Genomic DNA, 55,340 nt, shown 5'->3' with positions numbered 1-55,340 from the left:
CCAAAGCCTTCTTTAGCTCGTCGTTTTCTCTCCGTAGCACTTCTAATTCCGTTTTAGAGTGCAGCTGACCATCATTTTTTATACTCATAACTGCTCCTGATTTTGCATCCTTACGCCATTTATATAACTGGCTTGATATCAGACCGTGCTGACGACAAAACTCGGGACAAGACAAGCCAGACGATTCCCATTCTTCTACTAAGTAAGCTTTTTGTTGCGAGGTAAGCAACTTTCTTCCCGATGAACTCAGGCGTGCATTTTTAATCATTTCTAATACCATATCTGTTTCTCGTTTTGAGGCTACAAACTGGTCCAATGATTCAAGCGGTTAGGAACAGTGTATGGGGTACCAATTAATATTAGTAATAAAATAAAGTTAAAAAATTATAAGAAATCATTGATTTTTTTCATATTTATAACAAAATCAATGATTATAGTTGGTTATTGCCTTCCTTTTAACTTTAAACATCACACTTATGTTATTCAAATTATTCAGGATTCAACTACCTTTCTTTATTTTTTTATTTGCTATTCCAGTAACCCATGCCCAAATAATAAGATATGTGGTCCAGGGCGGTAGACAAACTAAGGACGGACTGTCTTGGGCCAATGCTTCTGACGATCTTCAAGCTATGATTAATGCCTCTTCGCAAAATGATCAGATTTGGGTAGCAATTGGTACGTATAAACCTAACCGAAGAGCCGACCAGACGAGTACAATCACACTAAATGATCGAAATAATTCGTTTCTTTTGAAAAACGGGGTTAAACTTTATGGGGGATTTAGTGGAGCTGAGGCTGGCCTGGAAGAACGTAACTGGGTCACAAATCCTACTATTTTAAGTGGAATTCTAGACGGAGGCCTCAGAACTTACCATGTTGTAATTTCGGTCAATGATGATAATCAAACTTTGTTGGATGGTTTTACTGTAACGGGAGCCAGTTCATCACAAAGTGATATTTACATTACCATTGAGAATGCCGACATAGTAAACCAGTCAGGTGGAGGCATGATAAATTATAACTCCTCGCCCGTCATAAGGAATTGTATCTTTATGAAGAACAGCGTTCAGGCTCTTGGAGGGGGCATAGAGAATGATCATTCTTCTCCTGAAATTGTTAATTGTGTTTTTAGTGAGAATACGTCGTATTATGCGCACGTTGACGGAACCGGTGGAGGTGCTATTGATAATTCTCGTTCATCTTCACCAATTATAAGAAACTGTAAGTTTCTAAAAAATGGCGCTAAGGCTGGTGGAGCTATGAGTAATTATTCTTCTTCCCCAACAGTCATTAATAGTGTTTTTAGCGGGAACAGTTCTTACTATGGTAGTTCAATGTATAATTTACAGTCACAAATTAATGTCATTAATTGTACGTTTATTGGTAATAGTGCTTTGTTTGAGAGTACAGGAACCATCAGTGCTGGAGCAGGAGGGGCAATCATTAAAAATAGTATATTTTGGGCGAATGGGGGAGATCTATCGGGAGACGCGGTTGAGGTTACTCATTCAATTGTGGAGCAGGGCTATGCCGGCGAAGGAAATAGCCAGTTAGATCCACTTTTTATAGACAAAGACGGAGCCGACAATATCATGGGAACTGTCGATGATAACCTTAATTTGGGTACTTGTTCTCCTGCTGTTGATGCCGGGCAAAATATCAGTATATCTAATGATGATATTTTGGGTAATCCTATTTTTAATGGCATTAGGGATATGGGATCATATGAACGGCAAAGTATCGCTTGCCCATTATATACAGGATCAAATATTTGTGAATCTATCGTATTAAATAACGTAAAAGGAAATCGATGGTTTAGGTTTATCAAGGATAATAAATTGGTTGCTGAGATAAACCCCAACGGATTGGATTTGGGAGACATAGTTCTAAAAATTAGTGATCCAACCAGCCTGCTGAGTTATGATGGTCATTATTTTTTGGGAAGGGCAATTAGTATTACCAGAAATCAAACTGGAGCTCATGATGCGTTAACTGGTGAATACAGCCTCCGGTTGTACTATAGCAACAGTGAATTTGAAGAGTATAAAAATACTGCTTCTCCAAGTTCCAATATGGAAAGTATTAATGTTTCATGGAAAGAAGGGGGAGTAGGTTGTAGTTTAGCAAGTTACACTGGCAGTAATGGATTGGTAACAGATGTTGGATCAAATCTTTATGGCGATAATGCTTTTTACTTGCAATTTAACCTTAATCACTTCACGTTTTTTTTAGCAAGTGCAGCCACAATAGACCCTCTACCTGTTGTCTTAACTTCTTTCACGGGGAAGAATCAAGGGAACTACAATTTAATTCAATGGAAAACAGCTGCTGAGGTGAACAATGACCACTTTGAAATCAAACGAAGTTCGGATGGTATTAATTTTAAAAAAATAGGTGAACAACTGGCTGCATCTGGGAACAATGCATCTGGTCCACAGAGTTATGTTTATAGGGATGATAATTTTGAACATGGTGTCAATTATTACCAACTAAAACAAGTGGATAAAGATGGAACCTTTTCATATTCAAGAAAAATTCAAATTAATAATAGTTCAGAGCTGAAATTATATCCGAATCCGGTTTCCGATTTATTGAATATTGACGGTGTAACCGGAAACTTTGATTATATCATAATCAATTCATCAGGTGTCTTAATGCAATCTGGTAAGGCTTCATCTTCAAAAGGGATACTTGTATCAGACCTGAGCGAGGGAATTTATACTATAAAATTTAATGATCAAGCCCGGGGATTTTTGAAAGATTAATCCCTTAAGGGATTGTGAATATTGGTTAAAAGGGAGTCAACATGGATATAATCCTGGGGCTCTCTTTTTTCTAAAAGCGCCATCCCCATTTTTGAAAATAAATGAATGCTCCCTGAATATTGTAATACATTAGTCTGAGGCTTTTATAAGACCCTTTTGCAAAATGATGCTCTATTGAAGCCTCAGGGTAATATATTGTATGACTGTATTTTAATACTCGATACGTTATATCTGCATCTTCCATATACATGAATATTTTTTCGTCAAATCCCCCAGTTTTTTCTAATACCGTATTCCGGAAGAACATGAAGCACCCAGACAAATACGGGACGTCAAGAATTATTTTATTATAATCTCTGTCTCTATATTCATATAAATTAAGTTTTCCCTGAAAAAAAATCTGAACAGCTCTGGGCATAAATCGTCTAAGCAAAAGGATGCTTATTGATGGAGGATGTTTGCATAAATATTGAAGGCTCCCATCAGGATATGTAACCTTTGGCATGAGAAGGCCCAAATTTTGCTGTGCCTCCATATACTCAAATATTTTTTCGAGAGTATGTGGTTTAAAGGATATATCAGGATTTAATACTAAATGGTATTTCGCGTTTAAAGATTGAGATTTTGCTATGCCAATATTGTGTGCTTTACCAAAACCTAGGTTATTATTATTGAAAATATATTCAACACGTGAATCTGATATCAAATGTCTTAGTGTGTCTGTTGGAGAATTATCTATTAAATATAGACATATTTTTAATCCGCAACTCAGGAAGCTATCTATTGCAGCCCTGAGTACGGTAGGGTCATTTTTGAATGTAACTATTGCTGCGGTAATCTCCATTTTAATTAATGTGATAGAACTAGATGTAACATTTCTTTCCAAGAAGTCGTAAACGGATATTCAGGGGCCTGTTGCGTTGTATTTTGCCAAACCGTATGAGGTCCATTTAAGATTAGGGATGCCATTTTTGTGGCAAGGTCTTTGGCATCTTCAGAATTAAAAAAACATGCTTTATCATAAGTACCGAGTGTTTCATGTGCATATTCCAGATCAGCTAATAAAATCGTTTTATTTAAAGTTTTAAATTCAGAAATAGGGAGTCCCCATGTTTCAAGTTTTGATGGGAAGATCAAAGCAGTTGTATTTGTATACTCTCTAAGTAACATTGTTCTTTGCATTAGGCCCACGAAAATTATTTGGGGAATTGATTTGGAGAGTTTAGCGATTTTTTTTGCGTAACTGTTTTCAACTCCAGATAGCGTGAATTTAATTTCAAAATCGGTAATTCCCTGATCTATTAAAATTTGGGCAGCATTAATGATAATTTCATAATTCTTAAAAATCCTCGGAAATGCTGGATAAATGAAAGTTGCCTTGACTGGACAAAAAACTTCACAGTTAGCTGGACTAACTTCTCCACTATCGGGATAAGCAACTAAGATCTTAGATAACGGAATTTTGAATAAGTTACTAAACTTTGTCCTAATCCAATCCTGTTGCACAATCACGAAATCATTCTTAGATATGTTGATCTGATATAGGAATTTATAGAACAAGGAAAATAAAACGTGAGTTTTATCGTAAAAGAAATCAGACAAACTTGAATTGTAAAATATAGATGGATTGTGACAATAAACACATTGCTTTATCCCTGTCTGAAGAATGGGTGTTGTATCATGTAGCGATAACCATAGAATCGGTTTTATTTCTTTCGAAACCCGATTGAAAAAAAAGTATTCGTAAAACAATCTATAAAACCAACTTTTTCTGGATTTGGGGAGTTCATTAAATTTAATATTGTTAAAATGATCATTATTAAAGAGACTCTTTTGATAAACAAAGACTTCTATGTGGTATTCGTTGGAGAAATTATTATTTAAAGCATTTAAACACTCTTTAAGAACGGTAAGTGCTCCCCCTTCAAATATATTTATTGCTGAGACTATTATTACAGGCTTATCCATTTCTCAGATTCAAAATTAAAATATTTTATTACTTTGGCAGGAATTCCCACCGCAATGGAATATGGAGGGATATTTTTACTTACAACTGAGTTAGCTCCGATAATACTTCCCTTTCCAATACGAACTCCCGGTAAAATAGTCACCATTTCACCTATCCATACATTTTCTTCAATATGGACAGGACTTCCTGCGATTATTCTTGATTTAGGCAAAGAGAGAGGTGAATCCTGAATAGACTCACCCGAGTATATGCCATGATTATGATCTGTTATAAAAACTTTGCTGGCAATTAGTACATTGTTTCCGATTAAAACATGATTTGTGCATCCAATGTGAACGTAGTCATTAATTTCTACGCCGCTACCAATTATTAGTTGAGGTTCAATATTGGTATCAGTTTTGAGACAATCCAGTCTCAAGCCTATTCCGCAGGTGAAATTTTCACCGATTTTTACTCTTTTTTTTCCTTTAATGTATATTGGAAAGCGAATTAATCGTGCATTAGAAAAATAAATCTTTGTCAATAATACATTGCTAACTAATCGTAAAATTCCGAAAAATGTATTTTCCGACAGTATATTTTTTAAATTGGTTTTCATTATTGATCTATATATTTTTCATTCCCATTTTGTTTCACAAATTCTGCCGAGTAATAATAACATAATATAAAAAAAGGCAGGCCTAATATAAAATAATGTCCTTGACGGAGTAAGGCGGTAAATATGGCCACTAAACAGGAGTGATTTATCATTACCAAATAGGGAGGACCGGAACGAATAAAATATTTCATAATAAACAGTATAGTCAGGAAAATACCTACATAACCAGTCTCAGATAGAATTCTACTAAACAAAGAGTTGGCGTCGTTGATATTCAAGACTGTTGCGTCCGGCCCAAAACCAGTAAACCATGCCTTCAATGTATTATATTTGTAAAATGCAACATGATGAGAACCTAGCCCCGTACCAAATGGGTGGTCTGAGGCATTCTTTTTAGCGATAATGAAATGATTAAATAAAATCAGCGATGAACCATTGGTGTCTCCACCCTCAATAGCATCTGCAATAATCTCGCCTGTGAGCAAACCAATGGATGAGTCTAAGCGATCTTTGAATTTTATTGAAACAGAATACAAAGTGATAAAAACAGCGGATAATGTAACCGAGGCGATAAGGACCCTGGAAAAATTTATCCGATGAAAGTTAATTAGGATGAGTGCTATAAATAGTGCAAAAAAACCTGTCGAAGACTGTGTAAGTATAAAAGAAGAAATAATTAATATTGCCTGGGACTTACTGATCGGGAATGGCAATTCCTTCTTCGTAAAGCTAAATAAAGACATATAAACTGCCGGCGCTAAAAGTAATGAAAAAGCTGCTGGCTCGGAAGTAATCGAGTGAATTGGATACAGTAGATTGCCACCCAGTTCACCGGGGGCAATTACTCTAAGCCCAAGCCATGACAAATTATATCCTGGTTTAAATCGGACCAAATAGGAGAAAAATTGTACAAATCCTATGAAAGCTGTTACCAAGGAAGCTTTAAAATATAATCTGAAGAGGTAAGCCAAATCGAAATCTTTACTTTTAATAATGTAGAAATAAAAGCAATAGAATATTGTAATACTAAGGTAGATCTTAGAAAATGAAAAAAGCTCATTATTTCCAAGAGACACATTTATAAGACCGGTTACAAAAAGAAATAGCAGGACAGCGAATAATCCAAAATCAATAGTTCTATATTTAAAAAGCAGAATTGGGAACAATACAATAACTAAAACGTAATAATAATATAAGTCAACAAATCCCAGACTAATCTGACTTAGGGGCAAAAAAATACTTACTATAAAAGAGAAGTTTATGAATTTACTCATAATGTATTGTTTCTGTATTAGTTAGCTTTTAACTGAGCGGTAAATATGTAAGCTGTTAGATATTTTCCGAATGATCATTTTTAAAAAACTAACAAAGAACTCCAGTATTGCTATTGCTATTGGAACCTCAGCTGTGTTTATTTTTAATCTCATATCCTCTTTTAAAATGGAAAATGACTGGCTAACGCCTCCGTACAACATGTTCGCTGTTTTTAAGGGAATAAATGCTGCCTTTAAATTTTCCTTCGGACGCATCAATAATTCATAGTCGCCTGCGATTTTATAAGAAATATCGAATATGCCATATTTCTCAAAGAATCTTTTTGAGTGTAATGCCCCGACATGGGCAGTCGTCATTCTATTTAAGAATTCAGGCCATTCCCAGGATTTACCAATAACGAAAAGATTTTCACCTTGAGAAGAAATCACGTTAACCCTTGAAGATAGAAATTCAATATGTGGGAGTTGATTTTTAATATTAGCTGCATAATTTTCAAGAGCATCGGGTAGGTAGGAATCACCTGCTCCAATGAAGCTGATCCATTCACCATTTGCAAGTTTTAGCCCTTTGTTCCAGGCGTCATAAATACCGTTATCAGGTTCAGATAAATAGATATCAATTAGTCCTGGATAGTTGTTAAATATTATATCGGAAGTATTATCCGTAGATCCACCATCAATGATTATATATTCAAAGTCCTTAAAGCTTTGCTTTTTTAAGCTTTCAATTGTTACCGATAGTGTTTCTCCTGCATTGTAAGTTGCAGTAATAATAGAAATTAACGGAGCTGTCTTTGACATTGGCTGGTATAATTTATTAACAAATTTGTGTGACTAGGAGCATTCCTTAACTTTTAAATTTGACTCGTATTATGCCAGGAAGCCCAGAGAAATACTATTGAATATAAGAAGTATAATTATTGCGGTTTAACGAATGAAAATTCCATCGAACTGCAATAGCTGATAAGTTTTGGGATTATAAAATCCGGGTTCGACCGACCACAATTTAAAGCCCTTTGATTCTAAATAGGTAATCATTTGATTCATCGTAAGCTCTCCTTTATATATTTCCTGTAGTGACAATTCGATTTGAACCATTTTTATTCGTTCCAAATGATCTTTTGCTCCATCCAAGACAGCCTTTTCGAAACCTTGTGTGTCAATTTTTAAAAATATTTTGGTATCCATATCCGGTATAATAGCTTCGAATATGGAATCTAGTTGTTTCACTTCTATGCATTCCTGTTTCGTATAGTATAAGTCTGTAAGTACTTCAGTCATATCCTCTACAAAAGGAAGTAGCGAGCTACTTGCATCTAGTGCTGAAATATTAATATTGGCTGTTCCGTCAAAATCTCCGAGCGCAAAATGGCATGTCTGCCATTTTGTATTTCCTTTTGCTTTTTTTTCTAATTTATCAAAAATTGCTTGAATAGGTTCAAAGGAAATCATCTTGCCGTTATAACCAATATCGAACATACTTTGGGCAAACTGCCCAACGTTAGCTCCGACATCAAGTATAACATTGATACTGTTGTCCATCAAAAAAGCTTTTTGTGAACGTTGAAACTTATTTGGAAATTTTTTAATCTCTAAACCTAAATTCTTATTGATGATCCTTTGAAACCTATTTAGAAAATTATTCATATCGATTCTTCATATTAAATAGTTTGCTTAATAATTTTGATTTTACATCGAATGTGCCTTGATATTTATTAAAAAAGGAGATAGTCATAAATATTGTAAATACGATGCTTAAGGCTATTTGATTGAAAACATTTAGATCAACCAAGGAAACGAATAATGATAAGAATATGACTACTGAAAGAGGAACCACAATCATACTTACCCAACTCCAAAGTGGTAAACCAATTCTTTTCATGCCCTGAACCAGTAAAATCAAAATAGAAAAAAAGAATGCGTTGCTTAAAACGATTCCTATTATGCCAAACGCAATAGATGAAAAATACATGCTTACTAATGTAGTAAAGCTACTAAGAATTGATATGATCATTACCCTTCGACTATACCCAAGGCTTAGTGAAATATAATATCCCGTTACTGATAAAGTATAAATCCCATAAATCAATGAAAGTATTTGGAATTGAAAAGCGGAGGACTTTTCAAAATTGGACTTAAGGAAAAATTGTAATATTGGCTCTGCCATAACAATAAACAAACCGGCACCTCCAAGTGATAAATATATATTCAGTAAAAAGAAGTTTTTTACTGAAATGGATAAATTGTTTGCCTTATTATTACTGGATGACAGACCAGATCTTACTAACGGTATGATTGGATTTACAGCCTGCGCTGTAAATTGATTTAATTGGCTGACGACATTGGTGAAAATTGTATATGTTGTTAATGCGGTTATTCCTAGTGTGTGGCCAACAATAATTTTATCTCCTTGGGAGAATAATATTGAACCAACATTGCTGCCCCATACGCCTAAGTTATAATTTAACATTTTGGAAGTGGTTTTCTTACTAAATCTCCAATTAAATAGAGGTATTACCTTTATAGCGAAAGGGATAAGTACTATTGTAAATACAACAGATATAATAAATCCCCAGGTTATATAAGTAGGTAAAGATTTTTCTCCCAGGTAGGCTAGAAGTGCCCAGGAAATGTTCGTAGCAATTATCTGCAATGTACTTATCGTATTGTAAGTTTTATACAACTGCTTGGATTGTAGCACCGCCCAAAAAAAACTTTGTAGAATGCGAACGGAGACGAGGCCGGCTCCTATCAAAAGCGCCCTCATTACCTCATTGCTTCTTTCGGGTCCAATGTGAAGAGTACTAATGAAAAATGGAGAAAGAAGATAAATAATTAAGAAAACTAATATGGAAGAAAGTACTAAGAAGAAAATGCCAGAGCTCAGAACTTCATTTTTTTTTGTATGATCCAATTTTTCCGAAGATTCTTCTTCGGATAGGAAAAAAAGCAAGCCTGCACTTAGTCCCCCTTCTGCAATTTGAACTGATGCCAAAATAGCTGTAGTCCAACTTAAAAATCCAAATAAGGTAACTCCGAGGTATTGTATTAATATGGGCATAACTAATATGTTTGAACCAAGTTTTAGACTTTGCCCAATTAGATTAAAAATGCCATTTTTGATCATAACTTGTAAGAGTTCGAAGTAGTTTGCCCCTTGTAGTTGGGACTTAATAAAATGATAATATTACACATATTAAATCGACGGACATGGGTTACTGTTATTTACTTGGTGAAAGCAGGTAGGACTTTTCCTTAAAAAAGAGAAGGTAAGTCAGAGAAAACAGGACGCCTGTAACTGAAAAGATTAGTGCAATTATTAAACGACGTGGTTTACTTTTAATAGTTGGAACCTTTGATGGTTCAAGTACTTTAATTACTGGTTGTTGCTCCTTTACCTTGATTTTTGCTTCTTCCCAACGGCGGACGATGTCAGAATATAAAGATTGTGCTAAGGTATAATCTGATTGTAATCTCTGCTCTTCTATTCGCGCTACATTAAGAAAAGAGCTTCTATTTCTATCTCTGTAACTTTGAAGAGCAAATTCAGCATTTTGCTCCCTTTTTTTTGCTTCAATTGCCCTTTGTCCTAGGAACTGAACTTCTCGAATCGTTTTTTCCGTACGGTAGTTTGTAACATACTGAATTAGATACTGACGTGATGCTTCTACGACTTGCGCAGTAACTAGGGGATCAGATGTCTCAGCCTCTATAGAGATAATTCCCGTTTTCATGTCATAAAGTGTCGTAACAAGGCTCAATACACGTTTGGAATCGAGTTCTTTATCTCTTGCAATAGACAAAATTTGACTATTTATTTTAGGAAATATTTTTTTGTTTTTCTTTTTGGTATCATTTTTAGAATCATCACGGTGCAAAAAATCTTCAAAAGATTTGTAGACCCGATTGTTTTCGTCAGTAACCGATTGTTTTAAAAGATATAAAGAGAATGGAACTGTTTGTAGAACCACGGGGTACAATTCAGGCTGTAATGCGCCACCACTTTCATTCTTTGTTAAACCGCTTAGACGAGCCAATCCTGAAAGTGATCCTAAGCTATTTGAAGGTATCCCGGATTCAGGAAGTAATAGAGTAGAAGCTTTAAATGATACTGGTAGAAGATAGCTTATCCCATATCCTATCAAGCCAAAAATAAAACCTACAAGTAAACTTCTTACGCTATATCTTTTTATAAAATTAAATATTTCAGAAAAGCTTATTTCATGCACTTCGGGTATTTTTTTATCAGATATAATTGGCGGCTGGAACATTATGTTTTGAGATAGAATAACTACTTGTTATTGTTTAGAATACTGATAAGCGAAATAGTAACAGTCGTGATTAATGAAATGATTGCAATACGTTCTCCTGGAGAAGTTTGCCTATCTGCCTTCTTTTCTTCCACCGGAATAGTAATTACCGATCCAGGTTCAATTTTGGGCCTCGACGTAAAGACCAAAAACTTCTTACTCCTAAAAGTCCTACCGTTCGGGTAAGAAACATAAATCCTACTTTTCCAGGCATTTTCACCATATCCTCCAGCCTGCGAAATATAATCTCTAAATGAAAAGTTAGGATCAAAATTCACAGTCGATGGATTCTGTACGCCCCCGGTAATACGAACCGTTTCAGATTTGGTAGGTATACGCAGGGAATCTCCATTTTGAAGTAACAAATTGGAAGAGAGCGATGGCTTTTCAAGAATGGCTTTAAGGTCCACCGCAACCAATTCCTTGTTGCGATAAAAGCGTGTACCTTTCAGGTAAGCTTCTGCCTTCATGCCGCCTGCTTTGGGAATTAAATCGGTGATCCTTTCGAAATTTGTCAGGATTGTGTAGGTGCCGGGATACATAACCTCTCCGAGTATTGTCACAGCCTTTTGCACTTCGTACCTCGGCGATTTACGAACATAGATGATATCAAAAGGAGCCAGTTTAAATTTCTGGTCTTCTCCATTCAATTTTAGGTTTTCATCAACATCCAGAGAGAATATACGTACATTTTGAGAGCTTGGTATACCGGTTGTATCGTTCTTGATTCTCCGAGATATTTCAATACGGTAAGGAATACCGCCTTCTGTATACCCGCCAGATTTGAAAATAGCGTCTGCTACGGTAAGTCCGTTGTGGTAGTCGATTGTTCCTGGATTGATTACAGATCCGGAGACAGTGATAAGATAACCTTCTTTTAACTCATCAATGGTTTTAAGGACCAGGCGATCTTCACGCTTTAGCGGAATGTCATCAATTTCTCCACGCATTAATTTTCCAAGATCGAAAGCAATAATTTGCGGGCGCAGGGTTTCATCTAAACGTTCAATCACTGCCCGGTTCAAAAATGCGTCTTCGCGAAGGCCTTCGGCTTTTTTGATTAATTTTTTAACGGTATTGGTGTGTTCATCAATAGGGTATTCTCCATCCCGGTACACACCGCCATCGATTACCACGCGGTTTTCAATACGGTCCAGGATTTTTCCAATTTTATAGTTGTCTCCATTTTCAGGGATCAACGTGCTTATTTCTGACTCCTGAATGGAACCTACTTTCAACTCTTTTCCGGTATTCCTTCTGAACTGAATGGATGCCGAATAAGCGTTTGGCGTATAGCCTCCTGCGTACCGGATCGCATCTTTAAAAGTCTCGCCTTGTTTAATCTCAAAAAGCCCCGGATGTTTGATTTCTCCGGATAATTCAATACGTTTTTCGTACGGACGGATGAGGATGATATCCTGATCCTGCAAAGCGATATTGTCTTTCAAGTTTGCATCGACAAGAAAGCCATAAAGATCTACCGTACGTATCATTTTACCATTTCGTATAATCTCAATATTTCGGTAAGAACCGTTGCTATTAGGACCTCCTGACTGATATAATGCGTTAAATGCAGTGGCAAGTGAAGAGAGTGTATAGGAACCGGGACGTGTAACCTCACCCGTTATCATGACCTGAATACTTCTTACATCTCCGAGGGTGATTGTGGAATAAGTGCCGCCTCCTGGTCTGTTTAATGTTGAATAAGCCGTGCGCAGTCTGTTTATAATTCTTTCCGAAGCCTGCTCAATCGTCAGACCACTTACCTGAACGGGTGCCAGGTTTAGCATTTTTACGGTTCCTTCCGGGCTTACTTTCAGTTTGAAATTGTCTACGGAATTTCCATAAATGTCTACAACCAGCTCATCATCCGGTCCAAGTATGTAGTTTCTAGGGGTTGCAATCCTTAGATTAGGTTCAAAGCTCATCGCCGCATTGGCAAAAAACGAAGAACCGAAAATTTGCTTTACCGAATCTCCTTTGGGAAGTATGGATACGGGTTTGGTTTTTACATAGGTAGAGTCTGCGATTTTTCGTCTGCTTTCGTCTGTTGTGCTTCTGTTCGGTTGTGTTGGAGAAGAGGTCTGAGCCTGTTGCAGACGATTTCGCATGGCACTGATCTGATCCAGGGTATATCCTTTTTGCAAAGCAGCCTGCTCAATGTCCATGTCGGAAAGCCCGCTGGCCTTGGCTTTTTTATAAAACTCAACAGCTTGTTCGCTGGATATTGTATTGGGGTCGACGTTCTGAGCTAAGATCTTTAAGGGGATCAAAACTATTGAAAAAAGAAGAATTCCAAGGATGGATACTTTTCGAAGTAATGAGCAATGCATGTAATGTGCGTAAATTGTTATTCAAATTCAAAGAAACACCTTTATGTACTTTAGATAGAATCAGAGATTGTTTTCAAAAGTACATAAAGATATTCTAATTAAAAGTTGTTGGCAAAATTTTACGGTGTTTCTCTTAATTTGCCTTCTGAGCAACTACGTCAATGGCCAACTCTTTCAACTGCTTGTCTGAAATACTAGACGGCGAATCAATCATTACGTCACGTCCTGAATTATTTTTTGGGAAGGCGATGAAATCACGGATGGAATCGATACCGCCAAAAATGGAACACAGACGATCAAATCCGAATGCAATTCCGGCGTGTGGAGGCGCGCCAAATTCAAAGGCGTTCATCAGGAAGCCAAACTGCTCCTGTGCCTCTTCCGGACTAAATCCAAGAATTTCGAACATCTGCTGCTGGAGGTTTCTTTCGAAAATCCGGACAGAACCGCCCCCCACTTCCACACCATTGATAACCATATCGTAGGCATTGGCACGAACCTGACCTAAATCGGTTGCAAGCAATGCAATATCTTCCGGCTTTGGACTCGTGAACGGATGGTGCATCGCAAACCAGCGGTTGTCTTCTTCGCCATATTCAAGGAGCGGAAAATCAAGTACCCATAACGCGCGGAACTCGGCAGGATTACGCAAACCAAGGCGTGAGCCCATTTCCAAACGAAGTTCGTTCAGTTGCTTCCGTGCCTTATCTGCTTGTCCGGAAATCAATAGTATTAAATCACCAGGCTTGGCATCAAATGCTGCCACCCATTTTTTAAGGTCTTCTTCTGAATAGAATTTATCGACAGACGATTTGATGGTACCATCTTCGTTATATCGTACATAAATAAGCCCTTTCGCGCCGATTTGCGGACGTTTCATCCAGTCGGTAAGCTCATCCATTTGTTTACGTGTATACACGGCGCAGCCGGGAGCACAAACGCCCACAACTAGTTCTGCGTCATCAAAAACGCCAAAACCTTTGCCGGAAGTAAGATCCTGATCTTTTCCTTTCAGTTCCACAAACTGCATACCGAAACGGATATCCGGTTTGTCAGATCCGTACAAACGCATGGCGTCTGCATAGGTCATGCGGGGAACCTCAGGAAGTTCAATCCCTTTTACCTTGCTGAAAAGGTTACGGATAAGCCCTTCGAAAGTATTCAAAATATCCTCCTGGGTCACAAACGACATTTCGCAGTCGATCTGGGTAAATTCCGGCTGACGGTCCGCACGTAAATCTTCGTCACGGAAACATTTAACGATTTGATAGTACCGGTCAAATCCGCCAACCATTAACAGCTGTTTAAATGTTTGTGGTGATTGCGGCAATGCATAAAATTCACCCGGGTTCATGCGGCTTGGTACGACGAAATCGCGTGCACCCTCAGGCGTTGATTTAATCAAAACCGGTGTTTCTACCTCGATGAAGCTAAGCTCATCCAGATAAGCTCGGGTATGACGGGCAACCTGATGACGTAATTCCAGGTTCTTACGAACGGCATTTCTACGCAAATCCAGGTAACGATATTTCATGCGGATATCATCCCCTCCATCGGTTTCGTCCTCGATCAAAAAAGGAGGAAGTCTCGATGGATTCAGGATTGACAATTCGGATACCCGGATTTCGATCGAACCCGTTGCGATCTTATCATTTTTGGAAAGACGCTCAATAACCTCGCCTTTTGTAGAGATTACGAATTCACGTCCTAATGAACGAGCCGTTTCCAATACCTCAGGTGGTGTTTTTCCTTCTTCAAAAAGAAGCTGTGTTAAGCCATACCGGTCACGTAAATCCAGCCATACCATGCCCCCCTTATCGCGGATTCTCTGAACCCAACCACACAACACAACATCTTGATTTACATGCTCTAAGCTTAACTCACCACAGGTATGTGTACGTAACATATAATTATTTTAATACTGATATAAAGAAATTGCCTGATAATAAATGCCGCAAAAGTACGTATTTTTACTAAATCTAACATGAAGTGTTTTTTATGAAATTATATAAAATAAGATTTACACTGAAAAGTTTTTTATTATTTGGAGTAATATCACTGGTTTGGGGGGCTTGCGGAAATCCGGGCGTTGATCCTGAAACGGGTGATCCTATTAATTTTGAAACAGTTCCGCAGAAATTTCCGATAACGCCGGGGATCATTGACGAGGCTTCAGGACTGGCCAGCAGTGCAACGATGAGTGGTTACTTGTGGACTTTGCAGGATTCCGGGCGCCCCAACTCGCTATATCTTGTCAGTGCAGATGGGAAGACGATAAAGGAGTTCAATGTACCGGGCGCTATCAATCATGATTGGGAAGATCTGGCCAATGGACCGGGACCCGTGGAAGGTGTAAATTATTTGTATATCGGCGAAACCGGAAATAATAATCCGCCCATGACTTCGACCAATATCATTTACCGGATACCCGAAATTGGTAATATTGCAGAAGCATTCAAGCAGAATAATCTTGAAAAAATCACCTACAGCTATCCGGATGGTCCGCGCGATGCGGAAACGGTTTTGCTTGATCCATTGACCAAAGATATTTTTATTGTTTCGAAAGAACTGGATAAAGCCGGGTTGTACCGCCTTCCATATCCACAATCTACGTCAGCCGTTATCACAGCGGAAAAAGTGGGTAATATACCTTCTGTCGTGTTCACAACGGGCGGGAGCGTGTCGGTTAATGGAGGGGAAATTCTTATCCGGACTTACATTTCAGCTTCTTACTGGAAGCGAAAAACAGGGGAGACGATTGGCCAGACGCTGCTTCGTTCTCCGACCAAACAATTGTTTATAGTCGCTGAGCCGCAGGGAGAGGCGATTTGTTTTGACCGGGAAGCAAAAGGTTTTTATACCCTTGGGGAAGTCGGACAGGCAACCAGCGTTTTTTTAAATTATTATCTTAGAAAATAATATGTTTTCTTTCTTAAGAGGAGATGGTTTGATTTAGTATCTTGCTTAGCAGCAGTTCCGGATTAATCGGTTTGGATACGATATCCGTCATGCCGATCGTAAATATATTCTGCTTGGCGTCGGGTGCTAAACTGGCCGTTACGGCTATTACCGGAACGGTTTCCCCGCGGTCTCTCAATTTTTTAGTGGCCTCGTAACCATCCATCACAGGCATATGCAAATCCATCAGAATAACCTGATGTAACAACGGATCAAATTTGTCCAGAGCTTCCTGCCCGTTAACCGCGACATCCGAAACGGCGCCCCATCTCCGCAAAAAGCCCTGCACAACGAGTACGTTCATTCGGTTGTCCTCAACGACCAAAATGCGAATTCCCTGCAAAGGCTTTTCTTCCGGTCTTTCGTCTATGAAAACTTCCGGTTTTTTGTGTGCTTCCAGAATTGGGAAAGTTTGGGTAAAGTAAAAATCAGAACCCTTTCCTTCTTCGCTTTCCAGTTGAAGCAGGGATCCCTGCAATTCCAAAAGTCGTTTGCAGATAGCCAGTCCAACGCCGGTTCCGCCAAAACCTCTGGTTGAGGAAGATTCAATTTGGGTAAACTGATCGAATATGATTTTCTGCTTTTCGGGGGCAATACCAATCCCGGTATCCTGTACTGCTATTTTTAAAGTAACTTCTTTTTCCGTCCGCCCGACGATATTTATTTCTAGTTTCACCCATCCTTTGCTGGTAAATTTAATAGCATTTGAAATCAGATTGCCGAGGATCTGGTTAATTCTCTTGGCGTCCCCTGATATTCGATAGGGTAGGTAAGGATCCAGTTTTAGCGTAATATCGATACCGGCATCGTTGGCAGCAGGCGTGTAACCGGATATGATATTTTGAGCGATTTCTGAGATATCCAGCGCTTCGTTGACAAACTGGATTTTACCTTCTTCAATGGAATTAAGATCGAGGATGTCGTTGACGATTGTAAGCAGATTGTTCGCAGCATACAAAAGCATATCCAGATGTTGTTTCTGATCTGGCCGCGGTGACTCCCTGATCATGAGATGACTCATGCCGATTACGGCATTGAGTGGTGTTTTAATCTCGTGGCTCATCGTACTCAGAAATTGGTTTTTTACTCTTAAACCCGTTTCTGCGTCATTTTTTGCCTTTTTTAATGTATAAGCAAAACGGAAAGATAAAATCACCGATTGACAGAAAAAGAAAGCAATATACCCAATAAACAACGAGCGTTTTTCGGGATAAGCAATGTCGTAATAGGCAAGTATCAGGGAGATAAAAATTACAAAAATGGCCACTGTGCTTAACAGTGCATATTTAGCCCCGATCCGGTTATTTTTGTATGCCTTCCAGTAAATGTAAAAGGCAAAAAAGATAAAGAGGACCAATAGGGCAACAAAAGGGTTTATTAATTCTGTAAAAAGTAATGGAGGAGAAGCCAGTGTGATCAGTGTCAACCCGAAGCAGATCCCTATGATACAGAACATAATCTTATGCGGGGTATCTTCCGGAAAAAGGTTGCGCGTATACAAGGCAAACATAGCGACAGCCAAAAACAGGGAAATATATTCACAATGAATAGCGAGTTGCCAGCTTACGGCCGGAAATAAGGCATGAAAGGTATAATCACCGGTGCCGATAATTCGATAACTGTAACAAAAGCAGAAAAGAGCGAAATAAAGTGTCGATTTATCATGCCGTCCCAGCAGATATAATCCAAGGAAGTACAGACTGCCCATGATCATGCAGCCTGTTAGCAGGAAGTCCAGCGCATAATCGAGATTGCTTTGTGCTTCTAATACATTGAACGCCCCAATTTCAATGGATTTGGTTATACCGCCCTTGGAGTGACGAAAATTGGCAATTTGGAGCGTTAAATTTAAGGTGTCGGAGGCGGGAAAAGGCTTGATCTGCGTGGACCAGTATGGTGTGGTTTCTTCCTTGGTTGTACCTGGCTGACCATCTTTCGCAATAAGTTTTCCATTTGCATAGAGTGCGTAAGCACTGTACATGTCCGGGATTTTAAAGGCGAGCTGGTCCCTTTTGTGGGGAAGAATAACTTTTATCTCATAAGTTGCAAATCCCTGTGATGGTAACTGTTTCCCTTTCCATTGTGTTTCGCCCCATGGCTTGGGCAATGTTACAAATTCGGAATAGATCTCAGGTGTATATGGTTTTTTAAAAGTTTTCCAGTAAAATTTCCATTCGCCATCCAGGGCAACGGAGGACTGGGCAAAATCTGCTGATCTTAAGTTAATGACACCTTTAGTCGCCGTGGGAAACGATGACGAATGGTCAGCAAAACATGGCTCACAAGAGAATGTCAGGCTCAGCAATAACAGGAACGACGCTAAATACGATAGAGAATGCCGTGTCATTTTTTCATCCATAATTGGAGCCAGCGATAAATATGTGACCGTAAGATCAGTTCGACAAGGGGTATTGATAAAGAAAATGACTTTTATATGTGTAAAATAATAAAAATACGTTTTTTTACTGTACGGTCAAGCATAGCTTTAAAAAAGCGAAGATGATGCGGTCCGTTTGTAATGGAACCAAAATTCTCCTTGTTTGCAGATTAACATAGCAATTGTATGAATAATAAACGATTAGGAATGACAGTACTCACCGCCACATTACTGGCCGCCAACGGCTCGGCCCAGACGATAAATTACCCCAAAACAAATCAGATAGAGCACATTGACGAATACCATGGAACCAAAGTTTCGGATCCTTATCATTGGCTGGAGGATGACCGTTCCGCTGAGACAGCGGCCTGGGTGAAGGAACAAAATGAGGTTACTTTCAGGTATCTGAATAAAATACCATTTAGAGGCAGGATTTTTTCTGATCTGGAAAAGGCCTATAATTATCCGAAATATTCAGCGCCGACGAAAAAGGGCGATTATTTCTACTTCTATAAAAATGATGGGTTGCAAAATCAGGCTGTACTTTATCGCCAGAAAGGACTTCAGGGTACGCCCGAAGTTGTTTTGGATCCCAATAAACTCTCGGCTGACGGGACAACGCGGCTGACTGTTTTCAAACTTTCAAAGAAAGGCAATCATGCCGTGTTGGGTTTTTCAAAGGGAGGATCCGACTGGCAGGATTATCAGGTTATGGATATGAAAACTTTGAAAATGCTTTCCGATAAGGTGGAATGGGTGAAAGTTTCCGGTGCCGCATGGCAGGGTGATGGTTTTTATTACAGCAGTTATCCAAAACCGGAAGGCAGTGCCTTGGCGGCAAAGAACGAAAACCACCAGGTTTTTTATCATCAAGTAGGGACCGCGCAGTCGGAGGATAAGCTCATTTTTGAAGACCCAGCGAACGGACAGCGTTTTCATACCGTCAGCACGACAGAAGATGAGCAATTTGCCGTTCTGTATGTGAGTGATCGTGGAAAAGGAAAAGACGGAAACGGCCTTTGGGTTATGAAAAAAGGCGATACCAAATTTACTGCCGTTAAGGAAGAAATTACGGATTTCAGTTACAGCATCATTGAAGACGTGGACGGTGGGTTTTTGGTAGAAACCAATGAAAATGCGCCCAATGGCAAAGTGTTGTTTTATGAAACTAAATCAAAAAACTGGAAACCGTTTTTACCTGAAAAGCCAGAGCCGTTGCAAGGAGCCGGAACAGCCGGAGGTAAAATATTTGCATCATATTCCAAGGATGTTACCTCTCGGGTTTATGTTTATGACATGAAAGGACAACTGGAAAATGAAGTCCAGCTGCCCGGATTGGGGACTGTGGGTGGTTTCGGGGGAGATAAAGAGGATACCTTTGTATTTTATACGTATACGTCTTTCAATTACCCGCCCACGATTTTTAGCTATGACATTGCCAGCAAAAAGAGCAGTGTTTTCCGTGCGCCGGAAGTTTCTTTTAAACCGGAAGATTATGAAACCAGACAAGTATTTTACGCGAGCAAGGATGGAACGAAAGTGCCGGCTTTCATCACGTACAAAAAAGGGTTGAAACTCGATGGTACCAATCCGACAATATTGTATGGTTACGGCGGGTTCAATATCAGTCTGACGCCTTCGTTTAGTCCTACCCGTATCCCGTTTTTAGATCAGGGCGGCGTGTATGTCCAGGCTAATTTACGTGGGGGGAGTGAATATGGAGAAAAATGGCATGAGCAGGGGATGAAGCTCAAAAAGCAGAATGTTTTTGACGACTTTATTGCGGCTGCCGAATTCCTGATCAAAGAGAAATACACTTCGCCGGAACGTTTAGCCATACAAGGTGGCTCGAATGGCGGTTTGCTTGTTGGTGCTGTGATGAATCAGCGGCCTGAATTGTTTAAAGTGGCATTTCCCGCAGTAGGTGTTATGGATATGCTTCGTTTCCATAAGTTTACCATTGGCTGGAACTGGATTGCCGATTACGGCAGCAGTGATCATCCGGAAGAATTCAAAATGCTTTACGGCTATTCTCCGCTGCATAATATCAAAAGGGGTATTAATTATCCGGCCACAATGATCACAACGGCTGATCACGACGACCGTGTTGTTCCCGCACACTCCTTTAAGTATGCTGCTGAATTACAGGAGAAAGCAGCGGGGTCAACTGCCAATCCCTTACTGATCCGAATCGATACAAACTCGGGCCATGGGGCCAGCAACACCAAAAAAGCGCTGGAAATGCAGGCTGACATTTATGCGTTTTTATTCCATAATATGGGCCTGAGCTGGAAGTGATTAGGTTTTAGTATTAATGCAAGTAACCGAAAATTAAATTATTGATATATTAATTTGATTTGCTGATTTTTTGTTTGAAATTTGAGTAATTACATCGACAGTGACATCCGTTACTGTCGATTTTTTTTCAACGTTTCTTAACAACTTCTTTTTAATAAACCGGCAAGAATGATGCTGTTTCATTCTGCCTGAATTTCGTTACGTTGTATTTTAATTCACACTTGTTGAAGCACTATGAAACATTATTACTTACTTTTTATCTCCTGTTTTCTGTTACGGGTAGTTTTGCACAAACACTGGAAGATGACCGGTTGGCTTTAAAAGCTATTTCCGAGAAAATGGGTTCATGGGCTTGGGATAATAGTTATCCTGACCGGCCTTGGCAATTTCCCGGTGTTCCTGGGGATAATCCCTGCGGATGGAATGGGATAACCTGTGAAAACGGGCGCGTGACGGAATTAATTTTGGCAACTGTATATTTAAGTGGTGTAATTCCTCCCGAAATAGGTAATTTGACAGCGTTAAAATCACTTGTATTGGTAAGTGGTGGTCCTGATCTGAGTGAGATTTCTCTTGGGCAAGTGTATGGACCTATTCCTAACGAAATTGGTAATCTGATTAACCTGGAACGTCTGGAACTCAGCCGTAACTCATTTTCAGGGTCTATACCTGCCAGTATAGGAAATTTGGTAAAATTAAAGTACTTAGATATTGGCCAAACATTTCCATCGGTATATGAAAACCCACTAAGTGACCCTTTACCAAATGAATTGGGAAATTTGGTTAATTTGGAATACTTGAATCTAGAGAAGCACAACTTAAATGGTAACATTCCGACAGTATTAGGGAACTTAACTAAATTAAAGCATCTGGATCTATCAGATAATAATTTCAGTGGCTCTTTCCATCCTCTTTTGGGAATCTGACAAACCTCACCTATTTGGATTTAAGCTATGTCCAGGATTGGGGCAAGCCGAGTAAGTGGTCGCCTTTGGGCGGAACAATCCCCAATTTATCCGGCATTCCCATTTCTGCATTTGTTGATATCTCCGGCAACTCTTTTACGTTTGCGGGAATGGAAACGAATATCAGTCGATTAGATAGTTACAGTAATCAAGCAAAGTTTTCATTGGATGTGGCAGTACCGCTGAGTGAGCAATCCGGATCGGGAGAGTTGTTAATGGCACAGAGGTCAGGGGGAGTCACAACCAACAATACATATAAATGGTATAAAAATAATGAGCTTGTGGCAAATCAAATAGGTCTTAGTAATTATCCTGGATTCACTTTGGGAACCTATCGAGTAGAGGTAACAAATAGTTTGGTCCCCGGCCTCACACTGGTTAGTGAAAATTATATTGTTGATCAGCTGGCGCCTTTTCCTGTAAAATTGCTTTCGTTCGATGGAGTGCGTCATGACTCAGAAAACCTCCTCACCTGGAAAACAACCTCAGAAACCAACAACAAAGGCTTTCATATCGAACGCAGTGCCGATGCGAAAACGTTTGAAAACATCGGTTTCGTCGATGGACTGGGCGATCATCTGGGCGATAAAACCTATACCTTTCTGGATACAAAACCCTATTTCAAAACCTACTACCGCCTGAAACAACTGGACTGGGACGGGAAATCGGAATACGCACGGATCATTACCGTAAAACAGGATAAAACAAAACTCAGTGTTTATCCGAATCCTGCCAAAAATGAGTTTTTTGTTTCCGGATTGGATAGGGAAGAGGCCGTTGAAATCAGGAATGCTACGGGCAGGGTTGTGTTGGAACAAAAAGTCAATCCTGCGCAGCCAGTTCGTACGGACAAGCTTTTGGACGGACTTTATTTAATCAAAGTAGGGGAAGAAACGAGGAAAATAGTCATTCAAAATTAACAGGTTAAATATACTTTCTTGCCAAACGGCCTGGGTAGATATCTCTGCTCAGGCCGTTTTAATTAAAAAATAACTTATTTATCTTATATTTTTTTAGTATGCAGGATACCACAGGACGGTACCCAAAGCGAAGTTTTCTAATCTTGTATCGTAATTAAAAGTGAAATAAATTGATTTTACTCACCCATGATTTTTAAGCGGTTTTAACGAAAAAGTGATTATAAAAACAAAACAATATGAGCATTTTAAAAGCAGAGCAGTACAAGTACGTGAGTTATCTTTGGGATGAAGAAAAAGCGGCTTCTTTAGGTGACGACCAGGTGGAATTACTTCTTTACCGTTCCAATTTATTGGGAGCGGATCTTCGTCTTACAAACTATGCGGGCGGTAACACCAGCTGTAAAACCATCGAAAAGGATCCGTTGACAGGCAACGATGTTGAGGTGATGTGGATCAAAGGTTCAGGTGGTGATATCGGAACGTTGAAAAGAAGCGGATTGGCTGGTCTTTATCAAAATCGTCTGCATGCTCTGAAAAATATTTATCGCGGTCTGGCATTTGAAGATGAAATGGTTGAGCTTTTCAATCATTGCATTTACGATCTGAAATCGAAGGCGCCTTCCATTGATACGCCTTTGCACGGTTTATTGCCGTTCAAACATATCGATCACCTGCACCCTGACGCACTGATCGCCATTGCTGCTTCGAAAGAAGGCGAGGCGATTACGCAGGAATTGTTCAACGGTGAACTGGCGTGGGTACCTTGGCAGCGTCCGGGTTTTGATTTAGGTCTTACACTGGAAAAAACACTTGCCGATAACCCGGGCATCCGTGGAATCGTTTTGGGTGGACACGGTTTGTTTACCTGGGGTGACACTGCTTACGAATCTTATATCAATACGTTGGATGTCATTGAAAAAGCATCCGCATACCTTGAAGCAAACTACGGCAAAAAACGTGCTGTTTTCGGTGGCGCAAAACAGGAAAGCCTGGCTGCGGATCGCCGTTTGGAAATTGCCGGTCAGCTGGCACCTTATTTGAGAGGACTTGCTTCTGATCGTCAGACAATGGTTGGTCACTTTACGGATGATGCCCGCGTACTGGAATTCATCAACAGTAACGATCTGGATAAGCTGGCACCATTGGGAACAAGTTGTCCTGACCACTTCCTGCGTACTAAGATCCGTCCGTTGGTTTTGGATCTTTCTCTGGAAGCGTTATCGGGGGATGCGCAAGCCATTCTGGATGCTATCCGTCCGCAATTTGAAGCATACCGCGTCGACTATCAGGCATATTATGACCGTTGCAAACATGATAACAGTCCGGCCGTTCGTGACCCGAATCCGGTCATTATTTTGTATCCGGGTGTAGGTATGTTCTCGTTTGCAAAAGACAAACAAACGGCACGTGTGGCGGCGGAATTCTACACCAATGCAATTAATGTAATGAAAGGCGCGGAAGCAGTTTCATCATACGTTTCTTTGCCGGAGCAGGAAGCTTTTGATATCGAATACTGGTTATTGGAAGAAGCTAAATTACAGCGTATGCCGAAAGAAAAATCACTTTCCCGTAAAGTGGCTTTCGTAACCGGCGGATCGGGTGGTATTGGTAAGGCAATCGCACAGAAATTCCTTGAGGAAGGTGCTTGTGTTGTGATCTCAGACATTGATGATAAAGCGCTGGCTGAAACAAAAAACGAATTTGATGCCAAATTTGGCAAGGATTTTTCGGCAACAGCCAACGCCAACGTATTGGAAGTTGACCAGATCAAACAAGGTTTGCATACAACGAAATTGAAATTTGGCGGTGTTGATATCATCGTAAACTGCGCGGGACTTTCGATTTCGAAGCCATTGGCAGAAACGACGATCAAGGACTGGGATATTTTGCAGGATGTTTTGGTAAAAGGTCAGTTCCTGGTTTCTCAGGAGTCTGTGGCGGTGATGCGTCAGCAGGGATTGGGAGGCGATATTATCAACATTGCAAGTAAAAACGGATTGGTTTCAGGACCAAATAACGTAGCATACGGAACGGCAAAAGCGGCTCAGCAACACATGACCAGACTTCTGGCAGCAGAATTGGGACCGGATAAAATCCGTGTCAATGTGGTGAATCCTGATGCCGTTATTTCCGGAAGCAAGATCTGGGAAAGCGGATGGGCTGCAGGCCGTGCGAAAGCATATGGCATTAAAATTGAAGAATTGCCAGCTTATTATGCAAAACGCACCGTTTTGAACGCTGAAATTCATACAGAAGATATTGCAAACGGCGTTTTTGTATTCGTTGGTGGATTGTTAGGGAAAAGTACCGGAAATGTGCTGAACATTGATGGTGGCGTGCCGGCTGCATTTGTTCGCTAGTGCTTAAAGCAAAAGCTGTGTCAAAGGTAAACTTTACTTTTGGCACAGCTTTTTTTTATAAAGGACTGAAAGGAGCGTTGATGATTTAATGTACAGCAACTTTTTTAACCCGTTTTCTTCACTCTGAATCTTAAAATCTCTAATGCTAAAAAGATGAAAATAGAACAATATCGGATTGACCAGCATAATGAAGGTTTGCTTGGGAAACATAACAACCAGTTCATATTTCTAAAGGAACAGTTAGGGGAACAGGGTATCGACGCCCATGCGATCGTGAAAACGTTGCAGGCGTTTCAGGTAGCCATACCAAGCTGGGCATTAGGAACGGGCGGAACACGTTTCGGACGTTTCTCGGGTGCCGGGGAACCGGGATCTCTCGTTGAGAAAATAGAAGATGTAGGTATTTTACATGCTTTGAACCGTTCTAGCGGATCCATATCCCTGCACATTCCATGGGATATCCCGAGTGATGCCAACGCGATGATTGATCTGGCGTCGTCACTGGATTTAAAATTTGATGCCGTAAACTCGAACACGTTCCAGGATCAGAAAAATCAGGAGCTATCCTATAAATATGGCTCGCTGTCACACGTGGATCCGAAAGTGCGCAAGCAGGCGGTTGAACATAATATTGAAGTAATTAAGTACGGCAAAGAACTGGGATCGAAGGCGCTTTCAATCTGGCTTTCGGATGGTTCCTGTTTTCCTGGACAGTCGAATTTTGTGCGGTCTTTCCGGAACACGCTGGAATCTTTGCAGGAAATTTATGCGGCGCTTCCTGATGACTGGAAAGTTTTCGTGGAGTACAAAGCGTACGAGCCGAATTTCTATTCAACCGTTATTCAGGATTGGGGAAGTTCATTGCTGTTCTGCAACAAACTGGGACCGAAAGCAGACGTACTGGTTGATTTGGGACACCATTTGCCCAATGCCAATATCGAGCAGATTGTGGCGACGCTGATGATGGAGAATCGTTTGGCTGGCTTCCATTTCAACGACTCGAAATATGGAGATGATGATTTGACAGTGGGCAGTATCAGACCTTATATGTTGTTCCTGATTTTTGTGGAGCTGGTTGAAGGAATGAAACGTGCCGGCAAAGGCAGTGATGGATTTGCCTGGATGATCGATGCAAGCCACAATGTGAAAGATCCGCTGGAAGATTTGATGCAGTCTGTCGAAGCAATCCTGTTGTCGTATGCGCAGGCACTTATTCTGGATACTAAAAAACTGGAAAAAGCTCGTCAGAACAATGATGTGGTATTGGCTCAGCAGTTATTACAAAATGCTTTCAGAACGGATGTACGTCCTTTGGTAAGAGAAGCGATGCTGCATAGCGGCGGTTCTCTGGATCCGATCGGACTTTTCCGTGACCTTAAAATCAGAGAAAATCTGATCAGCGAGCGAGGTACCGTAACGGTGGCAACCGGGTTATAAAATTTGCAATGGATATGAAAAGTAAATTGCCATTCCGAAGTTTCCGGGATGGCAACTTTGTTTATAACGACTTCCTCCGGATCAGCGTAAACGGATTTTTAATGCTTTCGGCTTTACTTTGCATAACCAGCCGTGCGGCAGATTTCCCCATTTGTTCATGATCGGTTGAAATGGTGGTGATGCCGTCCAGTAAAATTTCCTTTAAAGGTGTTTCATTGTAAGAGATGATGCCCACGTCTTTGCCCACGACCAGTCCCTGTTCATTGCATTTTTTGATCAAATTCACCAGATCAGTTTCTTCAATAATCACATAAGCTGCGTCTTTCAGGACGACAATGTTTTCATCGGTCTCATAAATAATCTCATGATCAAACTGATGCTGGATACAGAAAAGCCTGAAACCTTTGATGATTTCCTTAGGATAAGGGATCAATGTCGGGAAAATCAGGATTAGCTTGTTGTAAACTTTCAGTAAATCAATCGCTTCATTTAAAGAATGGAGAATATCCTTTTCAAAGTTCTGGTATACGGAAGAATGTTTCAAAAGACCTGATTCCAGTATATCCTTATCCAGTAAAATCAGCTTCTCCGGCGGAATCAGTTTTAATATTTTTATGGCCTCTTCCTCGTTCTCATAGAAATGCGGCATGATTACATAGTAATCATATTCGCCGATACTGTTCTTGATTAAATTATTGAAAATATTAATGTTGGAGTGGTGAATGTGAAGGTCCACAATAACATTTCTACCTACATTTTCTACAAAAGAATTATAGATCTGTTTTTTATAATTACTTATTTTATTGAAAACCAGCAAAATTCTCGAAGTCGTTTCAATATCAACCCGGTTGATGAAATAACCTTTGCCCCGCACCGATATTAAAACGCCGTCTTTGATCAGATGTTTATACGCCTTCTCAACCGTATCACGAGAAAGTAAATATTCTTCGCTTAACTGGTTGATAGACGGTATTTTATCTCCTCTTTTTAGCTTCCCTTTACCAATGGCCAACAGTAACGATTTGATAATTTGCATGTACTTTGGCGCACTCTCTTTAAAGTCGATATCAAACTGGATTTCCATTAAAGCGTTTATGTGTTTAAAGTGTGTTAAAATTACTACATTTCCTCAAAATTTGACTATTCAAATCAAAACGTAACAAATAAGAAATGCATTAATTTAAAAAGAACAATACATAAAAAAGCTCCTCAGGAAATGTTTAAATTTCACGGAAGAGCTTTTTCTTTAAGCCGAAAATTATCTTGGAGAACGACCGCCGCGTTCTGATCTTTCACCACCTCCGGCGTTTTCATAAGATCTTCCGCCACCTCTGGATTCGCCGGAATTTCTTTCAGAGGAATTGGAGCGGATCGATGGTCCGTTGTTCGACCGCTCCTGACCTTGATTCCCATTGTCGCGGGAACGGCCACGGTCATAAGAAGGTTCGCTGGAACGGGAACGATTTTGCTCAGGGCTTGGCGTCGGACGGGCTTGCTCGTAGCTACGGTTTCCGCGGTTATCATTATTACCGGGTGCTTCCTGATTTCTTGAACGGTTGAAATCCTGTGAACCTCTGTCCGGTGAGGAGTTCCATCTGTCGGGTGCAGTACGCTCGTTGGAACGATAAGGCTGATTTGATCGGTCGTTACGATCATTTCTCACGTCAGGAACACGGTTGTTTCTGTCTACGGATGGGCGTTCGTTTGAGCGGTAATCATACGTTCTGTTTCTGGAATTGTTTTCAACGGGTGTACGGCGATCATAGCCATTTCTACTACTGCCGGGAGCATCATAGGAATGTTCTCTGCCAGACGAATGGTCGATCACCACGGCGCCTCTGCGGTTGCGGTCGATATCACGAACGACAACGGAACGTCTGGTCACTCTTTCAATTTCATCACGTCTCGGGCCATACACATAGGTACGGTTGTCGTTGCGATAATAATTGTTGATGATCGTGGTGCGGTTGTAAATGTTGTTATATCTACCTCTTGGCGCGCAGTAACTGTGCCAATTCCGTGTCGAAATGTATTGCTGCGGTAGGAAAACCCACCAGAACGAAGGGATATTAATGGATACGTTGATATTTACACCAGGACCCAGCGGAGCCCATCCGTAATATCCGCCACCGGAGCGCCAGTTCACCCAGGCAGGTCCCCATTCGTAACCAGGAATCCAGAACCAGCCATTGTAATCGTCGTAAGACCAGCGGCCGTAGTGGAAAGGTGCCCAACCCCAGTCGTAATCCGAAACCCAGGTATTACCATATTCTGTCACTTCCCAATATCCGTTGGTCGAATAGGGTTGAAAATCGCGGTCCGCATAAGGAGTCCATACCGAACCATATTGAGGCGTATTGATCCACCGTCCGTAAGGAGACAATTCGTTGTAAAATGTTTGGAAAGAAATGGAAACTCCCGGCTGAGCTTTTACCTTTTCCTGAATCGAAATACCTCCAAGAAGCAAAATTGACAAGGCGAGAATCCGAAATTTATGCATGCTGTACATGGCCGTAAGAATTAGTTGTTTCTGAATTAAAATCGATGGTTTGACCTGAAAATAATAACCGGGTTTAACGCTTGTTTTCCTTCCAAATATGGTGAGATCATGAATGTTTTGCATTGAAAAACGTAATTTTGATTTTTAATAAATCCAATGTTTTTCGTTAATGTGTTTGTATACAATTTGTTGTGAATTAACTTTTAAAGTTTGAGACAAAAATTTGAGAAAATTTATTCATCCTGAAAGCGAAAAAACCAGTATGATTCGTATACATCTTAACACACGTTAACAATATTTGAAGTCAAACCATGATAAACCCTGAGAAGTTACACGCTGAAATCGTTTTTCAAACTGCCAGAAGCGGTGGGAGCGGAGGGCAAAATGTTAATAAAGTGGAGACGAAAGTAGAGCTCCGTTTCGATATCGCAAATTCCGCTTTATTGACCGAAGAAGAGAAGCAGACGCTGATAAACAAGCTGAGTACAAAACTGACCAATGAAAATGTACTGGTGATCTACCATCAGACGGAACGATCACAGCTGGCCAATAAGGATAAGGTAGTCGAGAAATTCAATAAGCTGATACAGCAGGCATTTTTTGTCCAGAAGAAACGTAGACCAACGCGGCCGACGCTGGCCTCCAAACTGGACCGATTAGCTGGAAAACAAAAGAAATCGCAGGTGAAATCCATGCGAAGGAAACCGATTGATGATTAATTTTACAGGATAAATTACTTACTTTTCGTTATGACCTTTCACTAAATATGGCCTCTATTTCTGCTACTGCCCATGTTCCCGCCTGGCGTACCGTTCTTTCACTTCCCGTTGTTGTAGCCTCTCTGGGCTATTTTGTGGATGTGTATGATCTGCTTCTTTTTAATATTGTACGAGTGCCCAGTCTGAAAGATCTGGGTTTGTCGGAAGCTGAGATTTCGGTTATCGGGGCGAAAATTTATAACTGGCAGCAGGCAGGTCTGCTGATCGGTGGTTTTTTCTGGGGGATCTGGGGAGATAAAATGGGGCGGCGTTCGGTACTTTTTGGCTCCATCCTGACTTATTCTCTTGCCAATATCGTATGCGGTTTTACCAATGATGTGGCCTTGTACTCGCTGCTGCGCTTCGTCGCGGGCCTGGGATTGGCAGGTGAACTGGGAGCAGGTATCACGTTGATTGCCGAAATCCTTCCAAAAGAACTTCGCGGTTATGGTGCGTCGGTGGTCGCGAGCGTAGGGCTGGCGGGGGCTATTGCTGCTTTTTTTGCCGTAAAACTGACGGACTGGCGGATGGCCTATTTCATCGGCGGAGGCATGGGATTAATTCTTCTGGCGTTACGGGTTAACGTACTGGAATCCTTTTTGTTTGAAAAAAGTATTAATAAAGTCACGTCTAAAACCGTGCACTGGTGGACCATTTTTACGAAACGGGAGCGTTTAATCCGGTATATGCGCTGCATGGGCATTGCTTTGCCTACGTATCTGGTCATCGGAATTTATGCAACCTTTGGCAATGAGTTCGCCAAAGCCTTAGGCGTTCCCGGGGATATTCAGGCTGGAACCTGCGTGCTTTACACGTATATAGGGGTAGTAACCGGCGATTTTTTCAGTGGCGTGTTAAGTCAATGGCTGCAATCGAGAAAAAAAGCTATTCTGTTGATGCTGCTGATGACGTTTGCAGGGGTTTTAGCGCTGCTCTATGGCGGTATTAACTCAGCCACTACATTGTATATCTGCTATGGCTGGCTGGGTTTTTCAATCGGATACATTGCGATGTTCCTGACCACCACGGCCGAACAGTTTGGTACGAATCTCCGCGCGACTGTAACGACTTCGGTAGCCAATAATGTCCGGGCGACCGTGTTATTGACGTTACCTGTATTCCAGTTCCTTAAACCGGATTGGGGTGTTCTTCAGGCCGGCGCAGTGGTTGGAGCCGTTTGCTTTTTGCTGGCTTTACTTTCCTTGTGGAAAATGGAAGAAACCTATGGCAAGGAACTGGATTACGAGGAAGAATAATTTATACCAATGCTTCAAATAATATTTCAGCCGGATGCAGGGCTTTACGTCCTGTTCCATCATGGATCTGATGGCGGCAGCTTGTTCCCGGCGCGGCGATGATCACATCATCGGCTTGTTTACGTACGGTTGGGAAGAGCACGAGCTCGCCAATTTGCATGGAAATATCGTAATGCTCTTTTTCATAGCCGAATGACCCGGCCATACCGCAGCATCCCGACGGAATAAGCTGAACGGTATAGTTTTCAGGCAGTGAAAGCATTTTTTTCGTAGGAATCATACTTGAAATTGCTTTCTGCTGGCAATGGCCGTGTAATTTGATCAGACGTTTTTCCTTGCTGAACGAGTTTTTGGAAATCCTTTTAAGTTCAATTTCACGGGCGATAAACTCGTCAAACTGCAAGGCGTTTAATGCAAGTTTTTTTGCGTCCTCCAAAAGATCATCACCAACCAGATCAGGATATTCATCGCGGAAAGTCAGAATTGCGGATGGTTCCAGACCTACCAGCGGTCTTTCATGCGTAATCACATCTTTCAGTAACCGGATATTTTCCTCGGCAATCTTTTTGGCATCTTTTAACAAACCTTTTGAAAGCTGCGGACGTCCTGATGGTCCGTGTTTTGGAATGATCACTTCATAGCCCAGCTTTTCAAGAACCTGAATTGCTTTTTTACCAATTTCCACATCGTTGTAGTTGGTAAACTCGTCACAGAAAAGATATACTTTCTTATCCGAAGTGACAGACTGTTTTTTGCGTTTTTTATACCATGCTTCCAAAGTTGTGTCATGCAAAAGCGGCATCGTACGTTCCGGGTGGAAACCTACAATGTTGTTTGCAATTTTACGCAACGGAGCATTTTTGAAAACCATATTGTAAGCCCATGGAACATAACTTGCCAAGCCTGTCAGTTTGGAGAAATTACCTACCAGCCAGGAACGAAGCGGAACACCGTGTTCATCATGGTAATGCTGCAAAAATTCCATTTTCAGTTTGGCTACATCCACATTAGATGGACATTCACCTTTACACCCTTTGCAGGCAAGGCACAGGTCATAAACCTCTTTGATTTCCTTGTTGTCAAACCGGTTTTCCTTAGGCGAATGTGTCAGCATTTCACGCAGGATATTGGCCCTGGCTCGGGTGGTGTCCTTTTCATTTCTTGTCGCCATGAAACTCGGGCACATCGTTCCACCGCTCATTTCCGTTTTCCGGCAGTCACCGGATCCGTTACATTGTTCCGCGTGCTGCAAAACAGTCTGGTCCTGATAGCGGAAATAGGTTTTAAATTCCGGTGTCACGTGATCGGCCTCGTAACGCAGGAAGGTATCCATTGGAGGCGTATCGACGATCTTGCCTGGATTCAGGATGTTGTAAGGATCCCAGGTACGTTTTAGGTCTTTGAACAGCTCATAGTTATGCTGACCCACCATTTGCGGGATGAATTCACCACGCAAACGCCCGTCGCCATGTTCACCGGAAAGTGATCCCTGGAATTTTTTTACCAGCGTTGCAATTTCCTCAGCAATGGTCCTGAATTGCTGGTGCCCTTCCTTGGTTTTAAGATTGATGATCGGACGCAGGTGTAGCTCGCCCGAACCGGCGTGTGCATAATGCACCGCAGACATGCCGTGTTTTTTCAGGATATCGTTAAACTCGATGATGTATTGAGGCTGGTCATAAACATCGACCGCCGTGTCCTCAATCACGGCCACAGCCTTTTCATCACCCGGAAGATTACTTAATAACCCTAGTCCTGCTTTCCGTAAAGTCCATATTTTTTTTGTATCGTCACCAAAAAGCAATGGGTAATGATAACCCATGCCAGCCTGTATGAAATCGGCTTCGAGTGCCCGCGCAAGCGCTTCCACCTCCGCTTTGGTTTCTCTGGAAAGATCGACAACCAGAATCGCCGGGTATTCTCCCGATGCGGTATTCTGAACAAAAAATGCGTTTGCTTTTTGCTCTTTATTTGTTGCGGCGCACTCAAGTACGTAGTTGTCAATTAATTCTACGGCCTGTGGTTTATATTTAAGGGCTAAAATGGTAGCCCGCAACGCTTCATCGATCGACGTAAAATGGGCGCACAAAAGGCCTTGCGTCGTCGGTGGAAGCGGGATGATATTCAGTTTAATTTCGGTCAAAAAGCAAAGCGTTCCCTCCGAACCGGCAATAAGCTTGCACATGTTGAAAGGAATAACTTCCTGGCCTTCATCCGGAACCGGGGTGAAGGGCTCGGTTTCCAAAAGCATATCCAGGGCATAACCCGTATTCCTTCTTTCTACGCTGCGTTTTGGGAATTCCTTTCTGATCTCGGTCTGGTTGACGGGATTGGATAGTATTTCGAAGGTTTTCGCGTAGATTTTATCCGCAAGAGAATCAGCAGTATCCGGGAGTTTGCTCCTGAATGTTGCCAACGTTTCTGTTCCAAAAGTTACATCACTGCCATCGGCCAGAATCGCCTTGACTTCCAGCAAATGTTCCCTGGTACTTCCATAAACGACCGAGTTGGAGCCGCAGGAATTATTTCCCACCATCCCGCCGATCATGGCGCGGTTGGCGGTTGAAGTTTCTGGTCCGAAATATAACCCGTACGGTTTAAGCGCCATATTGAGCTCATCACGAATCACACCCGGCTCTACGCGCACATATCTTTCCGCTGCATTGATTTCCAGGATTTTCGTAAAATGTTTCGACGTATCCACAATAATGCCGCTTCCTACAACCTGTCCGGCCAGCGAAGTGCCGGCAGTACGTGGAATCAGCGATACCTTTTTGCTTGTCGCGAAGGCGATCAGCTTTTTGATATCTTCCAGTGTTTTGGGAATGGCTACGGCCAAAGGCATTTCACGGTAGGCTGATGCATCCGTTGCATACAAAGTACGCATGGTATTGTCATCATAAAAATCACCGGTAAGCTGACTGGCTAATTGTTGTAAATCGGTATTCGAAACGGAGGACTGCGGTGTCATAAACAAAAATGTACAGAAACGAAACTGCCCCAAAGTTACGCACAACCGCTGATCAAATCATGAAATTTTTATAGAAAGGTTGGCGGGAAAGCCAGTCTTTCTCCGAAATAGTATTAAACAGTCCTTTTATGATAATTCTAATCACAGTTTCTCGAAACAGCATAAAAAATCTCCGTTGCTAATCATTACGGCAAAATATCACGAAAAGTGCCCTTTGGTGAATAAACGTAATGGAACCAATCTTTTCTTATAAATATTTAATAATTCTTTTGTAACTAATGTTTGTGATATTTTAACTATTTATAGTAATTTAGATAAGTATTTGTCTGAAATTACAATTTGTTCTAAAATTATTCTTGTAAGTTATGTTCTGGACTTGTGTGAATTGTTTTGTAAGAATTGTTGATGATAACGTATAGAGAAAAGCTTGAACAACTAATTAACCTAACTTATGATGAAATTTTCCTATCAGGACCGACTTATGTCTGGTCGATTTGCTGCCATAGCACTCCCCAGGTGTTGCAAATTTCGAAAAACACATGCTTTGACTGTACTGGTATTTTTACTGATCAACGTTTTTGGCTCAGTTTATACCTATGCTCAGGAGGTTACGGTTACCGGAAAGGTAATAGATGAGAAAAACAACGGTCTGCCCGGAGTGGCTATTACCGTGAAAGGAACAACAAAAGGAGCTAATTCAGACATGGACGGTAATTATTCTATTGCTGCCGATAGGAATGCAACACTGGTTTTTAGTTTTATTGGGTTTACAAGCAAAGAAGTCGTTGTTGGTAACCAGTCTGTCATCGATGTTACTTTGAGCGATGATGTAAAGGCGCTGGAGGAAGTTGTCGTTGTTGGTTATGGAACGGCCAAAAGAAAGGACGTTACAGGGACGGTAAGCTCGGTTTCGTCGAAAGATTTTAATGTAGGTGTTAACCCCAACCCATTACAAGCTATTCAGGGCAGGGTTGCCGGCTTAACAATTACGCAGCCGAATGGTGACCCCAATACGAGTCCAACGGTAAGGTTAAGAGGTTATACTTCGCTTGCGGGCGGCAGTGATCCGCTGTATGTGGTGGATGGTATCATTGGTGTACCAATTGCGACGATTTCTCCAACGGATATTGAATCCATGGATGTTCTGAAGGATGCCTCAGCATCGGCCATTTACGGTTCACGTGCGGCGAATGGTGTCATTATTATCACGACGAAAAGAGGGAAATCCGGAAGGGCAACTGTTACTTTTAACAATTATGTCGGTGTGGATGTCATTTCCAATAACCTGAAATTACTGGACGGACCGGGTTATATCTCGGAGGTGAGGCGTATCAAAGGCGATTCTTCACTTTTGGATGGACAACGTTTCCCGAAAGATGCTCAGGGCAAAAATTACAATACCGACTGGTGGGATCAGATTTCAAGACGAGGAGTAACAAACAGTCATGACCTATCAATTTCGGGTGGATCTCCAACTTTTTCTTATCGTGGATCGGTCAACTATACCAAACGGGAAGGTATTATTAAAAATACGGGTTTTGATCGAATGACGGGAAGAATCAACCTGGATCAAAAGGCTATGGATAACCGGCTTAATGTACAATACAGCCTTTCCTATACCAACACGAATTCTGATCTGACGGATGGCGGGATTCTTGCCAACGCAACATTGTTTCTGCCAACCCTGCCTGTAAGAAATGCAAATGGTACCTTTTACGAAGTGCCGGGTGCTTTTGATTTGAACAATCCGGTTGCCATGCTGGAAAACGAAATATTTGAGCGGGAGAAAAATACATTGGTTGGAGGTGTCAACTTAAAGTATGAACTGTTCAATGGTTTCACGGTAGGTGTTAATGGGGCGATTAAACGTGATCAGGAAGTTGAAAGCCGTTCGAGAGACAGATCGGTGAAAGCATTCCAGATCAATAACGGGTTGGCTTCCAGAACCCTGGCGCAGATTAATGACAAGCTTTTGGAAATTACCGGTACTTACATGAGAGGTTTCGGAGATAAAGGAAGTAACTTCTCGCTATTGGGCGGTTATTCATATCAAAATATTATCAACGACGGATTTGGAGCCAATAACACACAGTTCGTAGCGACTGGTTTGGGCTATAATAACCTGGGACTGGGTGCGGGTACGTTGATTTTGCCAAGAACGGATTACGTGAGTTCATACAAGAACAAAACGACCCTGGCTTCTTTCTTTGGACGCGGTACCTTGAATTTTAATGAAAAGTATAATCTTACAGCTACACTGAGATATGATGGAAGTTCCAAATTTGGTGCCAATAACAAGTGGGGTTTATTCCCGTCCGTTGCCGGGGGATGGACTATTTCCGATGAATCGTTTTTCCCGAAATCAGATGCGTTTAATTATCTAAAATTACGGGCAAGCTGGGGGAAAACCGGGAACTCAGAAGGATTGGTAGCCTATCAGTCTCTCGAACTTTACGGCCCGACGGGATCATTTTATGACGGAGGGATCAATAACTTTCTTCCAGGATATGGAATCACCCAGAACACAAACCCCAACCTGAAATGGGAAGTGGTTCAGCAAGTGAATTTAGGGCTGGATTTTCAATTTGTAAATGGCCGTTTCACGGGATCTGTTGATGTCTTTAACAAGAAAACCAGTGACATGTTATACAAATACTCTGTACCTGCTGATGGCGTTAAATATTTTACCAATTTCATTTGGGCCAATGTAGGCTCCATGCGCAACAAGGGTATTGAGCTGTCTTTTGGCGGCGCTGTGATTGAAAAGGATAATTTTAACTGGACGAGCCGTTTGGTTGGGTCTTACATCAAAAATGAGATCGTTAACCTGAAAAGCAACGATTTTGATTCCGGTATTATCCGTTTCAATGCCTTTGGTGGCAGAGGGTTGTCCAACGTATTTGCTTCCATTCTTACACCGGGTTTACCGCTGGGCTCATTTAACAACGTGGGGCATTTTGCAGGGTTTGATGCGAAGGGGCAAATGTTGCTGGAAGGAAAAGACGGCGGTGCGCCGGTAACCAATCCGGCTGATGCCCGTGTAAATTTCAAAGACAACCCGCAGCCTTACTTTACAGGTGCCTGGGTGAACAGTTTTAAATACAAAAAATTTGATTTCAGTTTTCAATTGCGGGGCGTGTTTGGTAACAGTATTTTGAATAACCTGCGTTCTAATTTATCCATTCCGGGCTCTATTCTGGAAACCAATATGTTACAAAGTGTTACTGAACTTCCTAAAAATTTCAGTACCAACGCTTTGTCAGATTATTGGCTGGAAAAGGGAACATACATCCGACTGGATAACTGGCAAATCGGGTATAACCTGACTTTTGAAAGCAAATACATTAGCAATGCAAGAATTTATCTGGGAGGGAACAATTTGTTTGTCATCACAAAATACAGAGGGGTCGATCCGGAGCTGGAGGTAAAAGGGGATTTCAATATTGGGAATTCTGCTCCTAACAGTCTTGGTTTGGACGCGACGGGAATTTATCCTAAAACACGTACTTATCAGTTGGGGGTGAACCTGACATTCTGATTTAACAAACTAGAGAAACCGAGTGATTTTGATATCGGAGAAAAGGCTGTCAAAATTTATTCTTAATTGACATGGAGATGAAAATGAACATAAAACATATTTTACTGGGCTCTGCATTGCTGTTAGCGGGCCAGTCCTGTACGGATTTAACAGAAACAACCTACGATGTTATCCCGACAGACCAGTTCGGCTCGACTGCTGCACAGCAGGCTGCGCTTCTGGGGCCGTTGTATAGCTCGCTAGGAGATTATTTCGGGCGTTATGCCGAATTAAATACCGTTACGGATGAGCAGGTGATTCCCACAAGGGGTGGGGACTGGAAAGATGGAGATGCATGGAAACGCTTGAAACAACATACCTGGACCCCAACCGGTGACGATGACAAGTTTAACGGCATGTGGGCCTGGTGTTACAACAGTATCACGTCTATCAATTCACAGCTTAGTAACCCGCAAATTACAGATGCAGGAACAAAGGCGGAATTGAGGGCATTGAGAGCGTTTTATCACTACATCGCCCTTGACCATTTCAGAAATATCATAATTGCCGATAAGTTGGGCGGTGCGAGTCCTACCCAGAAAACAGGCGCTGAAACATTTGCATGGATTGAAAAGGAGTTGAAAGAAGTTTATCCCAGCTTAGGCGCTACGGCAGGCGGTTCACAATATGGCCGTTTTAATAAATATGTTGCCAACATGATCCTGGCAAAGCTTTATCTGAACGCAGAAGTTTATACCGGAACCCCAAAATGGGCCGAGGCAAAAGTGCAGTGTGATACGATTATTGCATCTGGGAAATATACTTTGTCGACAGACTTTTTCGCTAATTTCTCTACTCAGAATCAAACTTCAAAAGAGAATATTCTTGCGGTTCCTTATGATGCTTCCAAAAGAGGCGGCTTCAATATGAACATGAGAACGCTGCATTATTTAAGCCAACTGACCTATAATACGCCACAGGCTCCCTGGAATGGGTATTGTACAGCCACGGAGTTCTATAACTCATTCGCTGATACAGACGGCAGGAAGAAAATGTGGATTGTAGGACAGCAATACTCTGCGGATGGGAAAGCACTAACGGATGACGGACAACCATTCATTTTTACACCGGAAATTCCGGCGTTTGAAATGCCTGCTGGTCCCGTAGCACGTTTGGCCGGAGCCAGAAGTCAGAAATATGAAATTCAGAGAAACGGATCCAGTAGTGATCAGGATAATGACTTTGTTATTTTCCGTCTTGGCGATACGTATCTGATGCGGGCGGAAGCAAACCTTCGTTTGGGTAATACAGCTGATGCGATTAAGGATGTGAATATCATCAGGGCCCGTGCAGGCGCAGTGCCCGTGACTAAACTTACGCTGGATGATATGCTTGCAGAAAGAGGCTGGGAGATGGCCTGGGAGTATGTAAGACGTCAGGATTTAATCCGGTTCGGACAATTTACAAAAGCCTGGAATTTTAAAGAGGCTTCGCAGGCTTTCCGGAATATATTCCCGATCCCTTCCACCCAGCTTTCTTTGAATCCTAATTTAAAACAGAATCCAGGCTATTAATTTGAGTGCTACGGAATGTAATACTTAATAGATTTAGCAGGAGCGAGCTTAAAAAGCTTGCTCCTGTTTTAATTTGGATTTATAGTATTATTATGCAGGAAAATAAAAGATTTTAGAATATCAGATAATGATCAGATTTGTATTAAAACGATTCATTTGGGTTTTGACTATTTTCACTTTCTTAGAGTGTTCGGAGAAAAAATCGGGTGAAAACCATTTATTTCAGGAGATGGACGCCAGTGAGACGGGCATTGCTTTTGAAAATACGATAACCAATACTGATGAATTTAATATTTTCAACTACCGTAATTTTTACAATGGCGGAGGCGTAGCCATTGGAGATATTAATAACGATAATCTTCCGGATATCTATTTAATAGCAAATCAGGGAGAAAATAAACTTTTTCTGAATAAGGGCAATTTCAAATTTGAAGATATTACAGGAAAAGCCGGTGTCGCAGGAACAAAATCATGGAGTACCGGAGCCACTTTTGCCGATGTAAACGGAGACGGTTTGCTGGATTTATACGTGTGTAATGCCGGGAGGTCGGATGAACGGGCGAACGAATTATTCATCAACAAAGGAAACGGAACATTCGCTGAAAAGGCGAAAGAATATGGTCTCGATGATCAGGGATATTCTACACATGCCGCCTTTTTCGATTTCGACAGAGATGGAGACCTGGATATGTTTTTGCTGAACAACAGTTTTACGCCAGTGGGACGGCTGGGATATGCAAATCTTAGAAGTCAGCGGGATAAAGAGGGCGGGCACAAACTATTCAGAAATGATGGCGAACGTTTTACGGATATAAGCGAAACAGCTGGAATTTATGGAAGTATTATTGGTTTTGGCCTTGGCATTACGATCGGCGATGTCAATAATGACAACTGGCTGGATATGTACATCTCAAATGATTTTTATGAACATGACTATCTGTACATCAACAATCACGACGGGACTTTCAAGGAATCCATTAAGTCGGCGATGCAACATACAAGTCTTTCCTCGATGGGCGCAGATATCGCGGATATAAACAATGATGGTAAACTTGATATTTACGTGACAGACATGCTGCCGGGATCTGACCGACGACTTAAACTCACGTCTACTTTTGAGGGACACGACTTACAAGAATTAAAGGTCTCAAGAGATTTTCATTACCAGTACATGCAAAATACGTTGCAGCTCAACCAGTCGGGCGCGCCGGATGGCAAAACCTGGTTTAGTGAAATTGCCCGTTTTACCGGAACGCATGCAACAGACTGGAGTTGGGGAGCCCTTATTTTTGACATGGATTCGGATGGTGAGAAGGATATCTTCGTAGCCAATGCCATCAACAAGGACTTGACTAATCAGGATTTTGTATCGTTTTTGGCTGATCCGTCCAATATTGCCGAGGTGAGCCGTACCCGGAAATTCGATTATAAACTTTTTTTAGATAAAATGCCTTCGGAGCCTTTGGCCAACTATGCTTTTAAGAATAATGGCAATTTATCCTTTGCCAATAAGGCTGAGGAATGGGGACTGGCAACACCGTCGTTTTCCAACGGGGCCGCTTATGGCGATCTGGATAATGATGGCGATCTGGATTTAATCGTCAATAATGTGAATAGCCAGTTGTTTGTTTATAAAAACAAATCCAGTGAGCGGAAGGATTTTCACTATATCAAATTTAAGCTGAATGGAGAACAGGGGAATAAGGATGCGATTGGTGCCAAAATTTATGTTCACCAGAAAGCCAGAACCCAGATGCTTCAGCAAATGCCAAACCGGGGTTTTGAATCGTCTGTGGATTTAAGACTTGTGTTCGGGTTAGGCAAGCATGCAGAAATTGATTCTGTAACCATTCTGTGGCCAAATGATAAACAACGGGTCATGAAAGCCGTTAAGGCTGATTCGATGTATGTCGTAAGTCAGAAAGATGCACAGGCTTCATGGAAGCTGGAAAGCGAGAAGGGTAAGGCTAAATTTGCGGAAATTACAGCCGCCAGTGGCATTGACTTCATGCATAAAGAGGCGGATTATGTGGATTACAATCAGAATCCACTGATAAAACAAATGTATTCGCGGTTTGGCCCGGCGCTTGCTGTGGGTGATGTTAATAAGGATGGTCTGGATGACGTATATATAGGAGGTGCAGTTGGTCAGGGTGGCAAGCTGTACATTCAAAAAAAGGATGGTGCTTTTCTGGATAAAACCCCAAAAGTTTTTGCCGAAGAGGCAGAGCTGGAAGCATCGGATGCTGTATTTTTTGATGCAGATAATGACCAGGATTTGGATCTTTTGGTTGTTTCAGGAAGTAACGAGTTTAAGGACGATGACGTTATTCTACTGCCCAGATTATATCTTAATGACGGCAAAGCGGGTTTCACCAAAAGCAATGGTTTCCCGGGTCTGAAAGTGAATGCATCTTGTATTGCTGCTGCGGATTACGATAAGGATGGCGATATTGATGTCTTCATTGGTTCCCGTTTGAAAGCCGGTCAGTATGGAATTGATCCGCCGAGTTACCTTTTTACCAACGACGGTACGGGCAATTTTAAAAACTATACGAAAAGATTTATGCCTCAGGTTGAGCAGCTTGGCATGGTAACAGATGCAACCTGGGCCGATCTGGATGGAGACGCTTATCCGGAATTGATTGTTGTTGGCGACTGGATGCCGGTGATGATTTTTAAGAACAAGCGAAATAAACTTGAATTGCAGTCGACTGATATAATAAAAAATGCAAAGGGCGAAATTGAAAAAACCAATGGGTGGTGGAATACAGTAGCTGTATCGGACATTGATCATGACGGTGATTTGGATATTGTAGCCGGGAATTTAGGCCTTAATTCCAGACTCAGAGCCACCCAGGAAAAACCCGTTGAGATGTATGTCAAAGATTTTGACCGCAATGGTGTGTTGAAACAAATCATCACCTGTCCTGACGAAACAGGAATATCCTATCCTATGGTGATGAAGCCTGATTTACTGCGTGCGATGCCGTCGCTTAAAAAGAAGTTTGTGAAATACGAGCAGTATGCTGGGAAAACCATTGAAGAGGTGATTGACAAAGCAGATCTGGCTGATGCCGTCGTGAAAAAGGTTTATACGGCCGAGTCGGCTGTATTAAGAAATGATGGGAAGGGAGCTGTTTTTACCTTCATGCCATTGTCGGCACAAGCGCAGCTTTCACCCGTTTTTAGTATTATTCCAACAGATTATGATCATGATGGCAGCGTGGATCTGATTGTTTCGGGGAATTACTACGATGTTTTACCTGAAATCGGCAGATACGATGCGCTGAAAGGACTTATTCTGCGGGGGACAAAAACAGGTTTTGAGGCGAAATCACCATCCGAAACGGGTTTTTGGGCGGAAGATCAGGTGCGAACCATGAAACAATTGAAGCAAGGGCAGATTATTTTGGGCAGAAATAATACGAAGGTCCAGGTTTATAAGCCCGTACCGCACAAGTAAATACTGATAATAAATGAAGAATTTAAATCTGGTTGTTCTGATAAGTATGCTGATTTTTCAGGCGTGCAAATCGGATCATACAAGTAAGGAGAAAGCATTATTTGAAATAAGAGATTCTACCGCAACCGGTGTTGGTTTTGTGAATAAGGTGGTGGATAATGAGAAAGTTAATCTTATGGATTATCTCTACTTCTATAATGGCGGGGGAGTAGCGACTGGCGATATCAATAACGATGGGTTACCGGATGTTTATTTCGTCTCCAATCAAGGGAAAAATAAGCTTTATCTGAACAAAGGCAATTTCAAATTTGAGGATATCACTGAAAAAGCAGGTGTTGAAGGGTTTTCTGACTGGCAGACCGGGGTTACGATGGCCGATGTAAACGGTGATGGTCTGCTGGATATTTATGTTTCGGCGGTTGGAAATTTCAGGGGAATTGAAGGGGCTAATGAACTATATATCAACAATGGAAACCTGACCTTTACCGAAAAAGCAGCCGATTACGGGCTTGATTTTACAGGATTTTCCACCCAGGCCGTCTTTTTTGACTACGATAAGGACGGAGATCTGGATTGTTATCTCCTGAATCATGCAGTTCATACATCTCGAAGTTACGATCGGGTAACAACGCGCCATTTGCGTAACAATGAAGCGGGTGATTATCTTTTCGAGAGCAAGGTCAGTAACCAGAAATCGGGTGGTTTTAAGCCGGTTAAGTTTGTCGATGTCAGTGAAAAAGCGGGCATTTATGGCGCGGCCATGGGTTATGGATTAGGTGTATCCGTGGCCGATTTGAATAACGACGGATGGGAAGATATTTACGTTTCCAATGATTTTCACGAAGATGATTATTGTTACATCAACAATGGGAACGGCACATTTACGGATAAAAGCAGGGAAATGCTACGATACACGAGCCGTTATTCTATGGGAAATGATATTGCAGATGTTAACAATGACGGCTATCCCGATATTATGACGCTGGATATGTATCCCGAGGACGAAGCCATTGAAAAATCATCCATTGGTGAAGATCCACTTGACATTTATCTGTACAAGCTTTCCTTCGGGTATATGCCGCAGCTGAGCCGCAATTGTCTGCAGATAAATTTGTCAGGAAAACGGTTTACGGACGTAGCAGCAATGTCTGGTGTTGCGGCAACGGATTGGAGCTGGTCGCCGTTGCTGGCTGATTACGACAATGATGGTATTAAAGATCTGTTTGTAAGTAACGGTATTGCCCATCGGCCCAATAATCTGGATTATGCAAAATATGCTGCCGATGATTCCCTGAGATATGCGCCCGAAACATCCATGGAGCTGGACAAAAGAGCGCTCACCATGATGCCGGAGGGAAAGGTTCACAACTATTTGTTCAAAGGGACACCGGAATTGAATTTTCAGAATAAGTCATTGGAATGGGGATTTGAAATGCCCAATATCTCCAACGGTGCTGCCTATGCTGATTTTGATAACGATGGCGATCTGGACCTTGTAACCAATAATTTGAACGAGCCCTCTTTATTTTATCAAAACCAAGCGGATAAGCAAACAGATTCAGGATATCTGAGGGTTAAACTGGAAGGTTATCCTGAAAATACTTTTGCTTTGGGGGCAAAGGTTGTTATTAAGTCAAAAGCCGGCTTGCAGATGCAGCAGTTGGCAACGACCAGGGGGTTTGAATCTTCCAGTGAGCCCGTTATTCATTTTGGGATCGGTAAGGATAAGATTTTAGATAGTTTGATCATTGTGTGGCCCGATCAAAAGATGCAGGTACTTACCCAGGTTAAAACGAGTCAGTTGATTAAAGTTAAATATGCATTTGATAGCCCAAAAGTAGAATCCGGGAACGCTTGGATTGTTAAAAAACTGGATGCACAGCAGTTTGAGGATGTGACAGATCAGTATAAAATTCCTTACAAACATGAAGAGAACCGTTATTTCGATTTTTACCGCGAAAGTTTAATGCCCTTTCTGGTTTCTTCCGAAGGCCCCAAAGTGGCCGTTACGGATGTTAACGGAGACGGTTTGGAAGATATGTATGTTGGGGGGGCAAAATGGCAGATCGCCTCACTTTATCTGCAAAAACCAGGCGGAAAGTTTCAATTGAGTCCTCAACCCGATTTCAGGGCGGATTCAACTTTTGAAGATATTGAAGCCACTTTTTTTGATGCCAATAAAGACGGCTTTGCCGACCTCTACGTCGTTTCCGGCGGGAATGAATTTTATGGCGATATGCCCCAGCTGTTTGATCGTTTATACATCAATGATGGCAAAGGCAATTTTAAAAGGGATCCCAATGCGCTGCCGCCGATGTTTGACAATAAATCCTGCGTAAAACCTTTCGATATCGACCATGATGGTGATCTGGATTTATTTGTCGGTGGCCGGGTGGTGGGTTTTCAATATGGAATCGCACCGCGATCATATATGCTTATCAATGACGGTAGAGGACATTTTACGGACAAAACAAATCAGATAGCACCCGGATTGAAAAACATCGGGATGGTTACGGATGCTGTTTGGGAAGATATTGACGGCGATAAACAAAAAGATCTTATCGTAGTCGGTGACTGGATGCCTGTGACTGTCTTTCTTAATAAGAAGGGAATTTTAAGTGCGGACAAATCAGGGAAGTATACTGCGCCATCAGGTTTTTGGCAATGTGTCAGTGCCGCGGATTTTGATCAGGACGGGGATATGGATCTCGTGGTAGGGAACCTTGGTTCAAACAATAAATTCAAAAAGCGGGCGGACTCGCATTTGAAAATGTGGGTTAAAGACTTTGACAACAATCAGGGCCTGGAACAGGTTTTGTCTTATAGTATTGGCGATTCCTGGTTCCCGGTCGCCTTTAAAGATGAGTTAGGTAAGCGGATTCCCTCGATTATCAGCAAACGTTTCACAGATTATAAAACTTTTGCGGGCAAAACCATTGATGAAATATTTAGACCTGAAGAGTTAAAGGATGCAAGACTTCTGGAAGTTGATAAATTTGAATCCGTTTATCTCGAAAATAAAGATGGCGGTTTTGTTGTCCATGACTTGCCCAAAGAGGCTCAGGTTTCTAAAATATTTACCTGGGCTATTGCCGATATTAATCATGATGGCAAACCCGATTTGCTGGGTGGGGGTAATTATTGGGGCGTGAGTACGTATCAGGGAAGATATGATTCGAGCTATGGATTGGTGTTGGAAAACAAAGGGAAAGGGCGTTTTGAATCACGGTCGCCAATTGATACCGGCTTTTTGCTGGAAGGGGAGATCAGGGATATCAAATCTGTAAAGATAGGTTCAACACCGATGTGGGTGATTGCTAGAAACAATTTACCGCTGCGCATTATCAAACCACTGCATTGAAATTCCGGTAGAAGTAAGCATTGCAGCGGCTTTTGAAATAGTTTGGTGATTAATCTGAAATCGATCTGGAAGGATGTCATCATATTTCAGTCAAATAGGAAACCGGATTCGACATCCTTACAAGCTTTTTTTGCTTGTGACTATATGGTTTTTTGTTTCCTGTGAAAAGGAATTTGCACCGGCCAGGCTCACCGAAGAAATAGTAATACCTTATTCCATTGTTTCTGTTGTCCAAAATTCAAGTGCCTCGGAAGCGATCATTGAAATTAAATTACCATCAAATCAAACGGCAGGTTTTAAAATTGAACTTTTAAGCAAATCTGGTTCGGTTATTTCGCTGAAGGAAGGAGGCAATGAAGCGGCCGACAGATTTGATCTGATGACTTTTTCCACCACTCAGTTAATTGCAGGCGAGTTGTATACAGTAAGGTTATGTTATGAAGATGAACAGAAAAATAAGATAACAACAAGCCGCTATTTTACGGCCAGGCAATCTGCAAACTGGAAAAAATTACCACACGCGCCCATAGTTACAGGTGATTTTACCGGAGCGGCGTTGCTTTCTCCTTTATTTAATTCACAGCGCGTGGTCTACCGTTATCAGGACGATTCGCATTGGGATATTTTACGATTTGATGGGAAATGGACGAGTACGGAAAGTACTTTACCTGTGCCAAGACATAATGCCATAGCGTTTCCACTGGGTCAGGCGGGTGGAAGAGAATTGGTATTTGTTGGTTTTGGCTATATCAGCGATGAAAAAATACCGGGTAAAAGGGCCTATCTGAATGATTTTTGGTGGTTGCCCAGTATAAGTTATGTTGGTCAGTATGCGGGTGTGATTTTGCCTTCATTCACCGGCTTGGACAGGGATTTGAAAATCTTTTTGACTTTTGACAAGGCTTTTATGCTAAAAGAGGATTTTACCGGGGCGATGGAATCCATCGAAGTTACCTGGGACCGGAAAGATTGCAAACCGTTACCAGAGAAAACGGGTAAAATAGCGGCTTTCACCATTGGTGAAAAAGGATATGTTGTCAATCAGTTGGGCGGGCAGTCAGTTCATTTTTATGCATATGACTCGGCAAAAGATCAGTGGGAAAAGAAGGCTGATTTTCCCGGTGTCGTGCGGACACAGGGAGCCGGTTTTTCCGCAAAAGGGAAAGGATATTTTGGGTTGGGCATTGATAACGACGGTAACGGGCTTCGGGACCTCTGGGAATATGATCCGGTGGGAGATACCTGGGTTTTTCATTCAGAATACCCGGGAGCGGGGAACCGTTATCTGATCTCATTTTCCGATAAAACCAAAGCGTACCTGGGTTGGGGTTATGAAACGCGCCCGGTGAATGGTTCACCTGCCAGGCAGCAGATTGGCTGTACTGATTTCTGGGAATTTAATCCGTAAATGTACTGGTGTATGGCAAGATTTCTGTTTCCTATTTTTAGTATTTTTTGCCTGTTTTCATGTGTCGATGAAGTACAGCTGCCAGCGCGATCTGTTGCCTCACGGTTGGTAGTTGAAGGTTTGATCACGAATGAAAAACCTCCTTATTTGGTGAAACTAACCTACGCGGGTCCCTATAATTCCTTGATTTACGATCAAAATGAGGTTCCTGTTAACGGCGCTATTGTAACCATTACTGAAATAGGCGGAATGTCGGCGATATTGGAACAGGATCCCCTTGCACCAGCCTATTATTGGACCAAGGATTCTACTTTTCAGGGCAAAACGGGCAAAAGTTACCAGCTCACAGTGCAGCTCGCAGATGGGAAAATTTATGTCTCAGAGCCCGAACTGTTGAAGAATGTTCCGGTTATCGATCGGTTGTATGCTGAATTTCGGGGCCGGGCGGATACTGATTTTTTTAACCCTGATCATTACGAAGTTTTACTGGATACCCGAGATCCGTCCGAGGCGGGTAATTATTATCGTTGGTCGGGATATGGATACATTCCGCGAATAGCAACGGGAGAACCCGTGGGTATGAGTGTTTGCTGCAAATGGTGCTGGATTCCTACCTATGGATCTGTGACGAATGTCTTATCTGATGTGTTAATCAATGGCAACTCAATCAGCAGAAAATCCGTATTTTCTTCACCAATTTATTATGTAGGACGTCACTACATCGAAATTAGTCAGTATTCTCTTAGTAAAGCTGCTTATCAATTTTGGACGAAGTTTGAAGAACAGCGCAAAAGAAGCGGATCACTTTTTGACCCGCTTCCGGCTTCCATTGAGGGAAACGTGCATCAGAAAGCGGATCCGACTGTGCTGGCACTCGGTTTTTTCGGATCTTCTGCGGTCAGTAAACAGCGACTGATTATTCCGGGTGATACCTTAAACCTGGCGCGACTGGAAATAAAGTATGACAATGTATTTATTAAAGAAGGCAATTGTCAGCGGGTTTATCGTCAGGGACAATTTTCCCCACCGTCCTGGTAATGGATATGAAAAAATATATCAAAACCTTAACATCAGGTGTTGTGCTGATATTATCCTTATTGGCTGCGGCACATAGTTTTGCGCAGGGGGGCTGGATATTGAACGGGCGGATAACAGACGTTGTTACGGGAAAAGGTATACCACACGCATCGGTTGTCTCACGTTTATCCAAAACTGAAACTGCATCGGATAGTCTGGGAGATTTCAGCCTGAAAATGAAAGCGGGGGAACAGCTGGTCAGTTTTTCCTCGGTGAGTTATTTTTCAAAAAATAGAACGATCACATATCAGGAAATATTATCCAGCTTCGAAATCAGCTTATCCCCGGAGATACGGCAATTGCTGGAATTAACGGTCAAAGAAAAAGCACCGGATTATAACGTGCAATCCAGTCAAACGGGTATTGCAAAACTGGACATTAAAAACCTCAAAAATATACCGGTGGTTTTTGGAGAGGCGGATATTCTCAAAGCCCTTACCTTGCAATCGGGCGTCAGCACGGTTGGTGAAGGAACTTCCGGATTTAATGTCCGGGGTGGCAGGACAGATCAGAATTTGGTGTTGCTGGATGGCGCGCCGCTTTTCAACACTTCCCATTTGCTTGGTTTTTTGAGTAATGTAAACGCCGACGCGATCAGGGACGTTACGCTATTCAAAGGGGATATTCCGGCGTCCTATGGCGGCAGGCTTTCTTCTTTGCTCACGATTAATACGCAAACGGGGAACAAAGAACGCGTTAATGTCACGGTTGGGGCCGGATTGATGACGGCGGGACTTATGGCTGACGGACCGATTTCCAGAAATAAGAAACTTACATTTTTAGCCGGTGGGAGAATTGCTTATCCGAACGTGCTGATCAAAAGTTTTCCGGAACCTACAAATAAGAACAAAGCGTTTTTCTTCGACCTGAACGGAAGAATCTCTTATGAATTCTCAGCCGGAAGTATTGTTTCCGCCACTATGTATCACAGTGAGGATTCATTCCGGTTTCCGGAAGATACACTTTATGGCTGGCGGTCGACGACAGCAACATTAAACTGGAACAAACAGCTGAATAAAACCTTGTCTTTTGGGTTAGGAGCGAATATGAGCCGCTATAAGTTTATCCTGGAGGGTATTTCTCCGACAAACGAATATGAATTCACGTCGGGAATTAACCAGTACGACGGTCATTTGAGGGTTTTATGGATTCCGGTTTTAAATCATAAAATTGAGGCAGGCGTAAATCTTACGAGATACGGTCTTACCCCCGGGAATCTTTCACCGGTTGCAGCATCCAACATCTCCCATATTAATCTTGAAAATGAACAGGCTATCGAGCAGTCATGGTATGTTTCGGAGGAATGGAATCCCGTTAGGTGGTTATCCGTAAACGCGGGCATACGTTATGTCAATTTTAGAAATATGGGCCCTGGCACCGTGTTTGCATACGAAACCGGGGTTCCGAAAACCAGTGAGTCGGTCCTGGATACGCTTTATTTTGGAAAAGGGAAGAGTATTGCAAAATTTGACGGATTTGAGCCGAGGTTGTCGATCAGGATTAGTACCGGAAAAACAGCTTCGGTGAAGCTGAGTTATACTAAAACACGCCAGTATCTTCATTTAATTTCCAATACCACGGCCATTTCGCCGGTTGATTTCTGGAAGCTGGCCGACGATTTTGTACCCCCTCAAACCTCAACACAACTGGCTGTTGGTTATTATAGGAACTTCAACGACAATACTTTTGAAACTTCTGTGGAGGTATATCAAAAACGACTTAAAAATTTGGTGGAGTATAAAAATGGCGCGGCATTATTGCTAAACCAAACCCTGGAAGCAGATCTGTTATCGGCCCGTGGAAAAGCCTATGGCGTGGAGGTTAGTATTCAAAAAACAAAGGGTATTGTTACAGGGCTGGTTTCTTATACATACAGCCGCACCTTTGTGAAAATCGGTTCGCAGTTCCCCGGTGAGCAAATTAATAAGGGTGACTGGTTTCCTTCGACGGTAGACAGGCCCAATAATATCGCTGTTTCCACGCAATGGAAATGGACAAAAGGCTGGACTTTGGGCGCCAACTTTGTTTATACAACAGGAAGACCATTGACGTTCCCGGACGGGACTTATCGTTTAAATGACGTGGTGGTTCAGGATTATTCTGAGAGAAACCGTGACCGTATTCCGGATTATCATCGCATGGATGTTTCTTTTACAAAAGATACGCGAAAAAAGATTGATCAGAGGCGCTATGCGACCTGGTCATTTTCATTTTATAATGTTTATGCAAGGAAAAACCCTTATTCGATTTATTTTAAACAAACAGGTGCGCGTCTGGTCAGTTATCGGTTGTCTGTATTTGGTACGATAATTCCGTCTGTTAATATCAGGTATTACTTGTAAGTTGTTTGATTTTCAATAGAATAGTAAAAAATGAAGTGTGGTTTTTATGTTATTTTAGTTAAATTTATGGTGACATTTTTACTGATTGTATCATAGGATAAAAAGCTTCTATCATGAAAAGAACTGTATTTATACTCGTTGTATTTATCGTCACCGTTTTTGATTCCTGTAAAGAAAAGGAGGATCCGGGACCCGATCTGACTTCTAAGCTGGTTGGGGAGTTTAATGTCAGGTACCAGATTGTGGATATGGATAATGGAAAAATCATTTCAAAAGCAGATTCAATCAGCCTGAACGGGGTGTTGAAATTAACCAGAAAAAATAATAATACGCTGATTGTTCAGGTTGATGTTAAGGATGGAAACATTGAAATCCATGACAAAATGGAAGGAGTGATAACGGAAGATAAGAATCAATCTGATAACCTTGGGAAGCCGGGACTACTTGTTAAATACAGAGTTTTATATAGAGATTTAGCGGGTAAGTCATTGTCGGATAGTTGGCTGAATTTGTACAAAGATGGAGCAGTCCGAGGTGGTTTGGGTTATTTGGCGGGCCGTGAGCTCCGCTCACTGAGTTTTGGATCATAATGTAACCGAAATATCTTTTTTAATACTACTTATTCATATTTTCCGTTGAAGCTAAAATCCTTCGTCAGAAAATCATGAGTAAATATTTCCCTCTGTTTTTTCTAATCTTTTCCAACGGATTTTCGCAACGACTTTATACGCCCGTTCGGGCAGGTGTTGGCGTAGAGGCGTTTGGGATTGCTCCGAAGGGGCAGGTCTATGCTGAGGCTTTTTTTGGATACAAACCAAGATCTTTTTGGGACGTACAGGCCGGAATGGGGCTGGTTGGCGAACATGATTTTCTTACCTACTCCTTCTCCGGGGCCTTAACGTATGCTTATCTGCTGAATCCATACCGCCGAACGCAATGTAATCCCGTGCCCGGGTATAACAGCTTAGAAGCATATCTGGAAGGGGGGATTGCCTCATTTTTTAGCGATTCAAAATACAATTACAATAGCTTTTACGTCTCAGAAAATGGAAGGGATCCGGTGCTGACGCCGCTGGCCCTTGCAGGTTTGAGGTTTCATCTCCTAACCCGAAAACTGATATACATTTTAAAAGTAAGATATACGCCAACGCTGATCGAGAGCAGATATGCTTCCGCAGCAGGTCTGGCACTGGGTTTTGCCTGGCGTTAAGAAGCATCTAAGCACTTACTTTGTACTTAATGTTACGATTGGTAATTTTAAGGTGACAAAATTGCCATGAAACGATACCATTTCCATGAAAAGACTTTCCTTCCTTGTTCTCGTCATCATTTCACTCATTTTTCAATCATGCAGCAACAGTGATCACATCCCGGATTATGCGTCAAAATTGGAAGGGGAGTTTGATATTGGATATCTGATTGCTGACCTCGATACAAAAGAAGTGGTTTCATCGAAGCTGGGTGTTTCAAAGCATGCCAAGATCAATCTGAAACGGAAGAGTAATCAGTATTTGACTGCAACAGTTACGATTGACGATTCCACAACAAAATTTACAGATACTTTTGAACTTGTTGTTTCTGAAAGTGATGATCAAACGGATGCCTATGGAAAGTCTGATTTTCTGACGAGTTACAAAGTCGGGTCAGTTGTTCCCAATGGTGTTTCTTATAATAATTGGAGTTTGTATGAGGATGGAAGTTTGATTGGTTTCATTCAGTATGGAGATGATAAGTCAATCAAAAGATTCGCAATAGGGATCAATATCGATCAAGTGCACTGGTTAAAAGGGCAGGAGGTAAGTTTCAAACCCTTTTAACCAGCAATATTTTTCTACATACTTTCCGTCTTCCCACCATCCACGGGCAAATTCACCCCGCTAATACTTCCGGCCGCTGGACTGCATAAAAAGGCCACAGCGGCGCCAACTTCTTCTGCTTCGCTGAAACGGCGGATCGGGATGGTAGCTTCCATTTGATCGGAAACTTCTTCAACTGATTTTCCCTGCGCCTGGCTGCGCATGCCAAGTACGGCGTCGAGGCGGGCTGTTTTTGTAAATCCTGGCAAAACATTATTGGATGTAATGCCAAATTGCCCCAGTTCCAGAGACATCGTTTTTGACCAGCTTGAAACGGCTCCGCGAATGGTGTTTGAGACACCAAGTCCGACAATGGGTTGTTTTACAGAAGTACTGATCACATTGACAATCCTCCCATAACCTGCTTTTTTCATGCTGGGTACTACGGCCTGAGCCAGGATCTGGTAGTTGACCAAATGCATCTGGAAGGTTTTGATGAACTGCTCGGTTTCAGCTTCAATAATGGGCCCGCCTGCTGGCCCACCGGTGTTATTCACCAGAATATGAACCTCCGGGCATAACCTGAGATAATCTTCAATCGCATGTTTTACATTTTCATTGTCCGAAAAATCGGCAACAATATAACGGTGAAGCTGATTCAAAGAAGTATCCAAAGTTTCGACAGCCTGCCGGAGTGCGTCTTCATTTCTTGCCATCAGCGTCACATTGGCGCCCATCAGTGCAAGCTCGACGGCAGATGCGAGTCCGATACCCTGTGTGCTTCCGCAAACGATCGCCGTTTTTTCAGTCAAATCAAGATTCATATAGTAATGGTTAAAGGGAATTGTTAGGGTTCATGATTCATCGCAACGTTAATCCTGATATCACTACAATGAATCATGAACAACTGAATTATCTTCATTTATAATTTATCGTTAATAATCGACAATTAATCATTGACCTTCAACTATCTTTGCGGTTTATTTTTAAATAAAGAGGGGACGAATCGGAAAACAGGATTAAATAATCCTTGTACTCCTGAAAATCTTATAATTCTGTAATGTTTACTGTCAATTTCTGACCAATGTCTAAAAAAATACAATCTGCTCTAATCTCTGTATACTACAAGGATGGTCTTGAACCTTTGGTTCGTCTTTTGCATGAAAATGGTGTGAAACTCTATTCTACCGGGGGGACTCAAACTTTTATTGAAAACCTTGCTATTCCGGTTACAGCAGCTGAGGAGCTTACCGGTTATCCATCTATTTTTGGTGGTCGTGTAAAAACTTTGCACCCGGCCATTATGGGTGGAATTCTTTACCGTCGTGATGATGCAGGTGATGTTGCTCAGGCGGCTCAGTATAATATTCCGGCATTGGACATGGTTGTTGTAGACTTATATCCTTTTGAAGAAACGGTAGCTTCGGGTGCCGGCGAAGAAGATATCATTGAAAAAATCGATATCGGAGGGATTTCGTTGATCCGTGCGACGGCAAAAAATTTCAAAGATACTTTGATCGTTTCATCCCGTGCACAATATGAGGGCGTTGTAACCTTGTTGTCCGCGAAAGGAGCGAGCACAGATCTTGAAGATCGTCGCTGGTATGCCGGAGAAGCTTTTGGTGTTTCTTCTCATTACGATGGTGCGATCAATAATTATTTCCTTGGTAAAACTTCCGCTGACGAGGCGCTTTTTGAGTTTGCCAATTTGCCTGCACAAACGCTTCGTTATGGTGAAAATCCTCACCAAAGCGCCACTTTTCATGGTGATCTTGAACAAATGTTCGATAAATTGCATGGCAAAGACTTGTCATACAATAACCTGGTGGATGTGGATGCCTGTATCGGCCTGATCGATGAATTCGAAGGCGGTGATCCTACCTTTGCGATCATCAAACACACCAACGCCTGTGGCGTTTCTACGGCTGCTACGGCTAAAGAAGCTTATTTGAATGCACTTGCGTGTGATCCGGATTCGGCTTTTGGCGGTGTTGTGATCACCAATGTGAAAGTAGATCTTGCAACGGCGGAAGAATTGAATAAGCTGTTTATGGAAATTCTGATTGCTCCTGATTTTGAAGAAGGTGCGTTGGAATTGCTAAAATCGAAGAAAAACAGAAACTTATTGAAACGTAAATCCGTGGAGCTTCCGGGCATTATGTTCAAAACAATATTGAACGGTGTATTGGTGCAGGATAAAGATCTTGCAACCGAAACAGCGGCACAAATGACTACGGTGACTGAAAAAGCGCCAACGGCTAATGAATTGAAAGCGTTGGAATTTGCTTTGAAGGTTTGTAAACATACAAAATCAAATACGATCGTTTTGGCCAAAGAAAACCAGCTTTTCGCAAGCGGGACGGGACAAACTTCACGTATTGATGCATTACGTCAGGCTATCGAAAAAGCGAAACATTTTGGTTTTGACTTGCAGGGCGCAGTGATGGCATCGGATGCATTCTTCCCATTCCCTGACTGTGTTGAAATTGCTTCACAGGCTGGAATTACGGCGGTTGTTCAGCCGGGCGGTTCTATTCGTGACAAGGATTCCGTTGCTTTCTGCAATGCGAACGGTGTTTCAATGGTAACGACTGGTGTACGTCATTTCAAGCACTAATTTTAAATTTTTAAGAGGGCGTCTCAAATTCGAATTGAGGCGCCCTCTTTGTTTTGTATAGGCTTTCGTGATGTTTTATCTTTTTTATGCTTCTATCAAAAGCTCAGAGCGTTATCAGATTGAATTATGT

At 41.7% G+C, this 55,340-nt stretch carries 36 protein-coding genes; 20 read left to right on the top strand and 16 right to left on the bottom strand.

Annotated elements, in window-relative coordinates; genetic code table 11:
- A partial coding sequence (gene tnpA, locus RB622_RS26065; protein WP_308049714.1) for an IS66 family insertion sequence element accessory protein TnpA occupies window positions 1-316 on the bottom strand: 316 nt, incomplete at its 3' end.
- A 160-nt stretch (window positions 317-476) separates the two neighbouring features.
- Here tnpA and RB622_RS26060 point away from each other — a divergent pair.
- Complete coding sequence (locus RB622_RS26060; protein ID WP_308049713.1) at window positions 477-2,768, top strand: T9SS type A sorting domain-containing protein; 2,292 nt, start codon at window positions 477-479, stop codon at window positions 2,766-2,768.
- Between the two features lie 70 nt (window positions 2,769-2,838).
- Here RB622_RS26060 and RB622_RS26055 read toward each other — a convergent pair whose 3' ends face one another.
- The 10 genes from RB622_RS26055 to aspS form a co-directional block, all read right to left on the bottom strand.
- Complete coding sequence (locus RB622_RS26055; protein ID WP_308049712.1) at window positions 2,839-3,612, bottom strand: glycosyltransferase; 774 nt, start codon at window positions 3,610-3,612, stop codon at window positions 2,839-2,841.
- Window positions 3,613-3,617: 5 nt separating this feature from the next.
- Window positions 3,618-4,736 (bottom strand): glycosyltransferase, encoded by a 1,119-nt coding sequence (locus RB622_RS26050; protein ID WP_308049711.1) that lies wholly within the window; start codon window positions 4,734-4,736, stop codon window positions 3,618-3,620.
- Entirely contained in the window at window positions 4,721-5,335 is a 615-nt protein-coding gene (locus tag RB622_RS26045) for a DapH/DapD/GlmU-related protein (RefSeq protein WP_308049709.1), read from the bottom strand. The genes RB622_RS26050 and RB622_RS26045 overlap by 16 nt, the downstream gene beginning before the upstream one ends.
- A complete protein-coding gene (locus RB622_RS26040; RefSeq protein ID WP_308049708.1) occupies window positions 5,335-6,609 on the bottom strand; it encodes a hypothetical protein in 1,275 nt (424 codons plus the stop codon). The genes RB622_RS26045 and RB622_RS26040 overlap by 1 nt, the downstream gene beginning before the upstream one ends.
- Before the next feature lie 21 nt (window positions 6,610-6,630).
- Window positions 6,631-7,410: a glycosyltransferase family 2 protein gene (locus RB622_RS26035; RefSeq protein WP_308049707.1), complete on the bottom strand. Its 780-nt coding sequence runs from the start codon at window positions 7,408-7,410 to the stop codon at window positions 6,631-6,633.
- A 126-nt stretch (window positions 7,411-7,536) separates the two neighbouring features.
- Complete coding sequence (locus RB622_RS26030; RefSeq protein WP_308049706.1) at window positions 7,537-8,256, bottom strand: FkbM family methyltransferase; 720 nt, start codon at window positions 8,254-8,256, stop codon at window positions 7,537-7,539.
- Complete coding sequence (locus tag RB622_RS26025) at window positions 8,249-9,736, bottom strand: oligosaccharide flippase family protein (RefSeq protein WP_308049705.1); 1,488 nt, start codon at window positions 9,734-9,736, stop codon at window positions 8,249-8,251. Before RB622_RS26025 ends, RB622_RS26030 begins: the two co-directional genes overlap by 8 nt.
- A 94-nt stretch (window positions 9,737-9,830) precedes the next feature.
- Window positions 9,831-10,880, bottom strand: a complete 1,050-nt coding sequence (locus RB622_RS26020; RefSeq protein WP_308049704.1) for a lipopolysaccharide biosynthesis protein — start codon at window positions 10,878-10,880, stop codon at window positions 9,831-9,833.
- 20 nt (window positions 10,881-10,900) lie between these two features.
- The gene (locus RB622_RS26015) at window positions 10,901-13,252 is read right to left on the bottom strand and encodes an SLBB domain-containing protein (RefSeq protein WP_308049702.1); all 2,352 of its coding nucleotides are present in this window, start codon (window positions 13,250-13,252) and stop codon (window positions 10,901-10,903) included.
- A 133-nt stretch (window positions 13,253-13,385) separates the two neighbouring features.
- On the bottom strand, window positions 13,386-15,158 hold the full coding sequence (gene aspS, locus RB622_RS26010) for an aspartate--tRNA ligase (protein WP_308049701.1): 1,773 nt from the start codon (window positions 15,156-15,158) through the stop codon (window positions 13,386-13,388).
- A gap of 92 nt (window positions 15,159-15,250) precedes the next feature.
- Here aspS and RB622_RS26005 point away from each other — a divergent pair, with 92 nt between their 5' ends.
- On the top strand, window positions 15,251-16,171 hold the full coding sequence (locus tag RB622_RS26005) for a PE-PGRS family protein (RefSeq protein ID WP_308049700.1): 921 nt from the start codon (window positions 15,251-15,253) through the stop codon (window positions 16,169-16,171).
- Window positions 16,172-16,184: 13 nt separating this feature from the next.
- On the opposite strand, the gene RB622_RS26000 is transcribed toward RB622_RS26005, so the two are convergent.
- Window positions 16,185-18,557 (bottom strand): ATP-binding protein, encoded by a 2,373-nt coding sequence (locus RB622_RS26000; protein ID WP_308049699.1) that lies wholly within the window; start codon window positions 18,555-18,557, stop codon window positions 16,185-16,187.
- A 237-nt stretch (window positions 18,558-18,794) separates the two neighbouring features.
- Between RB622_RS26000 and RB622_RS25995 the strand changes: the two genes are divergently transcribed.
- From RB622_RS25995 to RB622_RS25975, 5 genes are all read left to right on the top strand, one after another.
- Window positions 18,795-20,885, top strand: coding sequence for a prolyl oligopeptidase family serine peptidase (locus tag RB622_RS25995; RefSeq protein WP_308049698.1), 2,091 nt, complete (start codon window positions 18,795-18,797; stop codon window positions 20,883-20,885).
- Window positions 20,886-21,109: 224 nt separating this feature from the next.
- Window positions 21,110-21,811 carry a hypothetical protein gene (locus RB622_RS25990; RefSeq protein WP_308049697.1) on the top strand — a complete coding sequence of 234 codons (702 nt, stop codon included), beginning with the start codon at window positions 21,110-21,112 and terminating at the stop codon, window positions 21,809-21,811.
- 14 nt (window positions 21,812-21,825) lie between these two features.
- On the top strand, window positions 21,826-22,770 hold the full coding sequence (locus RB622_RS25985; protein ID WP_308049695.1) for a T9SS type A sorting domain-containing protein: 945 nt from the start codon (window positions 21,826-21,828) through the stop codon (window positions 22,768-22,770).
- 236 nt (window positions 22,771-23,006) lie between these two features.
- On the top strand, window positions 23,007-25,130 hold the full coding sequence (locus RB622_RS25980) for a bifunctional aldolase/short-chain dehydrogenase (protein ID WP_308049693.1): 2,124 nt from the start codon (window positions 23,007-23,009) through the stop codon (window positions 25,128-25,130).
- Window positions 25,131-25,283: 153 nt separating this feature from the next.
- Entirely contained in the window at window positions 25,284-26,567 is a 1,284-nt protein-coding gene (locus tag RB622_RS25975; RefSeq protein ID WP_308049691.1) for a TIM barrel protein, read from the top strand.
- Window positions 26,568-26,628: 61 nt separating this feature from the next.
- On the opposite strand, the gene RB622_RS25970 is transcribed toward RB622_RS25975, so the two are convergent.
- Together RB622_RS25970 and RB622_RS25965 are read right to left on the bottom strand one after the other, a co-directional pair.
- Window positions 26,629-27,651 carry a GntR family transcriptional regulator gene (locus tag RB622_RS25970; protein WP_308049689.1) on the bottom strand — a complete coding sequence of 341 codons (1,023 nt, stop codon included), beginning with the start codon at window positions 27,649-27,651 and terminating at the stop codon, window positions 26,629-26,631.
- 174 nt (window positions 27,652-27,825) lie between these two features.
- Entirely contained in the window at window positions 27,826-29,190 is a 1,365-nt protein-coding gene (locus RB622_RS25965; protein WP_308049688.1) for a DUF6600 domain-containing protein, read from the bottom strand.
- Window positions 29,191-29,378: 188 nt separating this feature from the next.
- Between RB622_RS25965 and arfB the strand changes: the two genes are divergently transcribed.
- Window positions 29,379-29,786, top strand: coding sequence for an alternative ribosome rescue aminoacyl-tRNA hydrolase ArfB (arfB, locus tag RB622_RS25960; RefSeq protein WP_308049687.1), 408 nt, complete (start codon window positions 29,379-29,381; stop codon window positions 29,784-29,786).
- 47 nt (window positions 29,787-29,833) lie between these two features.
- Complete coding sequence (locus tag RB622_RS25955) at window positions 29,834-31,081, top strand: MFS transporter (RefSeq protein ID WP_308049686.1); 1,248 nt, start codon at window positions 29,834-29,836, stop codon at window positions 31,079-31,081.
- Window position 31,082: 1 nt separating this feature from the next.
- Here the strand turns inward: RB622_RS25955 and RB622_RS25950 are convergent, their stop codons facing one another.
- Window positions 31,083-34,052 carry an FAD-linked oxidase C-terminal domain-containing protein gene (locus RB622_RS25950; protein ID WP_308049684.1) on the bottom strand — a complete coding sequence of 990 codons (2,970 nt, stop codon included), beginning with the start codon at window positions 34,050-34,052 and terminating at the stop codon, window positions 31,083-31,085.
- 544 nt (window positions 34,053-34,596) lie between these two features.
- Here RB622_RS25950 and RB622_RS25945 point away from each other — a divergent pair.
- The 10 genes from RB622_RS25945 (at window position 34,597) to RB622_RS25900 (ending at window position 52,614) form a co-directional block, all read left to right on the top strand.
- Window positions 34,597-37,590 carry a TonB-dependent receptor gene (locus RB622_RS25945; protein ID WP_308049683.1) on the top strand — a complete coding sequence of 998 codons (2,994 nt, stop codon included), beginning with the start codon at window positions 34,597-34,599 and terminating at the stop codon, window positions 37,588-37,590.
- A gap of 77 nt (window positions 37,591-37,667) precedes the next feature.
- Window positions 37,668-39,143 carry a RagB/SusD family nutrient uptake outer membrane protein gene (locus tag RB622_RS25940; protein ID WP_308049682.1) on the top strand — a complete coding sequence of 492 codons (1,476 nt, stop codon included), beginning with the start codon at window positions 37,668-37,670 and terminating at the stop codon, window positions 39,141-39,143.
- A gap of 127 nt (window positions 39,144-39,270) precedes the next feature.
- Window positions 39,271-42,609: a VCBS repeat-containing protein gene (locus RB622_RS25935; RefSeq protein ID WP_308049681.1), complete on the top strand. Its 3,339-nt coding sequence runs from the start codon at window positions 39,271-39,273 to the stop codon at window positions 42,607-42,609.
- A gap of 13 nt (window positions 42,610-42,622) precedes the next feature.
- The gene (locus RB622_RS25930) at window positions 42,623-45,970 is read left to right on the top strand and encodes a VCBS repeat-containing protein (RefSeq protein WP_308049680.1); all 3,348 of its coding nucleotides are present in this window, start codon (window positions 42,623-42,625) and stop codon (window positions 45,968-45,970) included.
- A gap of 136 nt (window positions 45,971-46,106) precedes the next feature.
- The gene (locus tag RB622_RS25925; RefSeq protein ID WP_308049679.1) at window positions 46,107-47,378 is read left to right on the top strand and encodes a hypothetical protein; all 1,272 of its coding nucleotides are present in this window, start codon (window positions 46,107-46,109) and stop codon (window positions 47,376-47,378) included.
- Window positions 47,379-47,390: 12 nt separating this feature from the next.
- Window positions 47,391-48,416 (top strand): DUF4249 domain-containing protein, encoded by a 1,026-nt coding sequence (locus tag RB622_RS25920; RefSeq protein WP_308049678.1) that lies wholly within the window; start codon window positions 47,391-47,393, stop codon window positions 48,414-48,416.
- A gap of 5 nt (window positions 48,417-48,421) precedes the next feature.
- Window positions 48,422-50,797 carry a carboxypeptidase-like regulatory domain-containing protein gene (locus tag RB622_RS25915; RefSeq protein ID WP_308049677.1) on the top strand — a complete coding sequence of 792 codons (2,376 nt, stop codon included), beginning with the start codon at window positions 48,422-48,424 and terminating at the stop codon, window positions 50,795-50,797.
- Between the two features lie 113 nt (window positions 50,798-50,910).
- Complete coding sequence (locus tag RB622_RS25910) at window positions 50,911-51,387, top strand: hypothetical protein (RefSeq protein ID WP_308049676.1); 477 nt, start codon at window positions 50,911-50,913, stop codon at window positions 51,385-51,387.
- A 74-nt stretch (window positions 51,388-51,461) separates the two neighbouring features.
- The gene (locus tag RB622_RS25905) at window positions 51,462-52,007 is read left to right on the top strand and encodes a hypothetical protein (RefSeq protein ID WP_308049675.1); all 546 of its coding nucleotides are present in this window, start codon (window positions 51,462-51,464) and stop codon (window positions 52,005-52,007) included.
- An 85-nt stretch (window positions 52,008-52,092) separates the two neighbouring features.
- Window positions 52,093-52,614: a hypothetical protein gene (locus RB622_RS25900; protein WP_308049674.1), complete on the top strand. Its 522-nt coding sequence runs from the start codon at window positions 52,093-52,095 to the stop codon at window positions 52,612-52,614.
- A gap of 14 nt (window positions 52,615-52,628) precedes the next feature.
- On the opposite strand, the gene RB622_RS25895 is transcribed toward RB622_RS25900, so the two are convergent.
- Entirely contained in the window at window positions 52,629-53,417 is a 789-nt protein-coding gene (locus RB622_RS25895) for an SDR family oxidoreductase (RefSeq protein WP_308049673.1), read from the bottom strand.
- 260 nt (window positions 53,418-53,677) lie between these two features.
- Here RB622_RS25895 and purH point away from each other — a divergent pair, with 260 nt between their 5' ends.
- On the top strand, window positions 53,678-55,210 hold the full coding sequence (purH, locus tag RB622_RS25890) for a bifunctional phosphoribosylaminoimidazolecarboxamide formyltransferase/IMP cyclohydrolase (RefSeq protein WP_308049672.1): 1,533 nt from the start codon (window positions 53,678-53,680) through the stop codon (window positions 55,208-55,210).
- The last annotated feature ends 130 nt before the right edge of the window (window positions 55,211-55,340 follow it).

This window comes from Dyadobacter sp. LHD-138 (assembly GCF_030929615.1).
Classification (GTDB): Bacteria; Bacteroidota; Bacteroidia; order Cytophagales; family Spirosomataceae; genus Dyadobacter.
Note: the sequence above shows the minus strand (reverse complement) of the source record. Positions and strands in the feature narration are given on the sequence as shown.

Coding starts and splice junctions, on each gene's coding strand:
- RB622_RS26060 (WP_308049713.1), top strand. CDS start 477: ATGTTATTCAAATTATTCAGGATTCAACTACCTTTCTTTATTTTTTTA.
- RB622_RS26055 (WP_308049712.1), bottom strand. CDS start 3,612: ATGGAGATTACCGCAGCAATAGTTACATTCAAAAATGACCCTACCGTA.
- RB622_RS26050 (WP_308049711.1), bottom strand. CDS start 4,736: ATGGATAAGCCTGTAATAATAGTCTCAGCAATAAATATATTTGAAGGG.
- RB622_RS26045 (WP_308049709.1), bottom strand. CDS start 5,335: ATGAAAACCAATTTAAAAAATATACTGTCGGAAAATACATTTTTCGGA.
- RB622_RS26040 (WP_308049708.1), bottom strand. CDS start 6,609: ATGAGTAAATTCATAAACTTCTCTTTTATAGTAAGTATTTTTTTGCCC.
- RB622_RS26035 (WP_308049707.1), bottom strand. CDS start 7,410: ATGTCAAAGACAGCTCCGTTAATTTCTATTATTACTGCAACTTACAAT.
- RB622_RS26030 (WP_308049706.1), bottom strand. CDS start 8,256: ATGAATAATTTTCTAAATAGGTTTCAAAGGATCATCAATAAGAATTTA.
- RB622_RS26025 (WP_308049705.1), bottom strand. CDS start 9,736: ATGATCAAAAATGGCATTTTTAATCTAATTGGGCAAAGTCTAAAACTT.
- RB622_RS26020 (WP_308049704.1), bottom strand. CDS start 10,880: ATGTTCCAGCCGCCAATTATATCTGATAAAAAAATACCCGAAGTGCAT.
- RB622_RS26015 (WP_308049702.1), bottom strand. CDS start 13,252: ATGCATTGCTCATTACTTCGAAAAGTATCCATCCTTGGAATTCTTCTT.
- aspS (WP_308049701.1), bottom strand. CDS start 15,158: ATGTTACGTACACATACCTGTGGTGAGTTAAGCTTAGAGCATGTAAAT.
- RB622_RS26005 (WP_308049700.1), top strand. CDS start 15,251: ATGAAATTATATAAAATAAGATTTACACTGAAAAGTTTTTTATTATTT.
- RB622_RS26000 (WP_308049699.1), bottom strand. CDS start 18,557: ATGACACGGCATTCTCTATCGTATTTAGCGTCGTTCCTGTTATTGCTG.
- RB622_RS25995 (WP_308049698.1), top strand. CDS start 18,795: ATGACAGTACTCACCGCCACATTACTGGCCGCCAACGGCTCGGCCCAG.
- RB622_RS25980 (WP_308049693.1), top strand. CDS start 23,007: ATGAGCATTTTAAAAGCAGAGCAGTACAAGTACGTGAGTTATCTTTGG.
- RB622_RS25975 (WP_308049691.1), top strand. CDS start 25,284: ATGAAAATAGAACAATATCGGATTGACCAGCATAATGAAGGTTTGCTT.
- RB622_RS25970 (WP_308049689.1), bottom strand. CDS start 27,651: ATGGAAATCCAGTTTGATATCGACTTTAAAGAGAGTGCGCCAAAGTAC.
- RB622_RS25965 (WP_308049688.1), bottom strand. CDS start 29,190: ATGCAAAACATTCATGATCTCACCATATTTGGAAGGAAAACAAGCGTT.
- arfB (WP_308049687.1), top strand. CDS start 29,379: ATGATAAACCCTGAGAAGTTACACGCTGAAATCGTTTTTCAAACTGCC.
- RB622_RS25955 (WP_308049686.1), top strand. CDS start 29,834: ATGGCCTCTATTTCTGCTACTGCCCATGTTCCCGCCTGGCGTACCGTT.
- RB622_RS25950 (WP_308049684.1), bottom strand. CDS start 34,052: ATGACACCGCAGTCCTCCGTTTCGAATACCGATTTACAACAATTAGCC.
- RB622_RS25940 (WP_308049682.1), top strand. CDS start 37,668: ATGAAAATGAACATAAAACATATTTTACTGGGCTCTGCATTGCTGTTA.
- RB622_RS25935 (WP_308049681.1), top strand. CDS start 39,271: ATGATCAGATTTGTATTAAAACGATTCATTTGGGTTTTGACTATTTTC.
- RB622_RS25930 (WP_308049680.1), top strand. CDS start 42,623: ATGAAGAATTTAAATCTGGTTGTTCTGATAAGTATGCTGATTTTTCAG.
- RB622_RS25920 (WP_308049678.1), top strand. CDS start 47,391: ATGGCAAGATTTCTGTTTCCTATTTTTAGTATTTTTTGCCTGTTTTCA.
- RB622_RS25915 (WP_308049677.1), top strand. CDS start 48,422: ATGAAAAAATATATCAAAACCTTAACATCAGGTGTTGTGCTGATATTA.
- RB622_RS25910 (WP_308049676.1), top strand. CDS start 50,911: ATGAAAAGAACTGTATTTATACTCGTTGTATTTATCGTCACCGTTTTT.
- RB622_RS25905 (WP_308049675.1), top strand. CDS start 51,462: ATGAGTAAATATTTCCCTCTGTTTTTTCTAATCTTTTCCAACGGATTT.
- RB622_RS25900 (WP_308049674.1), top strand. CDS start 52,093: ATGAAAAGACTTTCCTTCCTTGTTCTCGTCATCATTTCACTCATTTTT.
- RB622_RS25895 (WP_308049673.1), bottom strand. CDS start 53,417: ATGAATCTTGATTTGACTGAAAAAACGGCGATCGTTTGCGGAAGCACA.
- purH (WP_308049672.1), top strand. CDS start 53,678: ATGTCTAAAAAAATACAATCTGCTCTAATCTCTGTATACTACAAGGAT.